Below are 51,659 nucleotides of genomic sequence, written 5' to 3'. Positions count from 1 at the left end.
GGTTATGTTTACGATTGATCTCAGAGCGAGTTTCTTCGACAAGGGTAAGGTGTTCAATCAACGTCATAGCGCGTGCCTCCTGCATGGAGACGCGATTAGATCACAGACGATATGCCTGTTCAAATTTCATTAACAAAGTGCGATCCCGCCCTGGGTATAATGTCGTTAGAAGAAACCAGATGTACATTGCTAAATGCAAGAGGAAATGTAGAAAACCTACTTACTCTGATAAACGAATTATACAGACAACAAATAAAATCAGACGGTATATTTTTGACAGAGGCTCTGTCTGAACTTCACAATACAGGTGAAATCGACTTCTTAAAAATATTAGAAGCAGTTAATGATACATCTTACAAAAACAATTTTTATGCCATTATGCGTGTGGTTGAAACTACACTACCTTCACTAGATGCAAAAGTTGAAGATGTTTTGCATTGCTTAATCAAGCTAACAGAATTGGCTGGTGGCCATATAGTCTACGGGGCATTTGGATGTTTTTGTCGCGTGAATAATAGCCGCCCCAGAGATAGCGTAGATTTCATCCTAAAACAAACTAAAATTGATTCTTATAGCCCTTTTATTTTTTACGCGATTATGGCTTATGACTCAGGGCAGATAGCTGAATCTATACAGGTTGTAAAAAGTTTGATTGCTAACAGTAATGAAGTGGTAAGGAATCAGGCATATAATGTACTAGGAAGATTAAGCATCACGGAGAACCAGGCTAGCATTATCTGGGACATAATAAATAGTAGTGCTATCAATGAGCATGACGATACCTGTCGAGCATCAATATTAAGGTCAATACTTCACTTTGGACACATTTTTCCATCATATTGGCCACATATACAGAGGCTGTTAGCTTCGTTTGTTGACGGAGCATCACCAAATATTCTATATGCAATTTCCAACACTATTGCCTTCCAATCAATAAATATCCCTGACAGTATTCAAAAACTACTAATTAAACAACTATACAAAATACCCCCAGAACACAGGCATATAATAAATGATGTTGACTATTTATTGGTTAACTTGGTAAATAAAGAGTCTTATAGCATTTCTATAGAGCTATTGGAGTCGATTTTATCATGCGGTGTAGATCTTCAATCGCTGAGCTATTTTTCCAACGAATTATTAGGTAAATATACAAAATTTCGCAACCATATCATTACAAAGTGGTTCTTGTATGGAGAAGAATCTCTTTGCCACAATATTTCAATTTTACTCCATGATGTCACAGGCAAGGACATTGAGCTACATGCAGACATGACTCTGCTAGACAATGAAGAGAAGAAAATATTTGCTAGTCGTAAGGCTGTCGGTTGGCTGTTTACAAGACCTATAGCAACCGCAAGTTTCATACTATCCATTTTCGAGGCAGCTTCGAAAGCTACACGTGAAAAACTAGAACAAATTTTATACAACCCTTTACTTTTAAGTTACCCGGGTGACCTTAAAAATCTCTTCCAAGCATACATAGATAAAGGTGATCAAGAGTATATATGTCAGTGCTTACTTGATAAGCTTGAAATTCATCATTCCAATATATCAAAAGCATCTAAATTGAAGGAGCTAACAGCTCCTAGCGATAATATAAATTCCTATTGGAAGGACTTTTATAAAGACATGCAGAAAGCCCAAGAGGAAGCATCAGAGCATTCTTTTGTTAGGATGGTTGCGACGACGCAAAGGTTACTATATGGCAACAGTTCAATTTATTATATTCATCAAATGGACGGGCAGTCTTCACGACAGGAAATGCAAATGCATTCCTTCTCCCATTCGGCTGAGATGCCAACATTAAATATTTTAGATCCTGAATCCTTGGATTATTCTTTACGAGTTTTCCGTTGTGAGAGAATGAAAAATGAAATTAATTCTTAAGCAATATTTAGCTTCATTAAAAGAACGGGCTGAATTAGATGCTGTGCTACCAGATTTACTGAGCAGTATGGGGCTAAATGTTTTCATTTCTCCAACACGTGGAGTTAAAGAGTATGGAGTCGACATTGCTGCTGTAGGACGAATAAACCATGATGAAGAAAAGGTATATTTATACTCAGTCAAATCAGGCAACCTCACTCGTGAAACTTGGAATGGGAATACAGATCAAGCTCTGAGGCCTTCATTAGATGAAATTCAAGACTCATTTATACCTAGTCGTATACCACCTCAACATAGAGATAAAAAAATAGTAATTTGCTTGTGCTTTGGTGGTGATGTCAACTCAGGTATTAGGCAAGAGGTATCTGGTTATGAAAAAAGAAATACTCAAAGCAATATTTCTTTTGAAGAATGGAATGGTGATAAACTCTCAGAATTAATACAAAGCTACTTACTAAAAGAAGAGCTTTTACCGAGTGCTAACCAAGCATTATTGAGGAAGTCTCTAGCATTACTTGAAGAACCGGATAGTTCGAACAAGCACTTCTCAAAGTTGCTTGATAGTATTCTTTTAAACGCGGTTGATGCAGATTCGACAGTATCATGCATCATACGAATAAACACTTGCTTATGGGTTCTTTTCTCATGGTGTCGAGATAGTGAAAACTTGGAAGCTGCATATATCTCGTCGGAGCGAGCATTACTCTTATCTTGGGATAAAGCTAAGGATTATTATACTGGAAGGAATAAAGTCTCAACGGCATTTGATAGTATGTTAGATACCTATCAACAGATCACTAATTGTTATGTAGATCGTTGTTTAATTCCAAATGTTGAGTTTAAATATGCACTCTCCCATGCAGTGCAGTCACCTTGTTCGATTGATGTGAACATTCAACTGTTTGATGTGTTAGGGCGTTTATCTGTCAAAGGCCTATGGGTTCTAGACTCACTATCCAAAAGTTATGAAAAAACACCATCAATCGAGGGAGATAGTGAAGAACAGAAAAAATTACGCTCTCGTCTTCAAGAAATAACAGAGTCAATTAAACTATTAATTATTAACAATCCTATACTACTATCACCATATAAAGACTCACAAGCTATTGATATAGGCCTAGCTTTAACATTGCTTTCAAACAACTCCGCACATGATGAGTTTGTGCAAAGTTGGCTGTCAGAGATTGTTCGCTGGTGCATATTCTCTTTTAAGAGTAATGGTATGTACCCAATAATATATAACTCTTATGACAAACTTCTTGAACACAGAAAAAAAGATAAGTCTGATCAGGCCTATAAGAAAAAAGCTACGGAAGCTAGTATTTTATATCCATTACTAAGCGTATTTAGTGCTCTGTATAAATTAAACTCAATAAGTAAAGAGCTGGAACAGTTTACCACTGATGAATTAAAGCATTGCACGCTACAGTATTGGTATCCAAACCAATACAGTGAGCAACGTATGTGCTCGAATATTGATACACATGGGTCTGCATCAACTAACTTTCCAACGAATGGAAATACAGCACTAAAGCATATAGCACAAGAGTGTAAGCATGCTGATTCTTTTAGAAAAATGTACGCTGTGACTAAAAATAAAGCACCATTGTTACTAACAGCTTGCCGTTGCTTCCGTTACCCAGTTCCTTTCCATTATATTGAAGATTGGTTATTAGATTCTTTACCACCCCAACAACCAGAATTAGGTCGTCCAACATCTCAGATAGAATAAATCAATGGGTAAGCTATGTATTCTGTTAGTCGGCAACAGTATCAAGGCCTTGAACTTTGAGGGAAATATTTCCGAAAATGACGTAAGAAAGACGCCCTCAGGCGTCTTTCTTATTTTCAGGATTTGGAGCAAACAGATTGGGGGCAATTCCCCCTCACCTCCTCGCCCCGCAACCCAATCAGATCGGGGTAATAGAGGTGATATGGCCATCCCCATCCGGCGATTTGGCGATCTGAACCACAACAATCTGATTGAACACGGCCTGCGCCTCTGCCAGCGGCTTGTGCGGGTGGCCGCGGGCTCTGCTCCTGCTCTTTCTACCCCCTCGCCAGCGCCCTGCATTCACTCTCCTCTGCTACCCGGTTTGTCTTGCGACCATATCAGTGCCATTGGCATGAATATGCAGCGCAGTGACGCCATCACCTCCCCATTCAGATTGGAGAGGGGCAAGGCGGTGCGGGATAGATCAGAAAAAGAAGATATGTGGCGCAAACGATTGGAAACAGAAAAGACGCCTCAAGGGCGTCTTTTTGACAGTTTTGCATTATCGGCAAGGAAAGCGGTGAGCGCTTATTCCCATTCGATGGTTGCGGGCGGCTTGCCGGAGACGTCGTACACCACGCGGGAGATGCCGTTGATCTCGTTGATGATGCGATTCGACACGTGGCCGAGGAAGTCGTACGGCAGGTGGGCCCAGTGGGCTGTCATGAAGTCGATGGTCTCGACTGCGCGCAGGGCAATGACCCAGTCGTACTTGCGGCCATCGCCCATGACGCCGACGGAGCGCACTGGCAGGAAGACGGCGAACGCCTGGCTGACCTGGTTGTAGAGGTCGGCCTTGCGCAGCTCTTCGATGAAGATGGCGTCAGCCTTGCGCAGCAGATCGCAGTACTCTTTCTTCACTTCGCCGAGCACCCGCACACCCAGACCCGGACCCGGGAAGGGGTGACGGTAGAGCATGTCGTAGGGCAGGCCGAGTTCGAGGCCGACACGGCGCACTTCGTCCTTGAACAGCTCGCGCAGCGGCTCCACCAGACCCATCTTCATCTCTTCCGGCAGGCCGCCGACGTTGTGGTGAGACTTGATGACGTGGGCCTTGCCGGTCTTGCTGGCAGCGGACTCGATGACGTCCGGGTAGATGGTGCCCTGGGCCAGCCAGCGGGCGTTTTTCAGTTTTTTCGCTTCGTCGTCAAACACTTCCACGAAGACGCGGCCTATGGTCTTGCGCTTGGCTTCCGGCTCGTCGATACCCGCCAGGGCAGAGAGGAAGCGCTCTTCGGCATCGACCTTGATGATCTTGAGGCCGAAGTGATCGCCGAACATCTCCATGACCTGGGTGCCTTCGTTCAGGCGCAGCAGGCCGTTGTCGACGAAGACGCAGGTCAGGCGCTCACCGATGGCGCGATGCACCAGCATGGCGACCACGGAGGAGTCCACGCCACCGGAGAGGCCCAGGATCACTTCGTCGTCACCCACCTGCTCGCGGATGCGGGCGACGGCGTCGTCGATGATGGTGGCCGGGGTCCAGAGGCATTCGCAGCCGCAGATCTCTTTCACGAAGTGCTCCAGCATGCGGGCACCCTGACGGGTGTGGGTCACTTCCGGGTGGAACTGCACGCCGTAGAAGCGACGGGCCTCATCGGCCATGGCCGCATGGGGGCAGGTCGCGGTCTGGGCTATGGTGGTGAAGCCGGCCGGGATCTCGGTGACCTTGTCGCCGTGGCTCATCCAGACGTCCAGCAGGGCGTGGCCGTTCTCTGCAATGGCGTCTTCGATGTTGCGCAAGAGGGCGCTGGTCTTGCCGGAGTGGCCCAGCACTTCGACCTGGGCATAACCGAATTCACGTAAGGTGGAGGATTGCACCTTGCCGCCGAGCTGCTCGGCCATGGTCTGCATGCCGTAGCAGATGCCAAATACCGGCACGCCGGCGTTGAAGACATACTCGGGGGCGCGCGGGCTGCCCGCCTCGGTCACGGATTCCGGGCCGCCGGAGAGGATGATGCCGCTCGGATTGAATTCGCGGATCTGCTCTTCGGTTACGTCCCAGGCCCACAGCTCGCAGTAGACGCCGATTTCACGGACACGACGGGCAATGAGCTGGGTGTACTGGGAACCGAAATCCAGGATGAGGATACGGTGGGCGTGGATATCTTTAGTCATTTTATTCCTGCATCAGGCTGATGTTGTCACAAAAAGCACGGGATAAAAAAATGGTGGAAAAACGGGGCGCAGGGCCCCGTTTTATCAGCCCATCCGGTAGTTGGGGGCTTCTTTGGTGATGGTCACGTCGTGGACGTGGGACTCTTTCATCCCGGCGCCCGAGATGCGCACGAACTCGGCCTTGGTGCGCATGTCGTCTATGGTGGCGCAGCCGGTCAAGCCCATGGAAGAGCGCAGGCCGCCCATCTGCTGGTGGATGATCTCTTTCAGGCGGCCCTTGTACGGCACGCGACCTTCGATACCTTCCGGTACCAGCTTGTCGGCGGCGTTGTCGGTCTGGAAGTAGCGATCACTGGAGCCCTTGGACATGGCGCCGAGGGACCCCATGCCGCGGTAGGACTTGAAGGAGCGACCCTGATAGAGCTCGATCTCGCCCGGTGCCTCTTCGGTACCGGCAAACATGGAGCCCACCATGACGCAGCTGGCGCCTGCGGCGATGGCCTTGGCCACGTCGCCGGAGAAGCGGATGCCGCCATCGGCAATCACGGGCACGCCGGTGCCTTCCAGGGCGTCGACGGCGTCGGAGATGGCGGTGATCTGGGGCACGCCGACACCGGTCACGATGCGGGTAGTACAGATGGAGCCCGGGCCAATGCCGACCTTGACGGCATTGACGCCGGCGGCGACCAGCGCCTTGGCGCCCGCGGCGGTCGCCACGTTGCCACCGATGATTTGCAGCTCAGGATAGGCGTCGCGGGTCGCCTTGATGCGATCCAGCACGCCTTGGGAGTGGCCATGGGAGGAGTCAATCAGCAGCACGTCCACACCGGCTTCCACCAGGGCGGCGACGCGCTCTTCGTTACCGGCACCGGCACCGACGGCTGCACCCACGCGCAGACGGCCGCGCTCGTCTTTACAGGCGTTCGGCTTGCGCTCGGCTTTCTGGAAGTCTTTGACGGTGATCATGCCCTTGAGTTTGAAATCGGCGTTGACCACCAGCACCTTCTCGATACGGTGCTTCTGCATCAGGGCAACCACCTCTTCGCGAGGAGCCCCTTCACGCACGGTCACCAGACGATCCTTCTGGGTCATGATCTGTTCAACGGTCTGGGAGAGATCGATCACGAAGCGCACGTCACGGCCGGTGATGATACCGACCAGCAGGTTACCCTCGGTCACCACAGGATAACCGGCGAAACCGTTCTTGTGGCTCAGCTCCTTGACCTGGGCAATGGTCATGTCAGGGCGTACGGTGACGGGGTCGGAGACCACGCCGCTCTCGTACTTCTTGACCTTGCGCACTTCGGCAGCCTGCTGCTCGATGGACATGTTCTTGTGAATGAAGCCGATACCGCCTTCCTGGGCCAGTGCGATAGCCAGACGGGCTTCGGTCACTGTGTCCATGGCAGCGGAAATCATCGGGATATTCAGGGAGATAGCAGACGTGAGCTTGGTACGCAGGTCGGCGGTATTCGGAAGAACAGTGGAGTGTGCTGGAACCAACAGTACATCGTCGAAGGTCAGCGCTTCTTTGGCAATCCTGAGCATGGCAATATCTCACCGTTGAGGAGTGGGGGTGTAAAATATTGCCGACAAATTTTACTCATGCATTGGTCACTGGTAAAGAAGTTTTTTGAATTTTTTATGGTGTAGCCCGGTTTAACGCCGCCAACGGGGCAAAAAACCAATAAATTCAGGCGTAACCATGCCTTTTTTCGCGACAAGATGATCTTTTTTGACGTTGGCAGCCACATGCCCGTCAGGCGCCCCTCGGGTCACTTTTTAACAATTCCCCTCCCCCGCGCCCCTCTCGGAGCGGCCACTCAGCCCCCCTGGTAGCGACCGGGTTTGTGCCAGTTCATCAGCATGGCGTTCATGGCGAGCGCACTCAAGGTGGACCAGAGCAGCAGGGAGAGCGGCAGGGTGAGCAGGGAGAGCGCAAACACCAGCACATCCAGCACCATCTGGCTCTTTCCTGCGTTGATGCCGGTGCGCCTTTGCAGCCAGAGCGTCACCACGCCTACCCCCCCCACCGAGGCGTTGTGGCGGGCCAGGGACAAGACACCCATGCCGAGGAAGGTCCCCCCCACCAGGGCCGAGAACAGGGGGTGGACATAGCTCACCGTCAACAGCAGCGGCACCGCCTGGGTGGCGGCCGAGAGGGCGATGTTGACGATCAGCGTCTTGACCATGAAGGCCCGCCCCATGGTGACATAGCCAAACACCAGGAAGGGCAGGTTGGCCAGGAAGAAGAGCACCCCTATGGGCAGGCTGCTGACATGGGCGAGCAGCAGGGCTATGCCCGCGATGCCGCCGGTGATCATACCGGCGCACTTGAGCAGATTGAGGCCGACTGCGATAAACATGACGCCGAGGATCATGCCGTAGACGTCGTCCTTGAGGGTGTGGGCCAACCCCTTGTCCGCAGAGAGTGGCTGCATGGTCATTTCACCTTCCATATGACTCCTTAACACGAATTGATTGTGGCGTCCCTTGCCCGAAAACCAGGCCGTTCCGGCACGGATGGCAGCGGCGCATTCACCCTGCTGGCACCCGCCCCCGACCTTGCGCCCCTCTGCCCCTGACATCACCATCATGGGCATGACAAGTCACAGCAAAAAGAGCGCCAATCAAAACAAGAGTCCGAGATGCCATCAAAAATCGAATTTAAATTCCGAGTAGTCATCAAGAAACAGATGGATCATACCAATCCGGGGATCGACTCCCGTGCCAGATCAGCATGTTTACCCAATTAACCCAAAAACATGTCGTGGTCCTTCCTGATTAACTCGTTTATTCGGTTGATCATGCCGATAAAATGTCACTTTACAGCATGTAAGATGCCCATCAGGAGGGCGCCATGGGGCTGTCTGGCATGTTTCTGCGGGATTGGGCCCAAGGGCAAACAACAAGGAAGTGCACCATATCAGGGCAAGAGCACCAAAAGTGTGCACCCTGAGGCCAGGCGCTTGCCTCACCCGGCACGACCTGGGTTGGGTGCACCTGCCTTCATCCCCCGCTTCATGTCTCGGCGCCATAAAAAAGTCGGCCCCAAGGCCGACTCGCTGCACGCCGTGACAGGTTTTCCTTATTTGAGGTATTTGCCGTCCACCCCTACCTTGCCAGGGCCGTCCAGCATCCAGCTCCGGGCCGAGTAGGCGGGCACCAGGAAGCTCAGGGCGCGGTTGTCGGCGATCTCTCGGTGAAAATGCCATCCCTCAGAAGAGAGTGGAGTGCGGTATGCCGTTGCCATCCAGGGAGCTTGCCGCCATGATGCAAGGCCCCTTGCCACCTCGGGCAGCAGGGCGGTTCATTCAGGGAGAGAAGATGAGAACATCGGATTACGTGCGGCTGCTGGTGCTGGCGGCCATCTGGGGCGCCAGCTTTCTGTTCATGCGCATCGCCGCGCCCGCCTTCGGCTCGGTCAACACCACCTTCCTGCGGGTCTTCTTCGCTCTGGTCGGGCTCGCCGCCATGCTGTTGCTGCTGCGCACCCCCATGCAGTTTCAGGGCAAGCTCAAGTCCGCCATGGTGCTCGGCATCATCAACTCGGGCGTGCCCTTCCTGATGTACGCCATCGCCGCGCTCTGGCTGCCCGCCGGTTACTCCGCCATCCTCAACGCCACCACGCCCCTGATGGGGGCCCTCATCGGCTTCTCCTTCTTCCACGAGACGCTGACCTTGCGCAAGTGGGCCGGGGTCATGCTGGGGCTGATGGGCATAGCCCTCATCACCACCACGGGAGAGGTGAACCTGACCGGCAATCTCGTCACCGGCGTGCTGGCCTGCCTCATCGCCACCGCCTGCTATGGCTGCGCCGGTTTCCTGACCCGGCGCTGGATCAGCGAGCGGGGCGGCCTCGATGCCAAGCTGGTGGCCTTTGGCAGCCAGCTCGGCGCCTGCCTCTTCCTGCTCCCCTTCTTCGGTTACACCCTGGTGACAGGCCCCGCCGTCAACTGGGCCCTCCCCGAGGTGTGGGCCAGCGTGCTGGCGGTCGGCTTCATCTGCACCGCCCTCGCCTATCTCATCTACTTCAGGCTGATCGCCGATATCGGCCCCCTGCGGTCTCTCACTGTCACCTTCCTGATCCCGCCCTTTGGCATACTGTGGGGCTATCTGGTGCTGGGCGAAACCCTCACCGGCGGCTTCGTGGCGGGCGGCGCCATCGTCTGTCTCGCGGTCTGGCTGGTGGTGAGCCCGAGCAGGGCCGCCAAACCGGCCAAGGCGCAGCCACAGAGCTAACTGCCGGCAGGCAGATCTCCCATGGCTCGGCAGATGGCACAGGCAGACTGGCGCCAGACGCCGCTTCTGCCACAGACACGGACTCGGCGGATGGGCTGAACTGGGGTAAGATGTGCCCCATCGTTTTCTCCCCGCTCCGGCGGACACAGCAGCAGGGCCAGCCTTGAACCACCTCGACGACGCCAGCCAGAGCAGGCAGCAGCAGATCTTCACCGTCACCCGCCTCAACAGCGCCGTGCGCATGATACTGGAGCAGGATCTGGGGCTGGTGTGGCTGACGGGGGAGCTCTCCAACCTGGCGATGCCAAGCTCGGGCCACTGGTACTTCTCCTTGAAAGACATCTCGGCCCAGGTGCGCTGCGCCATGTTCAAGGGCAACAACCGCCGGGTGCCGTTCCGACCGCAAGATGGCATGCAGGTACTGGTGCAGGCGCGGGTCTCCCTCTATGAGCCCCGCGGCGACTACCAGCTCATCATCGAATCCATGCAACCCGCCGGGGACGGCATGCTGGCCCTGCGCTTCGAGGAGCTCAAGCGCCGCCTCGGCGCCGAGGGGCTGTTCGACGAGGGCCGCAAGCGCCCGTTGCCTCGCGAGCCCCGCGCCGTGGGGCTGATCACCTCCGCCACCGGCGCCGCCCTGCACGACATGCTGACAGTGCTCAAACGCCGCGCCCCGGATCTGCCCATCTTTATCTACCCGACCCAGGTGCAGGGCAGCGCCGCCACCGCCCAGATAGTCGCGGCCATTGCCCTGGCCAACCGCCGCGCCGAGGTGGATGTGCTCATCGTCGGTCGCGGCGGCGGGTCGCTCGAAGATCTCTGGTGCTTCAACGAGGAGGCGGTGGCACGCGCCATCGCAAACTCCGCCATCCCGGTGGTGAGTGCTGTGGGCCACGAGGTGGATGTCACCATCAGCGACTTCGCCGCCGACTTGCGCGCCCCCACCCCCTCCGCCGCCGCCGAGCTGGTGGCACCGGACAGGAGCGCCCGCGCCCAGCGTCTGGTGCACCTCAAGCAGCGCCTGGTGCAGGCCATCTCCCGGCGCCAGACCGCCGCCCGCCACGGCTTCGTGCTGCTGCAAAAACGGCTCGACCATCAGGATCCCAAGCGCCGGCTGGAGCAACAGTCCCAGCGTCTGGACGAGCTGTCCGGCCGCCTGCAGCAACTGCTCAATCTGCGCCTGCATCAGGGGGAGCGGCGCCTGGCGAACCTCGAACTTCGCCTGCAGGCCAGGAGCCCTTCCACGCTGCTGGCCGCCGGCAAGCGCCGCCACCAGCTGGCACAAGAGCGGCTCCATACCCTGATGAACAAGCGCCAGGATCTGGCCGCCCACCGCCTCGCCATGCTGAGTGCGCGGCTCGACGGGATAAGCCCGCTGGCCACCCTGGGCCGGGGTTACTCCATCACCCGCACCCCCAGTGGCGAAGTGATAAGCCGCGCCGCCCAGGTGAGCCCGGGCCAGCAACTGGTCACCACGCTCGCAGAGGGGGATCTGCGGGTGCGGGTGGAGGAAGTGCACAACCAATAACGAAAGGGGGCCGTCAATCGGCCCCCTTCTCGTTCCCTCCTCGTCTTGCTCCCTGCCCGTTATACCAACGAGTGACGCCTGGCCCCGCCCGGATGAGCGGCGGGGGTTGCCGCCTCCCCTCCCAGGGGATTTGACTGCAGATACTCGAACAGACCCGCCTGCAGATTGACGTTCCAGAAGCGCCCCGCCAGGGTCAGCGCCAGTGTCTCCCCGGTCAGCTCGGCCAGGCCATGCTGCTGCCAGCGTTCAAAGAGCGGCAACAGATGCGCCCGCAAGGGGGATGGCAAGCGCCCGAGGGCAAGCCAGCCGGTATCGAGGCTACCGCGCAGCAGGCCATCGATGGACGCGTTGGGATTGGGCCTCATCACCATGCCGGGGGCTCGCAGATCGGCGGCCAGCGCCTCGTGCCAGGCCGCCAGATCCCGGCTATACATGAGGCCGTGGCCATGGATGTTGCCCCCCGCCCCCGCACCGAAGGGGAGGATCTCGGCGCCGCGCTTGGCCATCTGGTTGTAGCGGCTCTGCTCGGCCTCGCTGCGCCGCCAGTGACTGCAGGAGAGCCGCTGCCAGCCCCCCTGCTCCAGGGTGTGGGCACCATAGGCATACATGGCTGCCCGTTGCTGGCCATCGGCGGACCAGCCGAGCCGGCCCTTCTCCTGCGCCCGCTCCAGATTGGTGCCCTGCATGGCGATGAGCTGGTAGAGATCCACCCCGTGCACGCCGCTGGCTATCACGTCCGCGATGTCCTGGCGCCACAGGGCCTCATCCTGCCCCGGCAAGCCGAAGATGAGATCCGCGACGATGACGGCGGCGTTATCCCGGGTCAGCTCCCCCAGCCGGGCGAGCAGTGTCTCCCTGTCGTCGAAACGGGCCGCCTGCTGGCGCACCTCTGTGTTGAAGCTCTGCACCCCGAACGAGAAGCGGTTGAAGCCCCCCGCCAGGGCCGTCTGCCACTTCTCGTCATCGAAGCCGTTGAGCCGCCCCTCCAGGGTCAGCTCCGCATCCGGGGTCAGGGGAAAGGCGCGAATGGCCCTGGCCAGTCGTCCCAGATCCGCCGCCGCCATGTCGGTCGGGGTGCCGCCCCCCACGTAGACTGCCGAGAAGGGGCGACTCTGGCCAAAGGGAGACTCGGCGGCCCGCAGCAGGTCGTCGCACAGCGCCGCCATATAACGGCTCATGCGCGCCGGGTTGGCGCCATTTTCGAAGAAGTTGCAGAAGCTGCAGCGCTTGCGGCAGAAGGGTACATGGATGTAGAGCGCCCGCTCCTGGGATTCGCTCGGTCGCTGCCACCAGGCTTGCCAACCGGCGTCGTCCAGCGTCAGGGGGCCTGCACCGCCCCGGCTGGCATGGGCCGAGGTCTTGGCGCCAAAGGCGAACTTCAGGGGATCCGGGGTGGCGAGCCCCGTCATGGTCGGGGTGAACTGTGGCGTCATCACTGGCAGGTTACCGTCTGGAAATAATGCAAATGATAACGAATATCAGTTGAGCCCTGTATTGTGCTGGATCAAGTCCTGGACAGTGACAGGACGTCATCTCACCCCTCTGCCTGGGCGCGAGAGCAGATGTAAAGCGAGATAATGCAGGAGGCGTGGCGGAAAGAGAGCCACTCTCCGGCGGGAGAGTGGTGGCACACACGCATTCGAGCTAACGAAAGAAGGGATCCGGAAAACCGGATGATAGCGGCTGATGCAGGGCGTTGGCAGCTCAGCCGTTGCCTATGATGATGGCGACCCGGCGATTCTCCGCCCGTCCGGCGGCGGTGCCGTTATTGGCGATCGGCGCCTCTTCACCGCGTCCACGGATGTCCAGGTTGGCCGCAGGCATGCCCACAGACGCCAGCACCTCGGCCACGGACTGGGCCCGTTTCAACGAGAGCTGCTCGTTGTAGGCCGCCTCGCCGTTGGAGTCGGTGTGACCGTCCACCCGGGCCCGGTTCAGCCCCACCTCAATCAGGGCCCTGCCCAAGGCTTCCACCACCTTGCGGGTGTCGGGATTGAGGGCCCCCACGTTGTTGGCAAAGAGCACCTTGTTGGAAATATCCAGGGTCCAGCCCTCGTCGGTCAGGTGAAACCCCTGCTCCTTGAGTGCGGCGATCTGCGCCTCGGTGAGGCCCTTGGGCGCGCTCTGGCAAGCCGCCAGCCCACCGAGCAAGAGCGCGAACAGGCCCGCTCTCATCAGGTTGAAAAACGTCATTATTCTCGTCCTTTCATTGTTTTCTATATCAATGTCAAGCAGTTGTCTTATGGTCTGCGGCTCCCTCCCTGCGTTGTCGTTTGGATTCATACATGGCGCCGTCGGCGACCTGCAACAGGGCATCGGCCGTCTGCCCCTGTTCAGGATAAAGGGCGGCGCCGACGCTCACCCCTATCCCCAGATGGCGGCCATCGCTCAGGACCACGGGGGTGGTCATCGCCTGCTGGATCCGCATCATCACCTCCTGCACCTCACTCTCCTGATGCACCGGGGAGAGCAGGATGACAAACTCGTCCCCCCCGAGGCGACACACCAGATCCATGGGCCTGAGCTGATGCTGCACCCGCCGCGCCAGCGCGATGAGCACCTCGTCACCTATGGCATGGCCCAGGTTGTCATTGATCTGCTTGAAGCGATCACAGTCCAGATAGGGCAGGGCGAACCGCTCCTGCCGGGTGCGCCCGGCCTGGATGGCTTGCTCCAGCCGCGCCTCGAACAGCGCCCGGTTGGGCAGTCCGGTGAGGGGATCATGGGTCGCCTGGTGCAACAGGCTGGCATTCTCCCGCTTCTGGTGAGCCTGCCAGGCCTCCAGCTCGTCGAGCAGGGAATTGAAGTCTTCACCCAGCTCGTGCAGCTCGGCGATGTTGGCCGCCGGCACACGCTGCTTGAGGGCGCGCTGGCGGCTGACGTTGTAGGCAACCTCGGTCAGGGCCTTGAGGGGGGCCGTGATGGATCGCTGCATCCGGCGCGCCACGTAGAGCGCTCCCAGGATACTGAGCAGCAGGCACACCAGGGTGGCCATCAGGGTCTGCAACAGGAAACGCAGCAGGTATTGCCCGTGACCGACCAGATGAACCCGGGCTATCTCCTTGTTCTCCCGCACCATGGAGAGCTCCACCGGTCCCGGCAGGATCAGCTGGGCCAACTGCTGCTCCAGCGTGGTCCAGGGGGTGGTGATGTCCCGCCGCCAGCTCGCCAGCACCCGACCACCGGGCAGCAGAATGCTGGCGCTGGCCACGTCCTCCCGGGAGGTGATCGCCTCCAGGGCATCCTTGGCCGCATCCTGGTCATCGAACACCACGGCCGCTTCCGCGGTGTAGCTGATGGCGCGCGCCACCAGCTTGAGGTTGTGATCCGCATAGAGGCGCAGGGCCAGCAGCGCCGTGATGGTCAGGAAGAGGCCCGCCATGCAGACGGCGGTCAGGGAGATCATCATGTGGGTGCGCCCCAGGCTCTGTCGCAGGGTGAGTCGGGGGCTTGCGTGATTGACTGTCATCGCGCCTCCTCATCCGCCCTGGCGAGCTTGAGCACGGCCGGATGCACCCGCACGCCGCTGCGGGCCAGCGCATCCAGGTTGACCCGAAAACGGACCCTCTCTTTGCCAGCCTGCAGGCAGAACACCGCATCGGCGATGCACTCGCGGCTCTGCTCGCTGATGCTGAGGATGGCGTATCCTCGCAGACGCTCGAACAGGGAGAGCCGCTGCTCGGGAGTCAGCACCCCCAGATAGAGCACATCGCAGCGCTGGATCAGCGCCTCGTCGTCGACCTCATACCGGTGCACATCGACCGGGCGGCCATTGGCCTGCTGGCTGATGGTGAGCAGCGACGCCGCATACTCGGTGGGCGCGGCGACGCAGAGCCGCAACCTGGCAGGCTCGCTGGGCCAGCGGGTGTAGCTCAGGATATCGAGCACTGTATGGCGCACCAGCTCGCTGCGCACTTCCGCCGAGGTCGGCGGCGCCGCCTCGCAGGTCAGCACCCAGAAGCAACACAGGGGCGTCAGCCACGTCAGGATCCGAATAGAGGAGAAAAACTGCATGATGCCCGCGCTTATGCTCACGTCGGTACCTGGGAGGTCCGACGCCCATGGAGGGAGTGCCAGAGAGGAGTCGCACCGAGCTTATCAGCCGCCGGGCGGCTGCCTATCCGTACTGGCATCGGCTGCGTCACCGGGCGACGCAGCAATAGCGCCCCCACAGACCAGGACGGGCGCCCCGGGGGCACGCCTTCAGGGTTACTTTTTGCCAATCCCATATTCGCGCAGCTTGTTGGCGATGGCGGTGTGGGAGACCCCGAGCCGCTTGGCCAGCTGGCGGGTAGAGGGGAAGGCCGGGTAGAGCCGCTCCAGCAGCCGGCTCTCGAAGCGCTTCACCGCCTCGTCGAGCCCACCCTCGAACCACTCGTCGATGAGCGGCATGGCGTCGGCCGCCACCGGCAGGTCCACGTGTTCGGGGCCGATTTCGTCCCCTTCCAGCAGGGTCATGGCCCGGTAGAGGCAGTTGCGCAGCTGGCGCACGTTGCCGGGCCAGCGGTAGGCGGTCAGGTATTCGGCCATGTTGCGGGTAAAGCGCGGACGCGGGCGCTGCAACTCGCTCGCGAAGCGGGAGACGAACTGCTGGGCCAGGGCCATGATGTCCGCCTTGCGCTCGCGCAGGGGGGGCAGCGCCAGACTCAAGACGTTGAGGCGGTAGTAGAGATCTTCCCGGAACTTGCCTTCGTGCACCAGATCCAGCAACTGCTTCTGGGTGGTACAGATGAAGCGCACGTTGACCCTCACCTCCTGCTCGTCCCCTACCCGGCGAAAGACGCCATCTTGCAGCACCCGCAGGAACTTGGTCTGCAGATGGGGGGACATGTCGCCTATCTCGTCCAGCATCAGGGTGCCGCCGCTCGCCAGCTCCAGCACACCGCGCTTGCCCTCGGTGTTGTTGCCAAAGGCGCCGGGGGCGTAGCCAAACAGCTCGCTCTCGGCCACGTTGTCCGGCATGGCGGCGCAGTTCAGCGCCATGAAGGGGTGGCTGGATCTCAGGCTGGCGCCGTGACAGGCGCGGGCCAGCAGCTCCTTGCCGGTGCCGGTCTCCCCCACGATGAGCAGGGGGGCATCCTGCATCGCGAGTTTCGCGGCCTGGGCCAGCACCTCCTTCATCTTCTGGCTCTCGGCCTGCAGGTGTTCAAAGCCCCCCACCTCCACCGCATGGAGCGCGCTGAAGTGCATGCCGACCCGGCGGGCGGACTTGAGCACCACAACAGCGCCGGCCAGAGCCTGCCTGCCCTTCTCTTCTGCCACGAACAGCGGCATCAGATCGCCGAGGTACTCCTCGCCGCCGAGGCTGAGTTTGCAGGTCTGGGGCTTGATCTCGCTCGCCTCCAGCCAGCGGACGAAGGAGAAGCCCTTGACCAGGGATGCGAGCGCCAACCCGCGCACCTCTTCCGGCGGCAGCGCCAGGGTGGTGAGGGCGGCCTGGTTGGCCTGGGTCACCCGCCCCTTGCTGTCGAGGGAGAAGACCAGATCCGGCAGCGCCTTGAGCAGGGCCTCTATCTCGTGGTGCTCGCGCTCGGAGGGCATGTAGGGGATGGTCTTGACGTCATAGACGCCGGGAATGCGGCGGATCTCCGGCATCAGGTGCTGGAAATCGCGAAACTCCAGCTCGGGGAAATTGAGATAGATGATGCCTGAGGTATCGATTTCGATGCCGCGCAGATCGATGTTGTGCTCCACCAGTCGGTCGAGCAGTTCCCGGGTCAGGCCCAGACGGTCTTCACAGCTGACTTCAAGACGCATTCGGCACACACTTCCTAGCTAACATTCTGAATAGCCGGATGATACAGACTCGATCCCGCCAGTGCGAGCGCTCCCCCATAAAAATGCGGGCCTGTCCCATTTTCACCGGGCAGGCCCGCACCATCTACAGACGTTTATTTGAGCAGCTGGTCGGTGCGCGCCGCCATGATGAAGTCGTTGCGATGCAAGCCACCAATTTTGTGGGTCCACCAGCTCACTGTCACCTTGCCCCACTCGAGCAAGATCGCCGGGTGGTGGAACTCGGCCTCCGCCAGCTCCCCCAACCGGTTGGTGAAGGCCAGCGCCTCCTTGAAGTTGCGAAAGGCAAATTCACGCCTCAGTTGCAGCTCGCCGTTCACCACCAGGGGCTGCCAGTCGGGGATGGCGTGCATCAGCTCGCTCAGCTCCTGCTCGGTCACCCTGGGGGCATCGGCGCGGCACGCTTCGCACCGCTGGTTTGCCAGTTCAGACATTCGGGACTCCTTTCATCGATGAAATGGGTTGAAAACGGGTTCAGCTCGCCTGCCGGCCAGGGGCCGGGGCAAAGCGGGGCGGACGCAGGCCGAGGCGACGGGCCTCGGCCACCGCCGCCATGATCTCCTGCGGCCCCAGACGGTAGAGGCAATCCAGGCTTGGCAGCACGAAATAGACGGGCTGCATGATGTCGATGCGATAAGGGGTGCGCAGCACCTCCAGCAGATCAAAAGGTTGCAGCACCGGCTTGCCTGAAAGGGCATAGGTGGTCTCGCCGATGGAGGAGAGGATGCCGCCACCGTAGATGCGCAGCCCCTCCCCCTCCTGCAGGAGACCAAACTCCACGGTGAACCAGTAGAGCCGCGCCAGATAGACCCGCTCCTCCTTGCTGGCGTTCAGCCCGAGCTGGCCATAGAGGTGGGTGAAGTGGGCAAAGGCGGGGTTGGTCAGCATGGCGCAGTGGCCGAAGATCTCGTGGAAGATGTCGGGCTCCTGCAGGTAGTCGAGCTCGTCCCGGCGGCGGATGAAGGTGGCCACCGGAAACTGGCGATCAGCGAGCAGGGCAAAGAAGCGATCGAAGGAGATGAGGGCGGGCACGGCGGCCACCGACCAGCCGGTGGTGGGGGTCAGGGCGGCGTTGATCTCCCCCAGTTGCGGGATGCGATCCCGAGGCAGTGCCAGCCTCTCCAGCCCCGCCCTGTATGCGTCGCAGGCCTTGCCCTCGAGCGCCGCAAGCTGGCGCGCGATCAGGATCTGCCAGGTCCCCTGCTCCTCCTTCGAGTAGTGGATGACGCCCTGTTCGTCCGGTTGGTGTGCTGTGTAGCGGCTTGCCATGATCCCTGCCATCTTCGGCCCCTAAAGGCCCCTTGTCGTTGCTCTTCAGGATCACTGTAACGGCTTGCCCAGCAAAAAAGCAGCCGACCCCGAGGTCGGCTGCCTGCCACAGATGTAAATAATTTGTGACATCCAGATCTGCTTTCCCGGGGCGCTGTGGTGGTGGAGACGGCCCGCCCAGAAATGGCTCAGGCAGGGTCCGCCCTTGAATGGCGCTATGACTTACTGAGATAGCCCGCCAGCTGGCCGACAAGCCGCTTGCGCAGCTCCCCGAGCCTGGGTTTCTCGTCCGCACACCAGGGCAGCGGGCGGCACGCCTCTATGGTGCGTAACCCAAGGCGAGCGGTGAGCAGGCCGGCCCCCACCCCTTGCGCAGCGCGGGCGGAGAGCTTGGCGGTAAGCTCGGCTCCCAGCAAGTCCATCCCAACCTCGGTCACCAGCTCGGTGGCACCGGCATAGAGCATGTTGCGAAACACCTGGCGGATGAGGCGAATGCGGCTCCAGTAGCCGAGCTCGATGGCGTAGACATCGGCGATGTCCTCGATCATCCGCAGGTTGCGCCACAGCATCAACATCATGTCGACGGTGGCGAGCGGGCTCAGGGCCACCAGCACGGCGGCCTCCCCCGACCATTTGGCGACCCGGGCCTGGGCGAGCTTGTCTCGCTCGGCCAGCACCAGCTGGCTGTAGAGGGTCAGCACCTCCCGATCGCTGTGGCTCTCGTCGAGCTGGGCCAGCCAGGTGCGATACCCCTCCCGCCCCTTGTCGCCGCTCTTTTCGGCCAGCGCCTCGCAGAAGACCTGCCCCTGCCCCACCCCCTGATGGGCGAGCAGATCTTCGGCCCTTGAGCGTACATCCTGGCGCCGCTTGAGGGTGCGCAGCCGCAGCCACTCGCGCCCCACCACGCCGGCCGTGCCCACCGCCACCAGACCCGAAGCCAGCAGCCAGGCGCCGCCCCAGAGCGGGGTGGTAAGAAACTGGTCGTAGAGGAAGGCGCCAAACTGACCCAGGGAGAGCAGGCCGACCGCCCCCAGCCCCCAGCCCAGCAGGCGATGGCGGCGACGGGGCCGCACCGTCAGGGCCGGGGTCACCTCGGTGAACGCATCGAGCTCCTCGAGTCGCTCGAAGCTCTCTTCTTCCAGCCGCTGGGCTGGGGCCGGGGGCGGCGTCTCGCTCGCCACCGACAGGGTCGGCTCCAGGATCACCTTGCCTTGCAGCGGCACCTTCTGTGTTGTCTGATCGTTCATCTTGTTGTCTGCTCCTTGGTACGGCGCCGGTTATTCGAGGTGATCCCCGAGCAAGAACTCCAGTGCCGCGTCCAGCCGGATATGGGGCAGCGCCTGATGGGCGCTCATGGGCATGGGGCGAAATGCCTGAAAATCGAAGCCCTGGGTGCTCCACCACTGGACTGGCGGTATCTGGGGCGGTACCTCTCCGGGAAACAGCAAGAGCGGCTCCCCGGCCAGGCTGGTGCCGCGGATGGCCGGAAACTCGCGACCATTGGCCTGCCCCTTGCCAACCTCGGTGGCCTTGATGGCGGCCAGCGCCAGGCATTCGGTCTCTATCCCCTCGAAGCGCGCCTGACCCCGACCGCTGCTCACCAGATGCTGGAGCAGGGAGACCAGGGGGCCGTGCTGCTCCGGGGTGACGTGATCGGCCTTGCTCGCCACGAACAACAGCTTGTCGATGCGCGGGGAGAACAGCCGGCGCCACCAGTTGCTCTTGCCATAGGCGAAGCTCTCCATGATGCGGGCGATGGCCTGCTGCATGTCGCCAAAGCTGGCGGCCCCGGCGTTGAGGGGCGCCAGGCAGTCCACCAGCACTATCTGGCGATCGAAGCCCGCGAAGTGCTGCTCGTAGAAGCCCTGCACCAGGTGCTGCTTGTACTGCTCGAAGCGCTGCTTGAAGGTGGCGTAGAGGGTGCCATCGGCAGGCTCCCGGGCCGGCTTGTCCCAGACCCAGGGCACGAATTGCAGCAGCGGCGCCCCGGCATACTCCCCCGGCAGCACGAAACGGCCCGGCTGGATCAGGTGCAGCCCGAGCTCCTGCTTGCAGGCGTGCAGATAGTCGGTGTAGCGCTGTGCCAGCTCGCAGGCCGGCCGCTCCTCGAAGGCTTGCTCGGCCTGCCAGAGCGGGGTCAGCCAGTCGGCTGCCAGGGCCTGCAGCTCGGGGCGGCGCAACTGGTTTGCCACCTGCTCGCTCCACTGCTCGTAGCTCAGATCCAGCAGCGGCAAGTCCAGCAGCCACTCGCCGGGGTAGTCCACCAGATCCACATAGAGGGTGGAGATCTCCCCCAGGTGCCGGCGCACCGGGTGGCGGGTGCGATAGCGAATTTCGAGGCGCACCTCGGCCACCCCCCGGGTGGGCGCAGGCCAGGCGGGGGGGTCACCAAACAGGGCATCGAGGCCCCGCTCGTAGGGGAAGGTGGGGATGTGGGCGTTTTGCTGGGGAACCCGGCGGGCGCCGAGGATCCGCCCCTGGCGCTGGGCATCCCACAGGGGCAGACGGCCGTCGATGGCGGCGTGCTCCAGCTGGTTGACCAGCGCCGTGATGAAGGCGGTCTTGCCACTGCGGGACAGGCCGGTGACCGCCAGCCGGATGTGGCGATCCCGAGCCCGGTTCACCACCTCAAAGGCCTTGTGCTGCAGCACAGACCATGACTGTTCGAGTTTGTTGCGTATCAAGGCGGGTCTTTTTCTCCTGTCACAGCCGAACCATGGGGGTAAGGGCCGGGGCCACGGCCCCGCGCCCTGCGGTACTTACAGCTTGCTGAACTCGCGCTGCAGGCCGAACTCCTTGGAGGTGACCAGCTTCTCGATGCGCTGCACCCTTGGCTCAAGGGCGTCGAGCTCCTGCGCGATGCGGCCGAGCGCCTGGTGAGGGGTGACGCCGGCCTGCCAGCTGCGCGCCTTCATGCGCAGATCGCTAAACTCCGCCTCCTGATCCCCAAACAGGGTGACAGGTTTCTTGTCGAGCAAGAACCAGGCGGCGATGTAGGCGGTGAAGGTGATGAAACCGGCGAAGATGAGGCCGCTGATGGCCAGCAGCCGCACTATCCAGGTCTCCACCCCGAAGTAGTCGGCAAGACCGGCGCAGACGCCCGCTATCTTGCCCTTCTGGGGATCCCGGTAGAGGTTGCGCCCCTCTTTGATCTGCTGTGTCATACCTTGTTCCTCCAACCGGGTACTTCCGCATCCAGAATCGACTCCAGCGCGCCTACTCGCTCCTGCATCTTCTCGGCACGGGCCAATAACCCCTGCAACTGTTCCCGCTCACTGTCGGCAAGGCCTGCACCGATCCGCCCCTTGGCGCGGTAGTGCAGCACCAGCCAGATGGGGGCCACCACCACCATGAAGACCACCATGGGAACCATCAACACACCCAGCAGATCTTCCATCTGTTACTCCCCCTGTTTGCTGTCGCTCTGACCGAGCTTCTGACGCATGGCCTCCAGCTCGCGGCTTATCTGATCGTCCGCTTCCAGCTCGGCAAACTGCTGGGCCAGCGCCTTGTCGGACTGACCCAGATCGGCGCGGGCTTCCATCTCGTCGATGCGGCGCTCCATGCGCTCGAACTTGCTGACCACGGCCTGGCTGTCGCCACGGGCCACCTGGCTTTGCACGTTCAGGCGGCTGCTGGCCGCTTCGCTGCGAATGGCCATCGCCTTCTGGCGGGCACGGGCGTCTTCGAGCTTGGCTTCCAGCTGGCGGATCTCGTCGCCCAGCTTGTCGATGCCGCTGTCCACCGCCTGCTGCTCGCGATAGAGCGCTTCGGCCAGCTCGCTCTGCTTGTTCTTCTCGATGAGGGCGGCTCGGGCCAGATCCTCACGCCCCTTGGTCAGGGCCAGCTCGGCCTTGGCCTGCCATTCGCTCACCCGCTCCTGATGGCGGCTGACCTGACGGCCGATCTCTTTCTGGTTGGCGAGGAAGCGGGCCAGGTTGGAGCGCTCCTTCACCAGTTCATCTTCCATCTCCTGGATAATCAGGCGCACCATCTTCTGGGGATCCTCGGCCTTGTCGAGCAGGGACGTCAGATTGGAGTTGATGATGTCGGCCAGGCGGGAAAAAATACTCATGGTTGTACTCCTGTGATGGGCATTGGGTTGTTTCTCCATTGACAATGGCAACTTGTGTGCCAATCTGGAACAATAATTAACTTGTTGATTTATATGGGCACTCTCCATGAGTTTCAAGACGCCCGGAACAAGAGATGATTAAAATAGCCAACATTTGGTAAGATTAACCAGATTTTTCAACGAACAGGGATCAGGATGACCACGGCCACGGAAAGTCTGTTGGGTGAGTCCAACGCGTTTCTAGAGATCATCGAGCAGGCCTCGCGACTCGCCCCCCTGCGCAAACCCGTGCTCATCATCGGCGAGCGGGGGACCGGCAAGGAGCTCATCGCCCATCGCCTACATTATCTCTCGGATCGCTGGGATCAAAGCTTTGTCACCATCAACTGCGCCACCTTGAGCGAGAGCCTGCTGGAAACCGAGCTGTTCGGCCATGAGGCGGGCTCCTTCACCGGCGCCGCCAAGCGTCATCAGGGCCGGTTCGAGCGAGCCGATGGCGGCACCCTGTTCCTCGACGAGCTGGCCACCACCAGCGCCCGGGTGCAGGAGAAGCTGCTGCGGGTCATCGAGTACGGTGAATTCGAGCGCGTCGGCGGTGCCAAGGCGCTCAAGGTGGATGTGCGGCTGGTGTGCGCCACCAACGAGGATCTGCCGCAGCTGGCGGCCCGGGGACAGTTTCGTCACGATCTGCTGGACCGGCTGGCCTTCGACGTCATCACCCTGCCCCCGCTGCGGGAGCGGCGCGAAGACATACTGATGCTGGCGGAGCACTTCGCCCACGGCATGACCCGGGAGCTGGGGTATCCGCTGTTTGCCGGCTTCTCCCGCAAGGCGACCCAGTTGTTGCAAGACTACCCCTGGCCCGGCAACGTGCGGGAGCTCAAGAATGTGGTGGAGCGCAGCCTCTACCGTCAGGGCAATCCGCAGTTGCCGCTGTCGGAGCTGGTGATCAACCCCTTCGACTCCCCCTGGCGCCCCCGTACCGGCAGCCCGTCCCCGGTTGCCACCGAGGCGGCCTCTGCAAGCGGCCCCCAGGCCATGAGCCTGCCACTGGATCTCAAGGGGGCGGTCGCGGATTACGAGATTAATTTACTCAAGCAAGCGATGCAGCAATCCCAGTATAATCAGCGCAAAGCCGCCCAATTGCTGACCCTGAGCTATCACCAGTTCAGGGGCATGCTGCGCAAATACCAGCTGCTCGAGGGGGATGACAACAATGGCAATACGGACAACGACTGACCCTCTGCCACCACCCGTTCCGAAGCATGCTGTGCAAATACCAGCAGCTCGAGGGAATTGACGAGGGGGGATGTTCGCCTCCCCCTCGATGGGACGCCCTGCCCGGCAGGCTCCCGCAACGCGCCCGCCCTCTGGCGGGCAACTCTGTCTGAAAACATGGTTCCAACATGAGAATGCTCACACCACTGCTGCTCGGTCTCCTGGTACTGGTCACCGGCTGTCAGAAACAAGACGATGCCTCCAGGACCGGGCTCATCTATTGTGCCGACGGGGCGCCCAGATCCTTCAACCCGCAGCTTGCCAATTCAGAGGCGACCCTGGATGCCAGCGCCCGCCCGCTCTACGATCGCCTGCTCGAGGTCAATGCCAATACCCTCAGCATCGAGGGGGGCCTCGCCACCCACTGGCGCAGCAGCGAGGACGGCCTCTCTTATACCCTGACTCTGCGCAAGGGCGTGACCTTCCATCGCACCCCCTGGTTCAATCCAACGCGCCACTTCAACGCCGATGACGTGCTTTTCACCTATCATCGCCTGCTGGACGAGCACCACCCCTTCCACAGCATCTCGGGTGGCGAGTACCCCTATTTTCACAGCCTGGGGCTGAGTAGCCTCATCAAACGGGTCTACAAGAAGGGCCCCCATGAGGTGGTGTTCGAGCTGAACCGGCCGGATGCCTCCTTCCTCGCGACCCTGGCCAGCGACTACGCCATCGTGCTCTCGGCCGAATATGGCGAGCAGATGATCAAGGCTGGTACGCCAGAACTGCTGGACAGCCGCCCCATAGGGACGGGCCCCTTCAGCTTCAAGGAGTACCGTCACAACGAGTTCGTGCGCTACCTGCGCCACCCCGGCTACTGGGGCGGCGAGGCGAAGATTGAGCAGCTCATCTACGACATCACCCCCAAGTCGTCCAAGCGACTCGCCAAGCTGCTGACCGGCGAGTGCGACGTGATGAGCACTCCCTCCGCCAGCCAGCTGTCGGTGATCGACAGGGACGCCCACCTCAATCTGTCGGTACAGTCGGGCATGAACGTCGCCTTCCTAGCCCTCAATACCCGCAAGGCCCCCTTCAACAAGGTGCAGGTGCGTCAGGCGCTGGCCAGTGCCATCAACGTGCAAAACCTGCTGCAGGCGGTCTATTTCGAGACCGGTCAGCCTGCCGCCAGCCTGCTGCCGCCGCTCTCCTGGGGCTACAACCCCTCCCTGACCCAGCGCAAGCCCGATCTCAGGCTCGCCCGTCAGCTGCTCAGGGATGCCGGCTACCCGCAGGGGTTCGAGATGCAGGTGCTGGTGCAGCCCGGCGCCCGCCCCTACAACCCGGACGGCCTCAAGACGGCCCAGTTGATGCGCAGCGATCTCGCCAAGATAGGGGTGAAGCTCAAGATAGTGCAGCAGGCCTGGCCGGTCATCGAGACCCGGCTCGCCCACGGGCAGTATGACAGCCTGTTGTCGGGGTGGATCGCCGACAACGCGGATCCGGACAACTTCTTCCGCCAGCTGCTGAGCTGCGCCGCCGTCGAGCGGGGCAACAACTACAGCCGCTGGTGCAGCCCCGCCTTCGATCAGCTGCTGGACGACGCGGTGACCACACCGCAACTCGCCTTCCGCCTGCGCAACTATTACTATGCCCAGTCGCTGCTCAACGAACAGTTGCCGCTCATCCCGCTGGCCCATGCCCTGCGCACCCAGGTGAGCCGCAGCGACATCCAGGGACTGACCCTGATGCCCTTCGGCGGTACCACTTTCAACCAGGCCTATCGGGAGTGAACATGGCGGGCATCCATCCCATCGGTGGCATCTGGCCTCCCTTCCCATCGACGCACCCCTGCGCGGAGGCATAAGCATGTTTTTTTATATTCTGCGTCGCATCACATTGCTGGTGATCACCCTGCTGGTGCTGACCATGGGGGCCTACCTGCTTGAGTTTCGCCTCATCGGCCAGGTGCTGGACTTCTGGCACGGCTACCCGGACTTCCTGCAGCGCATCGTCGCCGGGGATTTCGGCCTCTCCAGCGTCTCCGGCCTGCCGGTGCTTGACGAGATCCGTCACTACTTCCCGGCGACCCTGACCCTCTGTCTCGCGGCCTTCGCCATCTCGCTGCTGGTGGGGATCCCGCTCGGGACCCTGGCGGCTCTCTATCAGGGGCGCGGCCTGGATCTCTCCATCATGGCCGCCGGCCTCATCGGCTACGCCGTGCCCGTCTTCTGGCTGGCACTGCTGATGGTGATGTTCTTCTCCCTGGATCTCGGCTGGCTGCCCTCTTCGGGGCAGATAAGCCTGCTCTACGACGTCCCCTCCATCACCGGGATCGCCATCGTCGACGTGCTGATGAGCCAGGAGCCCTGGCGCGAGGCGGCACTCCATGACGCCCTGCGCCACCTGGTGCTGCCGTCCCTGGTGCTGGCCGTGGTGCCGACCACCGAGGTGATCCGCCACGTGCGCAGCTCCCTCATCGACGTGATGAAGCAGAACTACATCAAGGCCGCCGCCAGCCGTGGCCTCTCCCGCCGCCAGATCGTCTGGCGCCACGGCCTCAAGAATGCCCTGCCCCCCGTGCTGCCCCTGCTCGGCCTGCAACTCGGCAGCGTGCTCACCTCCGCCATGATCACCGAGGTGGTGTTCGACTGGCCCGGGATCGGCCGCTGGCTGGTGAGCAGCATAGCGCTGCAGGACTATGCCGCCATCCGCGGCGCCTTCCTGGTGGTGGCCAGCTTCGTCATCTTCATCAGCGTCAGCACCGAGTTGCTGACCACCATCATGTATCCGGCACGGCGCAAAGAACTCTATGCAAAACAAGACTGAGTATGCCCACAGCGGCACGCACGCCAGCATGTCGGCCTCGCGCTGCTCACCGCCTTCATGCTGTATCCCGCACGGCGTAAAGAACGCTATGCAAAACAAGACTGATTGGGCTCCTTTGGCAAGACGCTGCCGCATATGCGCCCCCTTTGTCCGCCACGGCGCAAGATCCCCAATCCAACACAAGACTGACCCCGCTCATGGCCAGGGCTGGAGCCTGCATCATGCACGATAAATCGAACATCTATCCGGAGCTCAGGATCCTCTCCCCTCTGGAGCAGACCTGGGCCTCCTATCGCCGCAATCCGCTGGCCATGGGGGGGCTCTGGTGCTTCGGCCTGCTGCTGCTCATCACCCTGGTGGGGCCCCTGGTGGTGCCCTACGGCATCGATGATCAGCACAGCGGCCGCCTGCTGCTAGCCCCCTCCTGGGCCAGCACGGGGAACATAGACTACTTCCTCGGCACCGACGATCTGGGCCGCGACATCCTCTCCCGCCTCGTGGTGGGGGCCCGCCTCACCTTCGGCAACGCCTTGCTGGTGGTGGTGATAGCGCTCCTCGTCGGCTCGGCCATCGGTATCCTCGGCGGCATGAGCAAGGGGGTGAAGTCGAGCGTGCTCCATCACCTGCTCGACACCCTGCTCTCCATCCCCTCCCTGCTGCTGGCCATCATAGTGGTCGCCATCCTGGGGCCAGGGCTGTTCAACACCCTGATCGCCATCACGCTGGCGTTGATACCGCCCTTCATCCGGGCGACCTACAACGCCGTCCACGCCGAGATGCAGAAGGAGTACATCATAGCCAGCCGCCTCGACGGTTCGCCCCCCTTGCGGATCATGCGTCTGGCCATACTGCCGAACATAGTGGAAACCCTGGTGACCCAGACCACCCGGACCCTCTCTGCCGCCATCCTGGATATCTCGGCGGTGGGCTTCCTCGGCCTCGGGGCCCAGTCCCCCCAGCCGGAGTGGGGCGCCATGCTGGCGGATTCGAGCGATCTCATCTATCTGGCCCCCTGGACGGTGACTCTGCCGGGCATGGCCATTCTGTTCAGCGTGCTGGTGACCAACCTGGTAGGTGAAGGCATTCGCGAAGCGCTTAAAGAAGGGAACGACTGATGCAATGTTCTGTGCCGAAGAAAGGCATGCTCACCCTTGTTCTCCGCCCATTCCTGTACGGCGTGCTGGTCAACCCATCGCTGGTAGGCGAAGGGATCCGCGAAGCGCTCAAAGAGGGGAACGATTGATGATACTGCGGCTCTATACCATCAAGGACGGCATGGCCCAGATGCAGCACGCCCTGCCACACCCCCATGAGGAGCGCCACTGATGCCCTTGCTCGACATACGCAACCTGACCATAGAGATCGACACCCCCCAGGGCAAGGTCAAGGCGGTGGACAGGGTCAGCCTGACCCTGAACGAGGGGGAGATCCGCGGCCTGGTCGGAGAATCAGGCTCGGGCAAGAGCCTGGTGGCCAAGGTGATCGTCGGTATCCAGAAGGACAACTGGACGGTGCGCGCCGACCGGATGCGCTTCAACGACATGGACCTGCTGACCATGGCCCCCAAGGAGCGACGCCGCATCATGGGCCGGGAGATCGCCATGATCTTCCAGGATCCCATCAGCTGTCTCGACCCCTCCGAGGAGATAGGCACCCAGCTCGAGGAGGCCATCCCCACCAGCGCCTTCGCCGGCAAATTCTGGCAGCGCTTCCAGTGGCGCAAGAAGCGGGCCATCGCCCTCTTGCACCGGGTCGGGGTCAAGGATCACCGCAAGGTGATGCGGGCCTATCCCCACGAGCTGTCGGATGGCATGTGCCAGAAGGTGATGATCGCCATGGCCATCGCCAATCAGCCGCGGCTGCTGGTGGCGGATGAACCCACCAGCGCCATGGAGTCCACCACCCACTCCCAGATCCTGCGACTGCTGGACAAGATGAACAAGCTGGGCAACACCACCATCCTCATCATCAGCAACGACATCGCCGCCATCGCGAACCTGACCGACACCATCAACATCATGTACTGCGGCCAGATGGTGGAAGTGGGCACCCGGGATCAGATCCTCGAATCCCCCCGTCACCCCTATACGGACGCCCTGCTCAAGTCCATTCCCGACTTTGACAAGCTGGTGCGCCACAAGTCCCGGCTCGAGACCCTGCCCGGGGTGATCCCCCCCCTGCAGCACCTGCCCATCGGCTGCCGCCTCGGCCCCCGCTGCCCATACGCCCAGAAGCAGTGTGTGCAGACCCCGCTGATGAGCAAGGTCAAGGGACACCAATTTAGCTGCCACTTCCCCTTGAACATGGAAGAGCCGAAGAAATGAGCCCGAGTCATCACCACTCCATGCCCAATCAGCAAGGCCAAGGGACATCCATGCCCCAACTGCTACTTCCCCTTGAACATGGAAGAGCCGAAGAAATGAACCCGAGTCATCACCAGCCCATGTCCAATCGGCAAGGCCAAGGGACATCCATTTCCAAGCTGCCACTTCCCACTGAACATGGAAGAGCCGAAGAAATGAGCCCGAGTCATCACCAGCCCATGCCCAATCAGCAAGGCCAAAGGACATCCATGCCCCAGCTGCCACTTCCCGCTGAACATGGAAGAGCCAAAGAAATGAGCCTGATCGTGAATGTCGTCATGAAGGAGCCAAGCCTGTGATCGAACCCGCCCTGTTGCAGGTCAGGGGCCTGTGCAAGACCTATCAGAACCGCACCGGCCTGTTTCGGCGCCAGGCAGTGGAGGCCATCAAGCCCCTGTCGTTTGATCTCGGGGTGGGCCAGACCCTGGCCATCGTCGGAGAGGCGGGCTCTGGCAAGAGCACCCTGGCGCGGATCCTGGCCGGTATGATAGAGCCGAGCGGCGGCGAGATCGCCATCGAGGGGCAGCCCCTGGTTCACGGTGACTATCAGACCCGCTGCAAGCTGCTGCGGATGATCTTCCAGGACCCCAACACCTCGCTCAACCGAAAGATCCGGGTCGGCCAGATCCTGGAGACGCCGCTTCGCCTCAACACGGCCCTGAGCGAGGAGGAGCGCCGGGAGAAGGTGATCCAGACCCTGCGCATGGTGGGCATGCTGGCAGATCACGCGCTCTTCTACCCCCAGATGCTCTCCGCCGGTCAGCAGCAACGGGTGGGGCTGGCGCGGGCGCTGATCCTCAACCCGAAAATCGTGGTGGCCGACGAGGCGCTCTCCACCCTGGACATCTCGGTGCGCTCCCAGATCATCAACCTGCTGCTGGAGATGCAGGAGACCATGGGGCTGAGCTATGTGCTGGTGGCCAACGATCTGGGCATCGTCAGCCACATCAGCGACGAGGTATTGGTGATGCACGAGGGCCGGGTGGTGGAGCGCGGCAAGACCCTCAAGGTGTTTGCCGATCCCCAGCACGACGTGACCCGCCGCCTGATCCAGAACTACAACAACGAATACCGCCGCTGATCCCCAGCCGTTCCCCCTCCGGCCCATGGGCCGGACATAAAAAAACCCGGCCTGATGTCACATCAGTCGCCGGGGGATTGCGCTCAAAAAAGTGATTGCGTCGCTCGTAGTAGGAACACCGAGATAGTAGGCAGCCCCTTTGGGCTCAACAACTGTCAGATCTGACAGGCAGGCCGCTATGGAACCTGAACTGCGGGTCCGGCGAGCAGATAAGCTCGGCTTCAATCCGGCCAAAATAGGCGACCCGCTCGCTGATATCCTCCCCGGCGTACTGCTCGGCCAGTGCCAGATAATCCTGGTAGTGGCGTGCCTCCGATCGCAGCAGAGAGACATAGAAGCGGCCCAGCTCCTCGTCCAGATGGGGGGCAATCTTGGCAAAGCGCTCGCAGGAGCGCGCCTCTATGTAGGCGCCGATGATCATCTTGTCCACCACGGCCGCCGGCTCGTAGGTGCGCACGTGGGCCAGCAGACTGCGGGCATAGCGGGAGGCGGTGACGGGCCCGTAGGGGATGCCGCGGGCCTGCATGATCTCCAGCACCTGCTCGAAGTGGTGCAGCTCCTCCTGAATGAGCCGCACCATGGGGAACAACAGGGGGTTGCGTTCGAGCTCGGCGAACACGCTTCTGTCGGACTCCCCCATGGTGCGTTTGCCGAGGATCTCGGCCTTCTCTGGGATGGCGTCCAGCTCACGGTAAAATTCGAGCTTGGGCAGCAGGTGGCGCTTCTCCTTGGGCAGGCAGTAGCGGCGCACCAGGCTGTGGGCCGTCAGGGCGGCCTTGTTCTCGCAGTTGGCGTGATCGATGAGCAGGGTCGGCAATTGGGCGGGATCCCGCGCCATTGCCACCCACTCATCCGGGGTCTCGCAATGCAGGAACTGGCGCACGGGTGCTAACAAGTCATCCATCTGAATTCTCGTCTGTTCTGGTTGATACGGCATTTTGTCGAGTGGATACCACTGCGCTAAGGGCGTTATAGGGTGACTATGCTAGCGGATCCCGCGGTCACTGCCCACACCCGGCTGCATAAGTGCTTTTTTTTCAAACAGATAAGATCCCTCACCCATTTACCCAGACACGACAATGGGGGCCGCAGCCCCCATCTCATCTCTGTCATTGACAGCGAAAACGTTTAACTGCCTTCGTTGAAGATCTCCAGGTTGCTGGTCCCTTCCTGCCACTCGCGCACCGCCTTGTTGTCATCGCTGCGCAGGGCGTTCAGGTGGTCCAGATAGCCCTGATCCACGTCGGAGGTGACGTAGTGGCCATTGAACACCGAGGTCTCGAAGTGGCGCAGTTCGGGGTTGATCTCCCGCACCGCCTCTTCCAGATCTTCCAAATCCTGGAAAATCAGGCCATCGGCGCCGATCAGCTTGCACACCTCTTCCACTTCACGGCCATGGGCGATCAGCTCGTTGGCGGTGGGCATGTCGATGCCGTAGACGTTGGGGAAGCGGATCTCCGGTGCCGCCGAGGCGAAGTAGACCTTGGCCGCCCCCGCTTCACGGGCCATCTGGATGATCTGCTCGGAGGTGGTGCCGCGGACGATGGAGTCATCCACCAGCAGCACCTTCTTGCCCTTGAATTCGGAGCTGATGGCGTTGAGCTTGCGACGCACCGACTTCTTGCGCTGGGTCTGGCCCGGCATGATGAAGGTACGGCCGATGTAGCGGTTCTTCACGAAGCCCTGGCGGTAAGGCAGGCCCAGGGTATGGGCGATCTCCAGCGCCACGTCGCAGGAGGTCTCGGGGATGGGGATGACCACGTCCACGTCGAGATCTTCCCACTCCCGTGCAATCTTCTTGCCCAGCTTGCGGCCCATGTTGAGGCGGGCGGCGTAGACGGAGACCTTGTCGATGCACGAATCGGGGCGGGCGAAGTAGACGTACTCGAAGATGCAGGAGCTCATCTGCGGGTTTTCCGCACACTGCTCGGAGAAGAGCTGGCCCTGCTCTGTGATGTAGATGGCCTCGCCCGGGGCGACGTCACGCACCGTCTCGAAACCGATGGCATCCAGCGCCACGCTCTCGGAGGCGAGCATGTACTCCACCTGGCCCTGATCGTCGACGCGACGACCCAGGATCAGCGGACGAATGCCGTTGGGATCGCGGAAACCGATGAGGCCGTGGCCGATCACCAGCGACACCACGGCATAGGCGCCGCGGATCTGCTGGTGCACCTTGCGCACCGCAGAGAAGATGTCCGCAGGGGCCAGCGCCATCTTGTCGCACAGATCCAGCTCGTGGGCCAGCACGTTCAGCAGCACTTCGGAGTCCGAGGTGGTGTTGATGTGGCGGCGGGCCACCTTGAACTGCTGCTCCTTGAGATCCTTGGCGTTGGTGAGGTTGCCGTTATGGGCCAGCACCATGCCGTAGGGAGAGTTCACGTAAAAGGGTTGGGCTTCAGCGGCACTGGAGCTGCCTGCGGTGGGATATCTGACATGTCCTATGCCGATATGCCCCTTCAGTCGCTGCATGTGGCGCACTTCAAACACATCCTTCACCAGGCCGTTGGCCTTGCGTTGCCGGAAGTTTCCACTGTCAATGGTCACGATCCCGGCGGCATCCTGTCCCCTGTGCTGCAACACCGTCAAGGCGTCGTAGAGGGCCTGATTGACGGGGGTGGTGCCAACTATACCGACAATACCGCACATGTCTTTGCTACCTCGAAGTCACTGTACCTGTTGAAGAAAACTGGACGAGTTCAGCATGAACCCGAAAAACCACTGGATCACCGGCTTGAACTCGGGAACCAGTCTGGACGCCACCCACCAGTCGCTCTGGGAGAGGCTGGTGAAGGTATCCATAAAAAACAGCAGGGCACTGACGATCAGTACCCCGCGAATGGCGCCAAAACAGACACCCAGCACCCGATCCGTGCCGGAGAGTCCCGTCTTTTCCACCAGCAAGCCCACCACGTAGTTGACCACGCTCCCCAGGATCAGGGTCGCCACGAAGAGGGCGGCGATGGCCAGGCCGTTGCGCACCATGGCGTCGGAGAAGGAGGTGAAGTAGACGGCGAGATCGGGATAGAAATGGCTGGCAATGAAAAAGGCGACGAACCAGGTGACGAGGGACATGGCTTCCTTCAGGAAGCCGCGCACCAGGCTGATGAGGGCAGAGAAACCGACGATGCCGATGATGGCGTAATCAATCCAGACCATAGAAAAAGATGTCCTGCGAAATTGCGGCGCAGTCTAACAAAAACGATTGCGCAATGCTTGATAAAAATGTGTTAAAGGTTCAATGGAGCGCCGAAGGAGACCGCTCCTCTCCCCTGCCGGGGGGCGACTGGCGCCCAAATGCACAACGCCATGGCATGGCCATGGCGTTGTGGTCAGCAAAGGGAGCTTACCCTATGTGGGTCAGGCCGCCCATGTAGGACTGCAGCGCCGCCGGGATGGCGATGCGGCCATCTTCCTGCTGGTAGTTCTCGATCACCGCCACCAGGGTGCGGCCCACCGCGAGGCCAGAGCCGTTCAGGGTGTGCAGCAGCTGCGGCTTGCCGTCGACACGCACGCGGGCCTGCATGCGGCGCGCCTGGAAGTCGGTGCAGTTGGAGACCGACGAGATCTCGCGGTAGGTGTTCTGGGCCGGCAGCCAGACTTCCAGATCGTAGGTCTTGGCGGCGCAGAAGCCCATGTCACCGGTACAGAGCGCCATCACGCGATACGGCAGCTCCAGCAGTTGCAGCACCTTCTCGGCGTGACCCACCATCTCTTCCAGCGCATCCCAGGATTTTTCCGGGTGCACCAGCTGGACCATCTCGACCTTGTCGAACTGGTGCATGCGGATGAGACCCCGGGTATCACGGCCATAAGAGCCGGCTTCGGAGCGGAAGCAGGGGCTGTGGGCGGTCATCTTGATAGGCAGTTCCTGCTCGTCGAAGATCTCGTCGCGGGCCATGTTGGTGAGCGGCACTTCGGAGGTCGGGATCAGGGAGAACTTGCGCATCTTGCCCTCGTCTTCCCCTTCGCCCTCGATACCTGTGTTGAAGAGATCCTGGGAGAACTTGGGCAGCTGGCCGGTGCCGTACAGGCTGTCCGGGTTCACCAGGTAGGGCACGTAGCATTCGGTGTAGCCGTGCTGCAGGGTGTGCAGGTCCAGCATGAACTGCGCCAGGGCGCGGTGCAGGCGGGCAATCTGACCCTTCATCACCACGAAGCGGGCACCGGAGAGCTTGACGCCGTTCTTGAAGTCCACGCCCTTGGCCGCTTCGCCGAGATCGATGTGATCGCGCACCGGGAAGCTGAACTCGCGCGGGGTGCCCCAGCGGCGAACTTCCACGTTGTCGTTCTCGTCGCGGCCCACCGGGGTGGTGTCGCTCGGCAGGTTGGGGATGGCGTCGGAGATGGCCTTGATGTCGGCCAGCAGGGCCTCCAGCTCGACCTTGCTGGTCTCCAGCTCGTCGTTGATCTTGGTCACCTCGGCCTTGAGCGGCGCCACATCTTCGCCGCGACGGGCAGCCTCACCGATGGACTTGGAGCGGGCGTTGCGCTCGGCCTGCAGCTCCTGGGTACGGGACTGCAGATCCTTGCGTTTCTCTTCCAGAGCATTGACAGCCGCTACGTCCAGCGCGTAGCCACGTGTCGCCAGACGAACGGCAGCTTCTTCGATATCGCTGCGCAGATATTTGGGATCCAGCATGGTTTACCTACTTTTTTTAATGGGATCTGGGCCTGGGTAATCCGCCCTGGCGAGAAAACAGATCCGGAAGTTAACATCGGTTGGCGCACCCCTATGTCTTCGGAATCGGGCCTTCGAAATCAAGAAGATGGTGCAAGGCCAAGACAAGCGGGGTCAGAGGGGCAGTGTAGCAGACCGCCCCCCCGCCCGAACAGGGCGTATTGCTGTCGTTTTTGCCAAGTTTGACGGCATCGGCAGCCTTATCTTCGCCGATCCGAGGGATCGCCATGCTGCCCCCTTACTTCTCTCTTTGGCGCGGGCTTTGGCGGTCCAGCTCACGCAGGTAATCGAGCTTTTGGGCGATCTGCTTCTCGAGACCCCGTTCGGTGGGCTGGTAGTAGTGCTTGCCAGCCAGTTCGGGGGGGAAGTACTCCTCGCCGGCGGCATAGGCGCCGGGTTCGTCGTGGGCGTAGCGGTACTCGGCGCCATAGCCGAGCTCGCTCATCAGCTTGGTCGGCGCGTTGCGCAGGTGCGGCGGCACCTCGAAGTCCGGCAGGTTTTTGGCGTCATTGAGCGCCGCCTTCCAGGCGGTGTAGACCGCATTGCTCTTGGGGGCGCAGGCGAGGTAGACGATGGCCTGGGCGATGGCCCGCTCCCCTTCCGCCGGACCTATGCGGTGGAAGCAGTCCCAGGCCGAGAGCGCCACCTGCATGGCGCGGGGATCGGCGTTGCCCACGTCTTCCGAGGCAATGGCCAGCAAGCGGCGGGCAATATAGAGGGGATCGCAACCGGCACTCACCATGCGGGCATACCAGTAGAGCGCCGCATCCGGCGCCGAGCCGCGAATGGACTTGTGCACCGCCGAGATGAGGTCGTAGAAGTGATCCCCGCCCTTGTCGAAGCGGGCCACGTGCTCACCCACCACGGCGGCGAGCAGGGCGCTGTCGATCACCCTCTCCCCTGCCCCATTGGCCTCGGCCATGTCGGCCAGGAGCTCCAGATAGTTGAGGGACTTGCGCCCGTCCCCATCCACGGCTTTCGCCAGCGCCACCTTCACCCCGGGGGCAAAGGTGAGGCTCGGGTCGTTGAGGCCACGGGGATCTGTCATCGCCTGATCGAGCATGGCGAGGATATCCTCCTCCTCCAGCCGCTTGAGCAGGTAGACCCGGGCCCGGGAGAGCAGTGCGTTGTTGAGTTCGAACGAGGGGTTTTCGGTGGTGGCACCGATGAAGGTGATGGTGCCGTCTTCGATGTGGGGCAGGAACACATCCTGCTGGCTCTTGTTGAAGCGGTGCACCTCGTCCACGAAGAGGATGGTGCGCACCCCGCGCCAGCTGTTCTCCTTCGCCTTGTCGATGGCGGCGCGGATCTCCTTGATGCCGGAGGTGACCGCGGAGAGCCGCTCCACCTCGGCCTGGCAGTAGTGGGCCATCAGCTCGGCCAGCGTGGTCTTGCCGGTGCCGGGCGGTCCCCACAGGATCATGGAGTGGCAGTGCCCCGCCAGGATCGCCTTGCGCAGGGGCTTGTCCGCCCCCAGGATGTGCTGCTGGCCTATGTACTGATCCAGGGTTTGCGGCCGCATCCTGGCCGCCAGCGGACGAAAGTCCGACGAGAAATCCAGCGACAAGTTGCTCATCTGTATTGACCGTTCAGTATCACGCATACCGCCATGGAAAAACGGTCCGACGCGAAATCCAATAAGAGGTTACTCATCTCTATTGACCCCCAGCGTCACGCCCGTCGCCGTTGACAGACGGGCTGACGATAAATCCAGCGACCGCCTGCTCATCAGCGCTGATCGTCCAGTGCGACCCCCTTGGGTATCTTGAACACGAACTCGTTGCCCTTGAGCACCGGCTTGCGGTTGAAGCTGCTCAAGACGAATTCGCTCCACTGCCCCTGCGCCTCTTTCACGTCGAACCGGCTGATGTTGTTCTGACGGTCGAAGGTGATGCGAAAGGAGGCAATAAGCTCGTCATTGTTGCGGCTGGTGACGGTGTAGACGTCACCCTGCTGGGTCACGTCATAGTTCTTCCAGAGCCCGACATCGTTGCCGGCGATCAGCACGAAGGGGGTGTTGAGCACCGCATCCTTCATCTTGAGGGCGGTGACCTGCTCGACGAAGGGGTCATAGACCCACACATCCTTGCCGTCCGCCACTATCAGGCTCTCGTCCGGGGCAGTGGTGTGCCAGTTGAAGCGGTTTGGGCGCTGCACCAGCAGGGTGCCGCTCGCCTTTTGCAGCTCCTTGCCCTTGCTGTCATAGACGGTCTGGGCAAACTTGGCCGAGAACAGGCTGACACCCGTCAGCTTCTGCTTGAGATCGCTGGCCGCATCGGCCCACACCTGGCTGCTGGCGAGCAACAGTACAGAACCCATCAATAATGCTTTTTTCATCGCGATTCCCGTTGAAGAGGGTCAGATAAAAGGCCATGTCCGCAGACATGGCCAGGATGATATGAAGGCTTAATCACGCACCGGGGGCGGTGCCAGCACGTCGCGCTGGCCGTTGCCCCCCGGAGAGCTGACGATGCCCTGGTTTTCCATCTGCTCGATGAGACGGGCCGCCCGGTTGTAACCAATCTTGAACTTGCGCTGCACGCTGGAGGTCGAGCCACGGCGGGATTCCACCACGAAGGCGACCGCCTCGTCGAACAGGGGATCCAGCTCCTCGTCACCCCCGCCGCCGTACTCGCCGCCACCGCCCTCGCCGTCAGACTCACCGGAGAGGATCTCCTCGATGTAGTTCGGCTCACCGCGCAGTTTCCAGTCCGCCACCACCTTGTGCACCTCGTGGTCATCGACGAAGGCGCCGTGGACCCGGGTCGGGTTGGAGGTACCGGCCGGCATGTAGAGCATGTCGCCCATACCGAGCAGGGATTCGGCGCCGCCCTGATCCAGGATGGTGCGCGAATCTATCTTGCTCGACACCTGGAAGGAGATCCGGGTCGGGATGTTGGCCTTGATGAGGCCGGTGATGACATCCACAGAGGGGCGCTGGGTCGCGAGAATGAGGTGAATGCCGGCCGCCCGCGCTTTCTGGGCGATACGGGCAATCAGCTCTTCCACCTTCTTGCCGACGATCATCATCATGTCGGCGAACTCGTCCACCACCACCACTATGTGGGGCAGCTTCTCCAGCTCAGGCGGCATCTGATCCATGGAGTCACCCGGGCGCCACAGGGGATCCCGCAGGGGCTCGCCCTCGGCGGCCGCGGCCAGCACCTTGTCGTTGTAACCCTTGAGGTTGCGCACCCCGACCGCGGACATCAGCTTGTAGCGACGCTCCATCTCGCCGACGCACCAGCGCAGGGCGTTGGCGGCGTCCTTCATGTCGGTGACCACCTCGGTCAAGAGATGAGGGATCCCTTCGTAGACAGAGAGTTCCAGCATCTTGGGGTCGATCATGATGAAGCGCAGATCGTCCGGCGTCGACTTGTAGAGCATGGAGATGATCATGGTGTTGACCCCCACCGACTTGCCCGAGCCAGTGGTACCGGCCACCAGCAGGTGAGGCATCTTGGCCAGGTTCACCACCACGGGTTCCCCTGCTATGTCCTGCCCCAGCCCCATGGTCAGCGGATTGTGGCTGCCAGAGAAGGCCTCGCAGTCCAGGGTCTCCCGCAGGTAGACGGTCTGGCGCACCCGGTTGGGCAGCTCGATGCCGACAAAGGTCTTGCCCGGGATAACCTCTACCACCCGCACGCTGCTGGCGGACAGCGAACGGGCGAGATCGCGCGACAGGTTGGTGATCTTGCTCGCCTTCATGCCCGGCGCCAGATCCAGCTCGAAGCGGGTGATGACCGGGCCCGGATAGACGCCGACCACCTTGGCCTGCACGTTGTAGTCGGCGAGTTTCGCCTCCACCAGCCGGCCCATGCGGTCCAGCTCGTCCTTGCTCATCATCTGGGTCTTGGCGGGCGGGCGGTCGAGCAGCTCTATGCTCGGCAGCGGCGCCATGGCGGGCTGGGGGCGACGCTTGGGCTTGACCGGTGCGGCCACCGCTGGCGCGCCAGCCTCCTCCCCTTCCGCCCAGGGCAGAGCGAGTTCGTCGTCCCCGTCATCGGCCAGGGCTGGCTGACGGCGGGCAGTGGCAACGGCGGCGCGCTTGGGTCTGGCCACGGGCGCCGGCTCGTCCTCTTCATCATCGAATTGCGGATCGAACTGGAAGGTGTCGTCATCGAGCTCCGGCAGCCATTCGTCAGATTTTGACTTCTGGCTCCCCTTGGTCTTGGGATTGCGCGTCCAGCTGCTATGAGGCTCGTCCTCTCCCTCGTCGAGATCCAGGGCGCCTACGCCCCCTTCCAGCAGGGGATCCGGCCCCTCAAAACGGGGCTGGCGCCAGCCGCCGGTCAGCCAGCGACCCAACGTGGTGGGGAAATGGTAGATGGCGCTGACGCTGCCGGTGCAGGTGGCACCGATCCGCTCGACTATGGTGAGCCAGGACCAGCCGGTGAACAGGGTGATGCCGGTGGCCACGAAGCAGAGCAGCATCAGGTTGGCCCCGACCCCGCCAAACAGGGGCACCACGGCGGAGGCGATCACGTCACCCACCAGGCCGCCCGCGGAGAAGTTCTGCAAGTCATTGAAGTTCATGCTGGCAATGGCCGACATGCCGAGCACCGTCAGGACGAAGCCGATGATACGCACCGACAGGGTGAGATAGTCCACCTCCAGCAGCCGGCTCGGGCGCCAGAACAGGCTCCAGCCGAGCAGCACCACCAGGGGGGGCACCAGATAGGAGAAGGCCCCGAAGGTGAACATGGTGATGTCGGCGAGCCAGGCACCGGCGCTGCCCGCCAGGTTCTTCACCTCTCCCTGCCAGGAGGTCTGGGACCAACCGGGATCGGCGGGATGGTAGGTCAACAGGGCAAGCAAGAGATAGGCAGCCATCAGGGTGATGGCGATCAAGACGGCCTCGAAGATCCGTTGCGTACCTGACAAAGGAGTAAACAGCTTTTTATCGGCCAAACTCCGGCTCCTTTCTGAAAACATGTAATGCGGGGATAGGGGGCCTAGTATCCCTGAAAAGCCCACCGATTGTCAGCCAGTGCCTGAGGGCGGGGCCATGAATACAGTAATAAGAAGAAACGAGCGGACCGGCCGCTCGTTTCTGACTATCGTGACTCGTCGTGGTGCATGCAAGTCACAGCACAATCCCGCTTATCGGGTGCTGATCACCAGACGGCTGCTCTGCTTGACCTCTTCCATCACCACATAGGTACGGGTGTCATTGACGCCGGGCAGACGCAGCAGGGTTTCCCCCAGCAGGCGGCGATAGGCCGACATGTCGCTGACGCGGGTCTTGAGCAGATAGTCGAAATCACCGGACACCAGATGGCACTCCTGGATCTCTTCGAGCACCTGAACAGCCTTGTTGAACTGTTCGAACACGTCGGGGGCGCCACGATTGAGGGTAATTTCCACGAACACCAGCAGAGACGCATCCAGATAATGAGGGTTCAGAATAGCGGCATATCCTTCGATATAGCCTTGACGCTCGAGGCGACGAACCCGTTCCAGACACGGTGTGGGACTCAGGCCAACTCGTTTGGACAACTCAACGTTCGAAATCCTGCCATCCTTTTGCAGTTCATTCAGAATGTTGCGGTCAATCCTGTCCAAATCCTTTAGCCGACTCTTAGCTTCCATCATTTAATTCCATCCTTTGGCTATTTTTTGGTAAGAATCACCAGTCATTTTATAATAATGGTCACAAATCCTGTCAATACCTGAATATACTAGGCGCAAATGTCGCTTAACATCTTGGCAACATAAACCACCAATCGATAGACGAGGGATAGCATGATTATCGGTGTACCTAAGGAAATAAAAAACCATGAATATCGCGTAGGCATGGTTCCGGCCAGTGTACGTGAACTGACAGCACGAAACCATACCGTTTTCGTCCAAAGCGGCGCAGGAAATGGCATTGGCTTCAGTGACGCAGATTATCTGGCTGCCGGAGCCGAAATTCTGGCCTCCGCGGCAGACGTTTTCGCCAAGGCGGAGATGATCGTCAAGGTCAAGGAGCCCCAGGCGGTCGAACGCGCCATGCTGCGCCCGGGCCAGACCCTCTTTACCTACCTGCACCTGGCGCCAGACCTGGCCCAGACCCGGGAGCTGGTCGATAGCGGCGCCGTCTGCATCGCCTACGAGACTGTCACCGATGGCCGTGGCGGCCTGCCCCTGCTGGCCCCCATGTCGGAAGTGGCCGGACGCATGTCTATTCAGGCCGGTGCCCAGGCGCTGGAGAAGTCCCGCGGCGGTAGCGGCGTGCTGCTCGGCGGCGTGCCCGGAGTCGAACCAGCCAAGGTGGTGATCATCGGCGGCGGTGTGGTGGGTTCCAACGCGGCCCGCATGGCCATCGGCCTGCGTGCCGACGTGACCATACTCGACAACAACATCGACACCCTGCGCCGTCTCGACAGCGAGTTCCAGGGGGCGGCCAAGGTGGTCTACTCCAATCGCGAGACCCTGGAGCGCCACCTGCTGGCGGCGGATCTGGTCATCGGCGGCGTGCTGGTGCCGGGCGCCACTGCGCCAAAACTTGTCAGCCGTGACCACATTGCGCGCATGAAGCCGGGCTCCGCCATCGTGGACGTGGCCATCGATCAGGGCGGCTGCGTCGAGACTTCTCACGCCACCACCCACGAGGATCCCACCTTCATCGTCGACGAGGTGGTGCACTACTGCGTGGCCAACATGCCTGGCGCCGTGGCCCGCACTTCCACCGTGGCCCTCAACAACGCCACCCTGCCCTTCATCATCAAGCTGGCGGAACAGGGCTATCGCGGTGCACTGCTCGGCGATCCCCACCTGCTACACGGCCTGAACGTGATGGCGGGCAAGATCACCTGCAAGGAGGTCGCCGTGGCGCACAACCTGGCCTACACGGATCCCCTGACCCTGCTGAACTGATCCCGCCCCCGCCAGGGAGCGTCGATGAGTGAAAATCCGCCCGCGATGGGCGGTTTTTTTATGGCTCAAATCCAGCCATCCTTTCCTCTCTTTGGCGATTGCCACAATCGATGCCCTGGCCTTTGACCCCGGATCACGAATTACCTACAATCGCGCAAACTCATCACGTCTCGGAAATCACATCATGAGCCAAGTCACTCATAGCAAACTGCTGATCCTGGGCTCCGGCCCGGCGGGTTATACCGCCGCCGTCTACGCCGCCCGCGCCAACCTCAATCCCCTGCTCATCACCGGCATGCAGCAAGGTGGTCAGCTGACCACCACCACAGAGGTGGAAAACTGGCCAGGGGACGCGGAAGGGCTGACCGGCCCGGCCCTGATGGAGCGCATGAAAGAGCATGCGGAAAAATTCGATACCCGCATCCTGTTTGATCACATCAATGAAGTGGAGCTGACCCAGCGCCCCTTCCGCCTCAAGGGTGACAACGGTGAATACAGCTGCGACGCGCTGATCATTGCCACCGGCGCCTCCGCCAAGTATCTGGGACTGCCTTCCGAGGAGTCCTTCAAGGGCCGTGGCGTCTCCGCCTGTGCCACCTGTGACGGCTTCTTCTATCGCAACCAGGAAGTGGCCGTGGTCGGCGGCGGCAACACCGCCGTGGAAGAGGCGCTCTATCTGGCCAACATCGCCAAGAAGGTGCACCTGATCCACCGCCGCGACGAGTTCCGCGCCGAGAAGATCCTGATCAAGCGCCTCAATGACAAGGTCGAGAGCGGCAACATAGTGCTGCACACTCACCAGACCCTGGACGAGGTGCTGGGTGACAACATGGGCGTGACCGGCGTTCGCCTGCGCAGCACCCGGGACGACACCACCTCCGAGCTGCCGCTGATGGGGGTCTTCATCGCCATCGGTCACCAGCCCAACACCCAGATCTTCGAAGGCCAGCTGGCGATGGAAAACGGCTACCTCAAGGTGCGGGGCGGCCTGGAAGGGTTCGCGACCCAGACCAGCATCCCGGGTGTGTTTGCCGCCGGCGACGTGGCCGACCACGTTTACCGTCAGGCGATCACCTCAGCCGGTACCGGCTGCATGGCGGCGCTGGATGCCGAGCGATATCTGGACGCACAATAAGCACAAGGATATAAAGGGCATGCCAAGTGGCATGCCCTTTTCTTTTAAGGAGCCGGATGAAACGGAAAATTTTGATTGTGGAGGACAGCCTGACGGTGCGCCGCATGTTGACCCAGGCCATTGCGCAACAAACCGGGCTGGAGATAGATGCGTTCGATACCCTGGAGGGTGCCCGTGACTGCCAGGGCGAAGAGTACGTGGTCGCCCTGGTGGATCTCACCCTGCCGGATGCCCCGAGCGGAGAAGCCGTCAACGTGCTGCTGGCGCGAGGGTTGCCCGTGGTGATCCTCACCGCCGACATCAGCGAGGAGAAACGGGAAGCCTGGCTGGAGGCCGGAGTGCTGGATTACGTGATGAAGGATTCACGCCACTCCCTGCAATACGCCGTCAGCCTGGTGCACCGCCTCTACCTCAACCAGGCCATTGAGGTGCTGGTGGTCGATGATTCGCGCACCTCCCGTCATCGCACCGCTGCCCAATTGCGCAAGCAGCTGCTGCTGGTGCACGAGGCAACCTGCGCCCGGGATGCCCTGGCCCTGCTCGAACAATACCCTGCCATTCGTCTGATGCTGGTGGATTACTATATGCCGGAGATAGACGGCATCAGCCTGGTGCGGATGCTGCGGGAGCGCTACAGCAAGCAGCAGCTCGCCATCATCGGCATCTCGGTGTCGGACAAGCACGGCCTCTCTGCCCGCTACCTCAAGCAGGGGGCGAACGATTTTCTCAACCAGCCGTTCGAGCCCGAGGAGCTGCAGTGCCGGGTCAGCCACAATCTGGAGGCCCTTGAGCAGTTCAACAGCATCCAGGAGTCGGCCAATCGCGACTACCTGACCGGGCTCTACAACCGGCGCTACTGGTTCAACGAGGGGCAGAAGTGGTTCGAGGAGCATCAGCGTCAGCAGGCGCAGCTCGCCCTGTGCGTGCTCGATGTGGATCATTTCAAGCAGGTCAACGATCACTGGGGGCACGCCATCGGCGATGAGCTGCTCTGCCACCTGACCCGGCTGCTCACCCAGTTCTTCCCGGATGCCATGATAGCCCGCTTCGGCGGCGAGGAGTTTGCCCTGATGGTGCCCCATTGCCCGGTGCCCGTGCTGCTCAAGCGGCTGGAAGGGTTGCGGCAACAGCTGCGTCAGCAGCCGCTGTCACGGGAAGTGCCGCTGTTTGTGCGCGCCAGCTTTGGCGTCATCAATGTCGGGCGGCTCTCCATGGACGAGGCGCTCTGCGAGGCAGATCGCCAGCTGTATCAGGCAAAGAACACGGGTCGTGACAAGATAGTCTCCCAGGACGCCTGAGCACGTCTCGAGTGAGACGCTCCGTGTAGTACCGCCCGGCGCCCTTTGCGGCCGCCGGGTTATTCCTTCTCCTCACGCCATCCCTGCCGCCCACGGGTTTCCTCAATAGGTCTTGTCGACCCGCACCCCATCGCTGAAATAGAGGATGCGCACCTTGTCTCCGCTCGCAAACACCATGGCCGGATCGTAATCCTGGATCACGTTAATAAGCCCGTCCTGCTCATTGCGGATCAAGAGTTCCACCAGCTTGTTCTCCACCACGCTGCCACCAGACTGATAGTGCTGCACCGCGGCCGCTCCCGCCAATGCCCCCACGGCGGTGGCTATCTCCCGCCCATGACCGCCGCCAAACTGGTTGCCAAGCAGCCCCCCCAGCACGGCGCCCCCCAGGGTTTTCCAGCCGGTATGCTCGGACTCCAACACCTGGCGCTGGGTGATGTTGCGCACCGTGTCCACCTGGCCAAACACCACCTGATCCACGGGGCGCGCCGTGTTGCGCTCATAGGGTGCAGCCCAGGCGGGCGCCGTGACAAAGCCGAGCAAGCTGGATACTATCAGGATAATGGCCTTCATCTGTGAACCTCTGTCTTATGTCTCGCTATCTCACCGAACTGGATGATGAGCTGTGCTGGTTTCCCTCCCCCAGCCATGCGCTGGAAGAGCCCAACGGCCTGCTGGCGATTGGGGGAGATCTCTCTCCTGCTCGATTGCTGGCAGCTTATCACAGCGGGATCTTTCCGTGGAATGAGCCACACCAGCCGCTGCTGTGGTGGTCGCCGGATCCCAGGGGGGTGATAGTGCCCGATGAACTACACATAGGGCGCAGCCTGCAGAAGTGTCTGCGCCGCACCCCCTTCGACATTACCATCGATAGTGCCTTCGATGAGGTGATAGCGGCCTGCGCCGCCCCCCGTCGCAGCGCCAGCGGCACCTGGATAAGCGCCCCCATGATCGACGCCTATCGGCAGTTGCACCGCCTGGGCCATGCCCACTCCGTCGAGATCTGGCAGGATGGTAAGTTGCAGGCGGGGCTCTATGGCCTCTCCCTTGGCCGCCTCTTCTGCGGGGAATCCATGTTCAGCCGCATCGATAACGGCGCCAAACTGGCCATGGTGGCGCTCTGTCGTCACTTTTCACGCCATGGGGGGGCCCTCATCGACTGCCAGATGCAGAACGACTTCCTGGCCACCCTGGGAGTCCAGGAGTGGCCAAGAAGCCGGTTTCTGACCACATTGGCGAGCCTGATCAGGCAACCACTGCAGGACTGTTGCTGGCAGCAGAGGAGAATCAGCCTATGACAGAAGAAGTGATCCTCAAGGTAGGCCTGACCCCCAGACACCCGTGCAGCTACCTTGGCCATGAGCAGGAGCAGTTGCTGGTACTGATGGATCATGAGCTGCTCAATGCGGCCGGTTACGAGCGACTGCTGACAGCGGGATTCAGACGCAGTGGCAACGACATCTACCGCCCCCATTGCCCGGCCTGCAGCGCCTGCCAGTCACTGCGCATCCACAGCGAGCGTTTCGTGCCGAACCGTAGCCAGAAACGCGTTCGTCAGCTGAACCGGGATCTCGAGCTGGTGCTGAGTTACGACGACAAACCCGAGTATTACCAGCTCTATGAGCGCTACATCCGCGAGCGCCACCACGATGGCAGCATGTACCCGCCGAGCCGGACCCAGTACAAGGGATTCCTGCACTGCGACTGGATGCCACCGCTCTACATGGAGATACGCAAGGAGGGACGCCTCATCGGGGTGGCCACCACGGACCTGCTCCCCCACTCCATGAGCGCCATGTATACCTTCTTCGATCCGGACTATGCCGACCGCTCGCTGGGCACCTTTGCCATTCTGAGCCAGTTGGAACTAGCCAGGCGCACGGGTCGCAGCTGGCTGTATCTTGGCTATCTGGTGGAGGCGTGCCGCAAGATGAATTACAAACGCCAATACCTGCCCCACGAGCTGCTGGTGCAGGGAGAATGGAAAAATATCGACACCAAGCCCGAGTAAACTTTACACATAGCCTTAAATCCGGCATGATCCAGCGGTTTTTTGTTGTGGCTTATCAAGAGGATTCAATGGCTAAAGAAGACAGTATTGAGATGCAGGGTACCATTCTCGAAACCTTGCCCAATACCATGTTCCGTGTGGAACTGGAAAATGGTCACGTGGTTATCGCTCATATTTCCGGCAAGATGCGCAAAAACTACATCCGTATCCTGACTGGGGACAAAGTAACGGTGGCTCTGACTCCGTACGATCTCTCCAAGGGACGTATTGTTTTCCGCTCTCGCTAAGCCAGGAATTCAGCAAAAAACCCCAGCCTCTCGGCTGGGGTTTTTTGTCGTTTCTGGCCTCAATCACCTTTAGTGAGAGACAGCTTCAACATTGACCTGGAAGTCAAAGCTGAGGCTGTTATTCACCAGCTCCACTCTCACCACTCCGCCATCGACCAGTGAGCCGAACAGGATCTCATTGGCCAGCGGTTTCTTGAGGTGCTCCTGAATGACCCGTCCCATGGGTCTTGCACCCATTGCCCGATCATAACCCTTCTCGGCCAACCAGTGGCGCGCCTCTTCAGATACCTCCAGTGACACCCCTTTGGCATCCAGCTGTACCTGCAGCTCGACGATGAACTTGTCGACGACCTGATGGATCACCGTCATGTCCAGATGGTTGAACCAGATGGTGTGATCGAGCCGGTTGCGGAACTCCGGACTGAAGGTCTTGTTGATCACCGCCATGGCGTCGTGGCTCATGTCCTGCTGCTGGAAGCCAATGGACTTGCGCTGGGTCTCCTGCACGCCCGCGTTGGTGGTCATCACCAGGATCACGTTGCGAAAATCGGCCTTGCGTCCGTTGTTGTCCGTCAGGGTGCCGTTGTCCATCACTTGCAGCAACAAGTTGAAGACATCCGGGTGTGCCTTCTCGATCTCGTCCAGCAGCACCACCGAATGGGGATGCTTGAGCACCGAGTCGGTCAGCAAGCCGCCCTGCTCGAAGCCCACATAACCGGGAGGTGCCCCAATCAGCCGGGAAACGGTATGGCGCTCCATGTACTCGGACATGTCAAAGCGAAGCACCTCGACCCCGAGCGCCTTGCCGAGCTGCTGGGTGACTTCGGTCTTGCCCACACCGGTCGGGCCGGCAAACAGGAAGCAGCCCACAGGGCGACGCTCGTTGCCAAGACCGGAGCGTGACAGCCGGATGGCATCGGTCAATACGGTAATGGCCTTGTCCTGGCCGAACACCACCATCTTGAGATTGCGCTCCAGGTTCTTCAGCACCTCCTTGTCGGAAGAGGAGACTGATTTCTCCGGGATGCGGGCAATCTTCGCGACTATGGCCTCGATCTCCGGCACATTGATCACTTTTTTACGCTTGCTGACCGGCAACAAACGCTGCCCCGCCCCCGCCTCGTCGATCACGTCGATGGCCTTGTCCGGCAGGTGGCGGTCATTGATGTACTTGGCGGAGAGCTCGACCGCGGCACGGATGGCCTTGACGGTGTAACGCACGCCATGGTGCGCCTCATAGCGGCTCTTGAGCCCCATCAGGATTCGGGTTGTGTCATCTATGCTCGGCTCGACGATGTCGATCTTCTGGAAGCGGCGCGCCAGAGCCCGATCTTTTTCAAAAATCTGGGAGTATTCCTGATAGGTGGTGGATCCCACGCAGCGCAGCAGGCCATTGGAGAGCAGCGGCTTGATGAGGTTGGCCGCATCCAGCTGGCCGCCGGAGGCTGCGCCCGCCCCAATGATGGTGTGGATCTCGTCGATGAAGAGGATGGCCCCTTCCTGACGCTCGATCTGCTTGAGCAGCACCTTGAGGCGCTTCTCGAAGTCACCGCGGTACTTGGTGCCTGCCAGCAGGGAGCCCATGTCCAGAGAATATATAGTGCTGTTTGCTATCACCTCGGGCACGTCACCCTTGACGATGCGATAGGCGAGCCCCTCTGCGATGGCCGTCTTGCCCACACCGGCTTCCCCCACCAGCAAGGGATTATTCTTGCGGCGACGGCAGAGCACCTGGATGGTGCGACTCAGCTCCTGATCGCGACCGATCAGCGGGTCGATGCGCCCCTCCAGCACCAGCTGGTTGAGGTTGGTGGCAAAGCTCTCGATCTGGGCGGAGGAGACCTCATCATCAGACTCGGCATTGTTGCCGCCACTCTCGGGCTTGCTGTCTTTGCGCACCCCGTGGGAGAGGAAGTTCACCACATCCAGCCGGCTTATCTCGGCTTTCTTCAGGAAGTAAGCGGCCTGGGACTCCTGCTCGCTGAAGATGGCGACCAGCACGTTGGCACCGCTCACCTCGGTATTGCCCGACGACTGGACATGGAACACGGCACGTTGCAGCACGCGCTGGAAGCCAAGGGTCGGTTGGGTTTCTCTGTCTTCGTCATCGCGGGGGATGAGCGGGGTCGTTTGATTGATGAATGCGCGAATTTCCTTGCGCATCTGCTCCACATCCGCACCACACGAACTCAGCGCCTCATGGGCTGAGCTGTTATCCAGCAGGGCTAACAACAGGTGCTCGACGGTCATGAATTCGTGGCGCTCGTCACGGGCCAGTTTGAAAGCCTCGTTCAGCGTCTTTTCTAGATCTTTGTTCAACATAGGCACCTCCCCTCAGTACAGCAACAATGCGGTGTCGTTATCGCCATCAAGTCATCAGATTCAAGCCTTTTCCATGGTACATAGCAGTGGATGTTCGTTGTTACGTGAATAGGTGTTGACCTGGACCACTTTGGTCTCGGCAATCTCGGCGGTAAAAGTGCCGCAGACTCCCTTACCACTATAATGCACGCTCAGCATGACCTGAGTGGCCTTCTCCAGATCCATACCAAAGAACCTCTGCAGCACCTCCACCACGAACTCCATCGGTGTGTAGTCATCGTTGTTCAAGACGACCTTGTACATGGGTGGCGGTTGCAGCTTCGTTTTCTCTGCTTCTGCAATCTCTTCATTAGCAAAGAGTTCTTTCTGCTTGCTCATAGTTGCGCTTTGGTACCTCTAGATTACTACCGTCTCGCTCAAGATTGTCAATAGACTTGTTAACCAGATCACATCGGTTGTTAACAACTTCTTGACTCGCTTAAAAGTTGGACTAGATTGGTTACTTGCTAATCGGCGCCCGTCTGCTACGGGGTGATGCTCTAGTTATATAAGGCTGGCGCAGGTTACTCAACGACTTCAGGGTAATCAATAAAAGGATGTAGATGTATGGCAACCGGAACAGTCAAGTGGTTCAACAACGCAAAAGGATTTGGGTTTATCTGTCCGGAAGGCGGTGGTGAAGACATCTTCGCTCACTACTCCACGATTCAAATGGAAGGTTACAAGACCCTCAAAGCGGGTCAGGCAGTCAACTTTGAACTGCAGCAGGGGCCGAAAGGAAATCACGCCTCTGTCATCGTGCCAAACGAAGCACAGAACATGTAAGAGTCAAACTGGATAAATCGAAAAACGGCATCCCGTAAGGATGCCGTTTTTTTATGTCGCTCGGTGTGTCGGCACAATAAGAAAGGCCAGGCCTTCCTTATTGTGTGCTCAAGCGAGCTATCCCTGTCAGCGCGCCAGCAGGATGTTGAGCATGCGGCGCAGCGGCTCGGCGGCGCCCCACAGCAGCTGGTCACCCACGGTGAAGGCCGCCAGGTATTCCGGGCCCATGTTGAGCTTGCGCAGACGGCCGACCGGGATGCTGAGGGTGCCGGTGACGGCGGCCGGGGTCAGCTCGCGGGCGGTGATGTCGCGATCGTTCGGGATCACCTTGACCCAGTCGTTGTGAGCAGCCAGCAGGGCCTCGATTTCGGGGAGCGGCACATCCTTCTTCAGCTTGATGGTGAACGCCTGGCTGTGGCAGCGCAGGGCGCCGATCCGCACGCAGAGACCATCCACCGGAATGGCGGCGTCTTCAATACCGAGGATCTTGTTGGTCTCGGCTTGGCCCTTCCACTCTTCGCGGCTCTGACCGTTGTCGAGCTTGGTATCGATCCAGGGGATGAGGCCACCGGCCAGCGGCACGCCGAAGTTGTCCACCGGCAGGGTGCCGGAGCGGGTCTTCTCGGTGATCTTGCGCTCGATGTCGAGGATGGCAGAGGCGGGATCCGCCAGCTCTACCGCCACTTCGTCGCGCAGCAGCCCCATCTGGGTGACCAGCTCGCGCATGTGGCGCGCGCCACCGCCCGATGCGGCCTGATAGGTGGCCACGCTCACCCACTCCACCAGATCGGCCTTGAACAGGCCACCCAGGGCCAGCAGCATCAGGCTAACGGTGCAGTTGCCGCCCACGAAGGTCTTGATCCCCCTGTCCAGCGCCTCGTCGATCACGTCGCCGTTGACCGGATCCAGGATGATGACGGCGTCTTTTTCCATCCGCAGGGAGGAGGCAGCATCAATCCAGTAACCCTGCCAGCCGGAGGCCAGCAGACGGGGGTAGACATCCTTGGTGTAGTCGCCACCCTGAGCCGTGATGATGATCTCCTGCGCGGCCAGCGCCTCGATATCGAAGGCGTCCTGCAGGGTGCCGGCATCGACGCCGAAATTGGGGGCGGCCTCACCGGCCTGGGAGGTGGTGAAGAAGGTGGGTTGAATGCGGGCAAAATCCTTCTCTTCCTGCATCCGGCTCATCAGTACCGAACCCACCATGCCACGCCAACCGACCAAACCTACTTTTTTCATAATGTCCTACCCTGGATAGCTGCTGTAAAAATGAAGTCTCATATGCCGTGATCCCTTGCCGGACACGGGCCCGTTCACAAATTGGCCACAAGCATGATGTGTAATTAATGCGTCTGTCCACATTACGGATTGTGGCGACGGGCGCAAGTCGAATTGCGCAATATTCTGTGTCGTTTGCCGCAATAACCATGGGTTCCGGGCTACCGCGCCTGGCGGACTCCACATCGGTCAGGCATCATGATGCCCGACTGGCAACCACTGCCCCCTGGGGACGACCCCAAGGCCTTCTTGACTCGCAGGGACGACCCTGCCCCGCGTGGAATACTCATATGCCCTGGTTACTCCTGCTACTGGCCGGCCTGTTCGAGGTCGCCTGGGCCATCGGCCTCAAGTACACCGACGGTTTCAGCCGTCCCCTCCCCACCCTGCTGACCCTATCTGCCATGGGGGTGAGCGTGCTGTTGCTCGCCATGGCGGTCAAGCAACTGCCCCTTGGCACCGCCTACGCGGTCTGGACCGGCATAGGCGCGGTCGGCACAGTGTTGATGGGGATCTGGCTGTTCAACGAGCCGGCCACCCTGGCCCGGGTGCTTTGCCTGCTGCTGATCATCGGCGGTATTCTGGGGCTCAAGTTGATCGGCTGATAACGAGATGGAGGCGTAGTTCCACGACGCCCCGGTAGCGCGTATAAAAAATGGCCACCCAGGGTCTGTCTCTTATACAAAAATCCCCAAGCATCGCTTGGGGATTTTTTTGAACTTATCTCCCATTGCGTGATCTGAACCTTTCATCACTCTCCCTCTGGTTCTAACATGCCCTT

Annotated in this window: 47 protein-coding genes; 19 read left to right on the top strand and 28 right to left on the bottom strand. The window is 60.5% G+C overall.

Annotated elements, in window-relative coordinates; all coding sequences use genetic code 11:
- Positions 1–159: 159 nt before the first annotated feature.
- Complete coding sequence (locus ACB030_RS17270) at positions 160–1,890, top strand: hypothetical protein (RefSeq protein WP_371161493.1); 1,731 nt, start codon at positions 160–162, stop codon at positions 1,888–1,890.
- On the top strand, positions 1,874–3,622 hold the full coding sequence (locus ACB030_RS17265; protein ID WP_371161491.1) for a hypothetical protein: 1,749 nt from the start codon (positions 1,874–1,876) through the stop codon (positions 3,620–3,622). The genes ACB030_RS17270 and ACB030_RS17265 overlap by 17 nt, the downstream gene beginning before the upstream one ends.
- A gap of 570 nt (positions 3,623–4,192) precedes the next feature.
- On the opposite strand, the gene guaA is transcribed toward ACB030_RS17265, so the two are convergent.
- The 4 genes from guaA to ACB030_RS17245 all read right to left on the bottom strand — a co-directional run bounded on the left by guaA (position 4,193) and on the right by ACB030_RS17245 (position 9,035).
- On the bottom strand, positions 4,193–5,782 hold the full coding sequence (gene guaA, locus ACB030_RS17260; RefSeq protein WP_371161489.1) for a glutamine-hydrolyzing GMP synthase: 1,590 nt from the start codon (positions 5,780–5,782) through the stop codon (positions 4,193–4,195).
- A gap of 84 nt (positions 5,783–5,866) precedes the next feature.
- Positions 5,867–7,330, bottom strand: coding sequence for an IMP dehydrogenase (guaB, locus tag ACB030_RS17255; protein ID WP_307764526.1), 1,464 nt, complete (start codon positions 7,328–7,330; stop codon positions 5,867–5,869).
- A gap of 275 nt (positions 7,331–7,605) precedes the next feature.
- Complete coding sequence (locus ACB030_RS17250) at positions 7,606–8,241, bottom strand: YitT family protein (RefSeq protein WP_371161486.1); 636 nt, start codon at positions 8,239–8,241, stop codon at positions 7,606–7,608.
- A gap of 629 nt (positions 8,242–8,870) precedes the next feature.
- Positions 8,871–9,035 carry a hypothetical protein gene (locus tag ACB030_RS17245; protein WP_371161484.1) on the bottom strand — a complete coding sequence of 55 codons (165 nt, stop codon included), beginning with the start codon at positions 9,033–9,035 and terminating at the stop codon, positions 8,871–8,873.
- A 74-nt stretch (positions 9,036–9,109) separates the two neighbouring features.
- On the opposite strand from ACB030_RS17245, the gene ACB030_RS17240 reads away from it, so the two are divergent.
- Both ACB030_RS17240 and xseA read left to right on the top strand, forming a co-directional pair.
- Positions 9,110–10,024, top strand: a complete 915-nt coding sequence (locus ACB030_RS17240) for a DMT family transporter (protein WP_371161482.1) — start codon at positions 9,110–9,112, stop codon at positions 10,022–10,024.
- A 163-nt stretch (positions 10,025–10,187) separates the two neighbouring features.
- A complete protein-coding gene (gene xseA / locus ACB030_RS17235) occupies positions 10,188–11,552 on the top strand; it encodes an exodeoxyribonuclease VII large subunit (RefSeq protein ID WP_371161480.1) in 1,365 nt (454 codons plus the stop codon).
- Between the two features lie 59 nt (positions 11,553–11,611).
- On the opposite strand, the gene hutW is transcribed toward xseA, so the two are convergent.
- The 12 genes from hutW to pspA all read right to left on the bottom strand — a co-directional run bounded on the left by hutW (position 11,612) and on the right by pspA (position 22,692).
- A complete protein-coding gene (gene hutW, locus ACB030_RS17230) occupies positions 11,612–12,985 on the bottom strand; it encodes a heme anaerobic degradation radical SAM methyltransferase ChuW/HutW (protein WP_371161478.1) in 1,374 nt (457 codons plus the stop codon).
- Positions 12,986–13,256: 271 nt separating this feature from the next.
- Positions 13,257–13,745, bottom strand: coding sequence for an OmpA family protein (locus tag ACB030_RS17225; RefSeq protein WP_371161476.1), 489 nt, complete (start codon positions 13,743–13,745; stop codon positions 13,257–13,259).
- A 34-nt stretch (positions 13,746–13,779) separates the two neighbouring features.
- The gene (locus ACB030_RS17220; RefSeq protein WP_371161474.1) at positions 13,780–15,021 is read right to left on the bottom strand and encodes a diguanylate cyclase domain-containing protein; all 1,242 of its coding nucleotides are present in this window, start codon (positions 15,019–15,021) and stop codon (positions 13,780–13,782) included.
- Positions 15,018–15,566: a YfiR family protein gene (locus tag ACB030_RS17215; protein WP_371161497.1), complete on the bottom strand. Its 549-nt coding sequence runs from the start codon at positions 15,564–15,566 to the stop codon at positions 15,018–15,020. Before ACB030_RS17215 ends, ACB030_RS17220 begins: the two co-directional genes overlap by 4 nt.
- 195 nt (positions 15,567–15,761) lie before the next feature.
- Positions 15,762–17,309 (bottom strand): transcriptional regulator TyrR, encoded by a 1,548-nt coding sequence (gene tyrR, locus ACB030_RS17210; protein ID WP_371161471.1) that lies wholly within the window; start codon positions 17,307–17,309, stop codon positions 15,762–15,764.
- Between the two features lie 134 nt (positions 17,310–17,443).
- Positions 17,444–17,782 (bottom strand): 4a-hydroxytetrahydrobiopterin dehydratase, encoded by a 339-nt coding sequence (locus ACB030_RS17205; protein WP_371161469.1) that lies wholly within the window; start codon positions 17,780–17,782, stop codon positions 17,444–17,446.
- Between the two features lie 40 nt (positions 17,783–17,822).
- Entirely contained in the window at positions 17,823–18,617 is a 795-nt protein-coding gene (gene phhA / locus ACB030_RS17200; protein ID WP_371161495.1) for a phenylalanine 4-monooxygenase, read from the bottom strand.
- 215 nt (positions 18,618–18,832) lie between these two features.
- Positions 18,833–19,864 carry a YcjF family protein gene (locus ACB030_RS17195; RefSeq protein WP_371161468.1) on the bottom strand — a complete coding sequence of 344 codons (1,032 nt, stop codon included), beginning with the start codon at positions 19,862–19,864 and terminating at the stop codon, positions 18,833–18,835.
- A gap of 30 nt (positions 19,865–19,894) precedes the next feature.
- Positions 19,895–21,301, bottom strand: a complete 1,407-nt coding sequence (locus ACB030_RS17190; RefSeq protein ID WP_371161466.1) for a YcjX family protein — start codon at positions 21,299–21,301, stop codon at positions 19,895–19,897.
- Positions 21,302–21,376: 75 nt separating this feature from the next.
- Positions 21,377–21,781, bottom strand: a complete 405-nt coding sequence (pspC, locus tag ACB030_RS17185) for an envelope stress response membrane protein PspC (protein WP_371161464.1) — start codon at positions 21,779–21,781, stop codon at positions 21,377–21,379.
- Positions 21,778–22,014, bottom strand: a complete 237-nt coding sequence (gene pspB / locus ACB030_RS17180; RefSeq protein ID WP_025326779.1) for an envelope stress response membrane protein PspB — start codon at positions 22,012–22,014, stop codon at positions 21,778–21,780. Before pspB ends, pspC begins: the two co-directional genes overlap by 4 nt.
- Positions 22,015–22,017: 3 nt before the next feature.
- Entirely contained in the window at positions 22,018–22,692 is a 675-nt protein-coding gene (pspA, locus tag ACB030_RS17175; protein ID WP_371161462.1) for a phage shock protein PspA, read from the bottom strand.
- A 195-nt stretch (positions 22,693–22,887) separates the two neighbouring features.
- Here pspA and pspF point away from each other — a divergent pair, with 195 nt between their 5' ends.
- The 7 genes from pspF to ACB030_RS17140 all read left to right on the top strand — a co-directional run bounded on the left by pspF (position 22,888) and on the right by ACB030_RS17140 (position 30,180).
- Complete coding sequence (gene pspF / locus ACB030_RS17170) at positions 22,888–23,931, top strand: phage shock protein operon transcriptional activator (protein WP_371161460.1); 1,044 nt, start codon at positions 22,888–22,890, stop codon at positions 23,929–23,931.
- Between the two features lie 173 nt (positions 23,932–24,104).
- Positions 24,105–25,700, top strand: a complete 1,596-nt coding sequence (sapA, locus tag ACB030_RS17165; protein WP_025326776.1) for an ABC transporter substrate-binding protein SapA — start codon at positions 24,105–24,107, stop codon at positions 25,698–25,700.
- 76 nt (positions 25,701–25,776) lie between these two features.
- Complete coding sequence (locus ACB030_RS17160) at positions 25,777–26,736, top strand: ABC transporter permease (protein ID WP_371161458.1); 960 nt, start codon at positions 25,777–25,779, stop codon at positions 26,734–26,736.
- 221 nt (positions 26,737–26,957) lie between these two features.
- Positions 26,958–27,851, top strand: coding sequence for an ABC transporter permease subunit (locus tag ACB030_RS17155; protein ID WP_139435476.1), 894 nt, complete (start codon positions 26,958–26,960; stop codon positions 27,849–27,851).
- A complete protein-coding gene (locus tag ACB030_RS17150; RefSeq protein WP_303804973.1) occupies positions 27,851–27,979 on the top strand; it encodes a hypothetical protein in 129 nt (42 codons plus the stop codon). Before ACB030_RS17155 ends, ACB030_RS17150 begins: the two co-directional genes overlap by 1 nt.
- Positions 27,980–28,061: 82 nt before the next feature.
- Positions 28,062–29,060 carry an oligopeptide/dipeptide ABC transporter ATP-binding protein gene (locus ACB030_RS17145; RefSeq protein WP_005325353.1) on the top strand — a complete coding sequence of 333 codons (999 nt, stop codon included), beginning with the start codon at positions 28,062–28,064 and terminating at the stop codon, positions 29,058–29,060.
- Positions 29,061–29,394: 334 nt separating this feature from the next.
- Positions 29,395–30,180: an ATP-binding cassette domain-containing protein gene (locus tag ACB030_RS17140; protein WP_205641608.1), complete on the top strand. Its 786-nt coding sequence runs from the start codon at positions 29,395–29,397 to the stop codon at positions 30,178–30,180.
- A gap of 145 nt (positions 30,181–30,325) precedes the next feature.
- Here ACB030_RS17140 and ACB030_RS17135 read toward each other — a convergent pair whose 3' ends face one another.
- The 8 genes from ACB030_RS17135 to lrp form a co-directional block, all read right to left on the bottom strand.
- Entirely contained in the window at positions 30,326–31,084 is a 759-nt protein-coding gene (locus tag ACB030_RS17135) for a tRNA-(ms[2]io[6]A)-hydroxylase (RefSeq protein WP_371161455.1), read from the bottom strand.
- A 224-nt stretch (positions 31,085–31,308) separates the two neighbouring features.
- The gene (purF, locus tag ACB030_RS17130) at positions 31,309–32,829 is read right to left on the bottom strand and encodes an amidophosphoribosyltransferase (RefSeq protein ID WP_371161453.1); all 1,521 of its coding nucleotides are present in this window, start codon (positions 32,827–32,829) and stop codon (positions 31,309–31,311) included.
- A gap of 18 nt (positions 32,830–32,847) precedes the next feature.
- A complete protein-coding gene (locus tag ACB030_RS17125; RefSeq protein WP_025326766.1) occupies positions 32,848–33,339 on the bottom strand; it encodes a CvpA family protein in 492 nt (163 codons plus the stop codon).
- A 187-nt stretch (positions 33,340–33,526) separates the two neighbouring features.
- Entirely contained in the window at positions 33,527–34,822 is a 1,296-nt protein-coding gene (gene serS / locus ACB030_RS17120) for a serine--tRNA ligase (RefSeq protein WP_371161451.1), read from the bottom strand.
- A 277-nt stretch (positions 34,823–35,099) separates the two neighbouring features.
- Positions 35,100–36,437 (bottom strand): replication-associated recombination protein A, encoded by a 1,338-nt coding sequence (locus ACB030_RS17115; protein ID WP_371161449.1) that lies wholly within the window; start codon positions 36,435–36,437, stop codon positions 35,100–35,102.
- Between the two features lie 152 nt (positions 36,438–36,589).
- Positions 36,590–37,198 (bottom strand): outer membrane lipoprotein chaperone LolA, encoded by a 609-nt coding sequence (gene lolA, locus ACB030_RS17110; RefSeq protein ID WP_371161447.1) that lies wholly within the window; start codon positions 37,196–37,198, stop codon positions 36,590–36,592.
- A 69-nt stretch (positions 37,199–37,267) separates the two neighbouring features.
- On the bottom strand, positions 37,268–39,772 hold the full coding sequence (locus ACB030_RS17105; RefSeq protein WP_371161445.1) for a DNA translocase FtsK 4TM domain-containing protein: 2,505 nt from the start codon (positions 39,770–39,772) through the stop codon (positions 37,268–37,270).
- 192 nt (positions 39,773–39,964) lie between these two features.
- On the bottom strand, positions 39,965–40,456 hold the full coding sequence (gene lrp / locus ACB030_RS17100; protein WP_005300047.1) for a leucine-responsive transcriptional regulator Lrp: 492 nt from the start codon (positions 40,454–40,456) through the stop codon (positions 39,965–39,967).
- A gap of 150 nt (positions 40,457–40,606) precedes the next feature.
- Here lrp and ald point away from each other — a divergent pair, with 150 nt between their 5' ends.
- From ald to ACB030_RS17085, 3 genes are all read left to right on the top strand, one after another.
- Positions 40,607–41,722, top strand: coding sequence for an alanine dehydrogenase (gene ald / locus ACB030_RS17095; RefSeq protein ID WP_205641603.1), 1,116 nt, complete (start codon positions 40,607–40,609; stop codon positions 41,720–41,722).
- A 184-nt stretch (positions 41,723–41,906) separates the two neighbouring features.
- Positions 41,907–42,857 (top strand): thioredoxin-disulfide reductase, encoded by a 951-nt coding sequence (gene trxB, locus ACB030_RS17090; protein ID WP_025326760.1) that lies wholly within the window; start codon positions 41,907–41,909, stop codon positions 42,855–42,857.
- Positions 42,858–42,913: 56 nt separating this feature from the next.
- Positions 42,914–44,155, top strand: coding sequence for a diguanylate cyclase (locus ACB030_RS17085; protein ID WP_319913750.1), 1,242 nt, complete (start codon positions 42,914–42,916; stop codon positions 44,153–44,155).
- A 102-nt stretch (positions 44,156–44,257) separates the two neighbouring features.
- On the opposite strand, the gene ACB030_RS17080 is transcribed toward ACB030_RS17085, so the two are convergent.
- A complete protein-coding gene (locus ACB030_RS17080) occupies positions 44,258–44,728 on the bottom strand; it encodes a glycine zipper 2TM domain-containing protein (RefSeq protein WP_005325399.1) in 471 nt (156 codons plus the stop codon).
- Positions 44,729–44,745: 17 nt separating this feature from the next.
- Here ACB030_RS17080 and aat point away from each other — a divergent pair, with 17 nt between their 5' ends.
- From aat to infA, 3 genes are all read left to right on the top strand, one after another.
- Positions 44,746–45,453, top strand: a complete 708-nt coding sequence (gene aat / locus ACB030_RS17075; RefSeq protein ID WP_371161441.1) for a leucyl/phenylalanyl-tRNA--protein transferase — start codon at positions 44,746–44,748, stop codon at positions 45,451–45,453.
- On the top strand, positions 45,450–46,166 hold the full coding sequence (locus tag ACB030_RS17070) for an arginyltransferase (protein WP_139435447.1): 717 nt from the start codon (positions 45,450–45,452) through the stop codon (positions 46,164–46,166). Before aat ends, ACB030_RS17070 begins: the two co-directional genes overlap by 4 nt.
- Before the next feature lie 68 nt (positions 46,167–46,234).
- Entirely contained in the window at positions 46,235–46,453 is a 219-nt protein-coding gene (gene infA / locus ACB030_RS17065) for a translation initiation factor IF-1 (protein WP_005300033.1), read from the top strand.
- Positions 46,454–46,522: 69 nt separating this feature from the next.
- On the opposite strand, the gene clpA is transcribed toward infA, so the two are convergent.
- Together clpA and clpS are read right to left on the bottom strand one after the other, a co-directional pair.
- Complete coding sequence (gene clpA, locus ACB030_RS17060) at positions 46,523–48,775, bottom strand: ATP-dependent Clp protease ATP-binding subunit ClpA (RefSeq protein WP_106886978.1); 2,253 nt, start codon at positions 48,773–48,775, stop codon at positions 46,523–46,525.
- Between the two features lie 60 nt (positions 48,776–48,835).
- Positions 48,836–49,153, bottom strand: a complete 318-nt coding sequence (gene clpS, locus ACB030_RS17055) for an ATP-dependent Clp protease adapter ClpS (RefSeq protein ID WP_005325410.1) — start codon at positions 49,151–49,153, stop codon at positions 48,836–48,838.
- 228 nt (positions 49,154–49,381) lie between these two features.
- Here clpS and cspD point away from each other — a divergent pair, with 228 nt between their 5' ends.
- Positions 49,382–49,600 (top strand): cold shock-like protein CspD, encoded by a 219-nt coding sequence (gene cspD, locus ACB030_RS17050; protein WP_005300025.1) that lies wholly within the window; start codon positions 49,382–49,384, stop codon positions 49,598–49,600.
- A 126-nt stretch (positions 49,601–49,726) separates the two neighbouring features.
- Here cspD and asd read toward each other — a convergent pair whose 3' ends face one another.
- Positions 49,727–50,839 carry an aspartate-semialdehyde dehydrogenase gene (gene asd / locus ACB030_RS17045; protein ID WP_371161438.1) on the bottom strand — a complete coding sequence of 371 codons (1,113 nt, stop codon included), beginning with the start codon at positions 50,837–50,839 and terminating at the stop codon, positions 49,727–49,729.
- Between the two features lie 329 nt (positions 50,840–51,168).
- Here asd and sugE point away from each other — a divergent pair, with 329 nt between their 5' ends.
- On the top strand, positions 51,169–51,483 hold the full coding sequence (sugE, locus tag ACB030_RS17040; protein WP_043132113.1) for a quaternary ammonium compound efflux SMR transporter SugE: 315 nt from the start codon (positions 51,169–51,171) through the stop codon (positions 51,481–51,483).
- Positions 51,484–51,659 lie beyond the last annotated feature (176 nt).

It is taken from the genome of Aeromonas sp. S16(2024) (genome assembly GCF_041403065.1).
Taxonomy (GTDB): Bacteria; Pseudomonadota; Gammaproteobacteria; order Enterobacterales; family Aeromonadaceae; genus Aeromonas.
Note: the sequence above shows the minus strand (reverse complement) of the source record. Positions and strands in the feature narration are given on the sequence as shown.

Bases quoted from the DNA above. Each gene is read 5' to 3' on its own strand.
- ACB030_RS17270 (WP_371161493.1), top strand. From the start codon at position 160: ATGTCGTTAGAAGAAACCAGATGTACATTGCTAAATGCAAGAGGAAAT.
- ACB030_RS17265 (WP_371161491.1), top strand. From the start codon at position 1,874: ATGAAATTAATTCTTAAGCAATATTTAGCTTCATTAAAAGAACGGGCT.
- guaA (WP_371161489.1), bottom strand. From the start codon at position 5,782: ATGACTAAAGATATCCACGCCCACCGTATCCTCATCCTGGATTTCGGT.
- guaB (WP_307764526.1), bottom strand. From the start codon at position 7,330: ATGCTCAGGATTGCCAAAGAAGCGCTGACCTTCGACGATGTACTGTTG.
- ACB030_RS17250 (WP_371161486.1), bottom strand. From the start codon at position 8,241: ATGGAAGGTGAAATGACCATGCAGCCACTCTCTGCGGACAAGGGGTTG.
- ACB030_RS17245 (WP_371161484.1), bottom strand. From the start codon at position 9,035: ATGGCAACGGCATACCGCACTCCACTCTCTTCTGAGGGATGGCATTTT.
- ACB030_RS17240 (WP_371161482.1), top strand. From the start codon at position 9,110: ATGAGAACATCGGATTACGTGCGGCTGCTGGTGCTGGCGGCCATCTGG.
- hutW (WP_371161478.1), bottom strand. From the start codon at position 12,985: ATGACGCCACAGTTCACCCCGACCATGACGGGGCTCGCCACCCCGGAT.
- ACB030_RS17225 (WP_371161476.1), bottom strand. From the start codon at position 13,745: ATGACGTTTTTCAACCTGATGAGAGCGGGCCTGTTCGCGCTCTTGCTC.
- ACB030_RS17220 (WP_371161474.1), bottom strand. From the start codon at position 15,021: ATGACAGTCAATCACGCAAGCCCCCGACTCACCCTGCGACAGAGCCTG.
- ACB030_RS17215 (WP_371161497.1), bottom strand. From the start codon at position 15,566: ATGCAGTTTTTCTCCTCTATTCGGATCCTGACGTGGCTGACGCCCCTG.
- tyrR (WP_371161471.1), bottom strand. From the start codon at position 17,309: ATGCGTCTTGAAGTCAGCTGTGAAGACCGTCTGGGCCTGACCCGGGAA.
- ACB030_RS17205 (WP_371161469.1), bottom strand. From the start codon at position 17,782: ATGTCTGAACTGGCAAACCAGCGGTGCGAAGCGTGCCGCGCCGATGCC.
- phhA (WP_371161495.1), bottom strand. From the start codon at position 18,617: ATGGCAAGCCGCTACACAGCACACCAACCGGACGAACAGGGCGTCATC.
- ACB030_RS17195 (WP_371161468.1), bottom strand. From the start codon at position 19,864: ATGAACGATCAGACAACACAGAAGGTGCCGCTGCAAGGCAAGGTGATC.
- pspC (WP_371161464.1), bottom strand. From the start codon at position 21,781: ATGACACAGCAGATCAAAGAGGGGCGCAACCTCTACCGGGATCCCCAG.
- pspB (WP_025326779.1), bottom strand. From the start codon at position 22,014: ATGGAAGATCTGCTGGGTGTGTTGATGGTTCCCATGGTGGTCTTCATG.
- pspA (WP_371161462.1), bottom strand. From the start codon at position 22,692: ATGAGTATTTTTTCCCGCCTGGCCGACATCATCAACTCCAATCTGACG.
- pspF (WP_371161460.1), top strand. From the start codon at position 22,888: ATGACCACGGCCACGGAAAGTCTGTTGGGTGAGTCCAACGCGTTTCTA.
- sapA (WP_025326776.1), top strand. From the start codon at position 24,105: ATGCTCACACCACTGCTGCTCGGTCTCCTGGTACTGGTCACCGGCTGT.
- ACB030_RS17160 (WP_371161458.1), top strand. From the start codon at position 25,777: ATGTTTTTTTATATTCTGCGTCGCATCACATTGCTGGTGATCACCCTG.
- ACB030_RS17155 (WP_139435476.1), top strand. From the start codon at position 26,958: ATGCACGATAAATCGAACATCTATCCGGAGCTCAGGATCCTCTCCCCT.
- ACB030_RS17150 (WP_303804973.1), top strand. From the start codon at position 27,851: ATGCAATGTTCTGTGCCGAAGAAAGGCATGCTCACCCTTGTTCTCCGC.
- ACB030_RS17145 (WP_005325353.1), top strand. From the start codon at position 28,062: ATGCCCTTGCTCGACATACGCAACCTGACCATAGAGATCGACACCCCC.
- ACB030_RS17135 (WP_371161455.1), bottom strand. From the start codon at position 31,084: ATGGATGACTTGTTAGCACCCGTGCGCCAGTTCCTGCATTGCGAGACC.
- purF (WP_371161453.1), bottom strand. From the start codon at position 32,829: ATGTGCGGTATTGTCGGTATAGTTGGCACCACCCCCGTCAATCAGGCC.
- ACB030_RS17125 (WP_025326766.1), bottom strand. From the start codon at position 33,339: ATGGTCTGGATTGATTACGCCATCATCGGCATCGTCGGTTTCTCTGCC.
- serS (WP_371161451.1), bottom strand. From the start codon at position 34,822: ATGCTGGATCCCAAATATCTGCGCAGCGATATCGAAGAAGCTGCCGTT.
- ACB030_RS17115 (WP_371161449.1), bottom strand. From the start codon at position 36,437: ATGAGCAACTTGTCGCTGGATTTCTCGTCGGACTTTCGTCCGCTGGCG.
- lolA (WP_371161447.1), bottom strand. From the start codon at position 37,198: ATGAAAAAAGCATTATTGATGGGTTCTGTACTGTTGCTCGCCAGCAGC.
- lrp (WP_005300047.1), bottom strand. From the start codon at position 40,456: ATGATGGAAGCTAAGAGTCGGCTAAAGGATTTGGACAGGATTGACCGC.
- ald (WP_205641603.1), top strand. From the start codon at position 40,607: ATGATTATCGGTGTACCTAAGGAAATAAAAAACCATGAATATCGCGTA.
- trxB (WP_025326760.1), top strand. From the start codon at position 41,907: ATGAGCCAAGTCACTCATAGCAAACTGCTGATCCTGGGCTCCGGCCCG.
- ACB030_RS17085 (WP_319913750.1), top strand. From the start codon at position 42,914: ATGAAACGGAAAATTTTGATTGTGGAGGACAGCCTGACGGTGCGCCGC.
- ACB030_RS17080 (WP_005325399.1), bottom strand. From the start codon at position 44,728: ATGAAGGCCATTATCCTGATAGTATCCAGCTTGCTCGGCTTTGTCACG.
- aat (WP_371161441.1), top strand. From the start codon at position 44,746: ATGTCTCGCTATCTCACCGAACTGGATGATGAGCTGTGCTGGTTTCCC.
- ACB030_RS17070 (WP_139435447.1), top strand. From the start codon at position 45,450: ATGACAGAAGAAGTGATCCTCAAGGTAGGCCTGACCCCCAGACACCCG.
- infA (WP_005300033.1), top strand. From the start codon at position 46,235: ATGGCTAAAGAAGACAGTATTGAGATGCAGGGTACCATTCTCGAAACC.
- clpA (WP_106886978.1), bottom strand. From the start codon at position 48,775: ATGTTGAACAAAGATCTAGAAAAGACGCTGAACGAGGCTTTCAAACTG.
- clpS (WP_005325410.1), bottom strand. From the start codon at position 49,153: ATGAGCAAGCAGAAAGAACTCTTTGCTAATGAAGAGATTGCAGAAGCA.
- cspD (WP_005300025.1), top strand. From the start codon at position 49,382: ATGGCAACCGGAACAGTCAAGTGGTTCAACAACGCAAAAGGATTTGGG.
- asd (WP_371161438.1), bottom strand. From the start codon at position 50,839: ATGAAAAAAGTAGGTTTGGTCGGTTGGCGTGGCATGGTGGGTTCGGTA.
- sugE (WP_043132113.1), top strand. From the start codon at position 51,169: ATGCCCTGGTTACTCCTGCTACTGGCCGGCCTGTTCGAGGTCGCCTGG.